Source organism: Pseudomonas sp. LPH60, from assembly GCF_030718165.1.
Lineage (GTDB): Bacteria > Pseudomonadota > Gammaproteobacteria > Pseudomonadales > Pseudomonadaceae > Aquipseudomonas > Aquipseudomonas danubii.
In genome coordinates this window covers 614,713-669,782 of sequence record NZ_JAVAJH010000004.1, presented here as the reverse complement: position 1 = coordinate 669,782, position 55,070 = coordinate 614,713, and the positions used below count along the sequence as shown (strand labels likewise).

56 protein-coding genes and 1 pseudogene (1 of these 57 running past the window's edge) are annotated in these 55,070 nt (G+C 62.8%); 37 read left to right on the top strand and 20 right to left on the bottom strand.

From position 1 onward, the window contains the following. The 25 genes and pseudogenes from Q8O96_RS17900 to Q8O96_RS17780 form a co-directional block, all read left to right on the top strand. Positions 1-599 carry the final stretch of an amino acid permease gene (locus Q8O96_RS17900; protein WP_115581266.1) on the top strand. 790 nt of this gene lie to the left of the window's left edge, so 599 of the gene's 1,389 nt are visible here — the last part of the coding sequence; its start codon lies off the left edge, out of view; its stop codon occupies positions 597-599. Positions 600-647: 48 nt separating this feature from the next. Further along, positions 648-1,469 (top strand): phytanoyl-CoA dioxygenase family protein, encoded by an 822-nt coding sequence (locus Q8O96_RS17895; protein WP_102862418.1) that lies wholly within the window; start codon positions 648-650, stop codon positions 1,467-1,469. 128 nt (positions 1,470-1,597) lie between these two features. Further along, complete coding sequence (locus Q8O96_RS17890) at positions 1,598-1,930, top strand: hypothetical protein (RefSeq protein WP_305949172.1); 333 nt, start codon at positions 1,598-1,600, stop codon at positions 1,928-1,930. Between the two features lie 560 nt (positions 1,931-2,490). Then, entirely contained in the window at positions 2,491-4,383 is a 1,893-nt protein-coding gene (mnmG, locus tag Q8O96_RS17885) for a tRNA uridine-5-carboxymethylaminomethyl(34) synthesis enzyme MnmG (protein WP_110594158.1), read from the top strand. 5 nt (positions 4,384-4,388) lie between these two features. Next, complete coding sequence (gene rsmG / locus Q8O96_RS17880; RefSeq protein ID WP_305949196.1) at positions 4,389-5,024, top strand: 16S rRNA (guanine(527)-N(7))-methyltransferase RsmG; 636 nt, start codon at positions 4,389-4,391, stop codon at positions 5,022-5,024. Positions 5,025-5,042: 18 nt separating this feature from the next. Continuing rightward, positions 5,043-5,840, top strand: coding sequence for a ParA family protein (locus Q8O96_RS17875; protein ID WP_011064388.1), 798 nt, complete (start codon positions 5,043-5,045; stop codon positions 5,838-5,840). Between the two features lie 9 nt (positions 5,841-5,849). Beyond that, positions 5,850-6,722 carry a ParB/RepB/Spo0J family partition protein gene (locus Q8O96_RS17870; RefSeq protein WP_305949171.1) on the top strand — a complete coding sequence of 291 codons (873 nt, stop codon included), beginning with the start codon at positions 5,850-5,852 and terminating at the stop codon, positions 6,720-6,722. Between the two features lie 148 nt (positions 6,723-6,870). After that, positions 6,871-7,278 (top strand): F0F1 ATP synthase subunit I, encoded by a 408-nt coding sequence (locus Q8O96_RS17865; RefSeq protein ID WP_016964883.1) that lies wholly within the window; start codon positions 6,871-6,873, stop codon positions 7,276-7,278. Positions 7,279-7,294: 16 nt separating this feature from the next. Next, the gene (gene atpB, locus Q8O96_RS17860) at positions 7,295-8,167 is read left to right on the top strand and encodes a F0F1 ATP synthase subunit A (protein ID WP_102862414.1); all 873 of its coding nucleotides are present in this window, start codon (positions 7,295-7,297) and stop codon (positions 8,165-8,167) included. Positions 8,168-8,300: 133 nt separating this feature from the next. Then, positions 8,301-8,558 carry a F0F1 ATP synthase subunit C gene (gene atpE, locus Q8O96_RS17855; protein ID WP_002555987.1) on the top strand — a complete coding sequence of 86 codons (258 nt, stop codon included), beginning with the start codon at positions 8,301-8,303 and terminating at the stop codon, positions 8,556-8,558. A gap of 57 nt (positions 8,559-8,615) precedes the next feature. Then, positions 8,616-9,086, top strand: coding sequence for a F0F1 ATP synthase subunit B (locus tag Q8O96_RS17850; protein WP_011064385.1), 471 nt, complete (start codon positions 8,616-8,618; stop codon positions 9,084-9,086). A 12-nt stretch (positions 9,087-9,098) separates the two neighbouring features. Continuing rightward, a complete protein-coding gene (locus Q8O96_RS17845) occupies positions 9,099-9,635 on the top strand; it encodes a F0F1 ATP synthase subunit delta (RefSeq protein ID WP_102862413.1) in 537 nt (178 codons plus the stop codon). 21 nt (positions 9,636-9,656) lie between these two features. Further along, positions 9,657-11,201 carry a F0F1 ATP synthase subunit alpha gene (atpA, locus tag Q8O96_RS17840; RefSeq protein WP_102862412.1) on the top strand — a complete coding sequence of 515 codons (1,545 nt, stop codon included), beginning with the start codon at positions 9,657-9,659 and terminating at the stop codon, positions 11,199-11,201. 50 nt (positions 11,202-11,251) lie between these two features. Then, positions 11,252-12,112, top strand: a complete 861-nt coding sequence (gene atpG, locus Q8O96_RS17835; protein ID WP_011064382.1) for a F0F1 ATP synthase subunit gamma — start codon at positions 11,252-11,254, stop codon at positions 12,110-12,112. 27 nt (positions 12,113-12,139) lie between these two features. Further along, positions 12,140-13,516 (top strand): F0F1 ATP synthase subunit beta, encoded by a 1,377-nt coding sequence (gene atpD / locus Q8O96_RS17830; RefSeq protein WP_007924510.1) that lies wholly within the window; start codon positions 12,140-12,142, stop codon positions 13,514-13,516. 45 nt (positions 13,517-13,561) lie between these two features. Continuing rightward, positions 13,562-13,987, top strand: a complete 426-nt coding sequence (locus Q8O96_RS17825; RefSeq protein WP_011064380.1) for a F0F1 ATP synthase subunit epsilon — start codon at positions 13,562-13,564, stop codon at positions 13,985-13,987. Between the two features lie 114 nt (positions 13,988-14,101). Beyond that, positions 14,102-15,469, top strand: coding sequence for a bifunctional UDP-N-acetylglucosamine diphosphorylase/glucosamine-1-phosphate N-acetyltransferase GlmU (gene glmU, locus Q8O96_RS17820; protein ID WP_102862411.1), 1,368 nt, complete (start codon positions 14,102-14,104; stop codon positions 15,467-15,469). Positions 15,470-15,656: 187 nt separating this feature from the next. Beyond that, complete coding sequence (locus Q8O96_RS17815) at positions 15,657-16,424, top strand: DeoR/GlpR family DNA-binding transcription regulator (RefSeq protein WP_102862410.1); 768 nt, start codon at positions 15,657-15,659, stop codon at positions 16,422-16,424. 10 nt (positions 16,425-16,434) lie between these two features. Beyond that, complete coding sequence (gene glmS, locus Q8O96_RS17810) at positions 16,435-18,267, top strand: glutamine--fructose-6-phosphate transaminase (isomerizing) (RefSeq protein WP_102862409.1); 1,833 nt, start codon at positions 16,435-16,437, stop codon at positions 18,265-18,267. A 98-nt stretch (positions 18,268-18,365) separates the two neighbouring features. Next, entirely contained in the window at positions 18,366-18,686 is a 321-nt protein-coding gene (locus Q8O96_RS17805) for a hypothetical protein (RefSeq protein WP_102862408.1), read from the top strand. Between the two features lie 70 nt (positions 18,687-18,756). Then, the gene (locus Q8O96_RS17800; RefSeq protein WP_102862407.1) at positions 18,757-19,659 is read left to right on the top strand and encodes a LysR family transcriptional regulator; all 903 of its coding nucleotides are present in this window, start codon (positions 18,757-18,759) and stop codon (positions 19,657-19,659) included. A 125-nt stretch (positions 19,660-19,784) separates the two neighbouring features. Beyond that, on the top strand, positions 19,785-20,414 hold the full coding sequence (locus Q8O96_RS17795; protein WP_305949170.1) for a glutathione S-transferase family protein: 630 nt from the start codon (positions 19,785-19,787) through the stop codon (positions 20,412-20,414). A gap of 25 nt (positions 20,415-20,439) precedes the next feature. After that, positions 20,440-21,315: pseudogene (locus Q8O96_RS17790) on the top strand (pyridoxamine 5'-phosphate oxidase family protein); the annotation flags it as partial. A 156-nt stretch (positions 21,316-21,471) separates the two neighbouring features. Then, on the top strand, positions 21,472-22,674 hold the full coding sequence (locus Q8O96_RS17785; protein WP_305949169.1) for a DUF3142 domain-containing protein: 1,203 nt from the start codon (positions 21,472-21,474) through the stop codon (positions 22,672-22,674). After that, positions 22,661-24,811, top strand: a complete 2,151-nt coding sequence (locus Q8O96_RS17780; RefSeq protein ID WP_305949168.1) for a hypothetical protein — start codon at positions 22,661-22,663, stop codon at positions 24,809-24,811. Before Q8O96_RS17785 ends, Q8O96_RS17780 begins: the two co-directional genes overlap by 14 nt. Before the next feature lie 174 nt (positions 24,812-24,985). Here the strand turns inward: Q8O96_RS17780 and Q8O96_RS17775 are convergent, their stop codons facing one another. Beyond that, a complete protein-coding gene (locus Q8O96_RS17775) occupies positions 24,986-25,627 on the bottom strand; it encodes a LysE family translocator (RefSeq protein WP_371826186.1) in 642 nt (213 codons plus the stop codon). A gap of 132 nt (positions 25,628-25,759) precedes the next feature. Here Q8O96_RS17775 and Q8O96_RS17770 point away from each other — a divergent pair, with 132 nt between their 5' ends. Continuing rightward, complete coding sequence (locus Q8O96_RS17770) at positions 25,760-26,233, top strand: Lrp/AsnC family transcriptional regulator (protein ID WP_016966246.1); 474 nt, start codon at positions 25,760-25,762, stop codon at positions 26,231-26,233. A 170-nt stretch (positions 26,234-26,403) separates the two neighbouring features. Here Q8O96_RS17770 and Q8O96_RS17765 read toward each other — a convergent pair whose 3' ends face one another. Genes Q8O96_RS17765 through Q8O96_RS17740 form a run of 6 tightly spaced genes read right to left on the bottom strand, consistent with a single transcriptional unit; the run spans position 26,404 to position 32,153 of the window. Continuing rightward, positions 26,404-27,336, bottom strand: coding sequence for a phosphatidate cytidylyltransferase (locus tag Q8O96_RS17765; RefSeq protein WP_102862402.1), 933 nt, complete (start codon positions 27,334-27,336; stop codon positions 26,404-26,406). Between the two features lies 1 nt (position 27,337). Then, entirely contained in the window at positions 27,338-27,961 is a 624-nt protein-coding gene (locus tag Q8O96_RS17760; protein ID WP_305949167.1) for a 1-acyl-sn-glycerol-3-phosphate acyltransferase, read from the bottom strand. Positions 27,962-27,970: 9 nt separating this feature from the next. Next, the gene (locus tag Q8O96_RS17755) at positions 27,971-28,426 is read right to left on the bottom strand and encodes a hypothetical protein (RefSeq protein WP_305949166.1); all 456 of its coding nucleotides are present in this window, start codon (positions 28,424-28,426) and stop codon (positions 27,971-27,973) included. Then, positions 28,416-29,762: a phosphatase PAP2/dual specificity phosphatase family protein gene (locus Q8O96_RS17750; protein WP_102862536.1), complete on the bottom strand. Its 1,347-nt coding sequence runs from the start codon at positions 29,760-29,762 to the stop codon at positions 28,416-28,418. The genes Q8O96_RS17755 and Q8O96_RS17750 overlap by 11 nt, the downstream gene beginning before the upstream one ends. After that, positions 29,762-31,519: a bifunctional alpha/beta hydrolase/class I SAM-dependent methyltransferase gene (locus Q8O96_RS17745; protein WP_102862399.1), complete on the bottom strand. Its 1,758-nt coding sequence runs from the start codon at positions 31,517-31,519 to the stop codon at positions 29,762-29,764. Before Q8O96_RS17745 ends, Q8O96_RS17750 begins: the two co-directional genes overlap by 1 nt. A gap of 10 nt (positions 31,520-31,529) precedes the next feature. Continuing rightward, positions 31,530-32,153 (bottom strand): CDP-alcohol phosphatidyltransferase family protein, encoded by a 624-nt coding sequence (locus tag Q8O96_RS17740; RefSeq protein WP_102862398.1) that lies wholly within the window; start codon positions 32,151-32,153, stop codon positions 31,530-31,532. A gap of 646 nt (positions 32,154-32,799) precedes the next feature. Here Q8O96_RS17740 and Q8O96_RS17735 point away from each other — a divergent pair. The 4 genes from Q8O96_RS17735 (at position 32,800) to cfaB (ending at position 36,013) form a co-directional block, all read left to right on the top strand. After that, positions 32,800-33,051, top strand: coding sequence for a hypothetical protein (locus Q8O96_RS17735; RefSeq protein WP_102862397.1), 252 nt, complete (start codon positions 32,800-32,802; stop codon positions 33,049-33,051). Between the two features lie 65 nt (positions 33,052-33,116). After that, entirely contained in the window at positions 33,117-33,962 is an 846-nt protein-coding gene (locus Q8O96_RS17730) for a DUF692 domain-containing protein (RefSeq protein ID WP_102862396.1), read from the top strand. Next, positions 33,953-34,771, top strand: a complete 819-nt coding sequence (locus tag Q8O96_RS17725; RefSeq protein WP_305949165.1) for a DNA-binding domain-containing protein — start codon at positions 33,953-33,955, stop codon at positions 34,769-34,771. The genes Q8O96_RS17730 and Q8O96_RS17725 overlap by 10 nt, the downstream gene beginning before the upstream one ends. 54 nt (positions 34,772-34,825) lie before the next feature. Next, a complete protein-coding gene (cfaB, locus tag Q8O96_RS17720; protein ID WP_305949164.1) occupies positions 34,826-36,013 on the top strand; it encodes a C17 cyclopropane fatty acid synthase CfaB in 1,188 nt (395 codons plus the stop codon). A 36-nt stretch (positions 36,014-36,049) separates the two neighbouring features. Here the strand turns inward: cfaB and cls are convergent, their stop codons facing one another. Further along, positions 36,050-37,489 carry a cardiolipin synthase gene (cls, locus tag Q8O96_RS17715; RefSeq protein ID WP_102862393.1) on the bottom strand — a complete coding sequence of 480 codons (1,440 nt, stop codon included), beginning with the start codon at positions 37,487-37,489 and terminating at the stop codon, positions 36,050-36,052. 132 nt (positions 37,490-37,621) lie between these two features. Between cls and Q8O96_RS17710 the strand changes: the two genes are divergently transcribed. Next, positions 37,622-38,146 carry a DUF3617 domain-containing protein gene (locus Q8O96_RS17710; RefSeq protein WP_305949163.1) on the top strand — a complete coding sequence of 175 codons (525 nt, stop codon included), beginning with the start codon at positions 37,622-37,624 and terminating at the stop codon, positions 38,144-38,146. Positions 38,147-38,240: 94 nt separating this feature from the next. On the opposite strand, the gene thrS is transcribed toward Q8O96_RS17710, so the two are convergent. Genes thrS through folE2 form a run of 8 tightly spaced genes read right to left on the bottom strand, consistent with a single transcriptional unit; the run spans position 38,241 to position 45,811 of the window. Further along, positions 38,241-40,130 carry a threonine--tRNA ligase gene (thrS, locus tag Q8O96_RS17705; protein WP_250329694.1) on the bottom strand — a complete coding sequence of 630 codons (1,890 nt, stop codon included), beginning with the start codon at positions 40,128-40,130 and terminating at the stop codon, positions 38,241-38,243. Positions 40,131-40,160: 30 nt separating this feature from the next. Continuing rightward, on the bottom strand, positions 40,161-41,495 hold the full coding sequence (locus Q8O96_RS17700) for a dihydroorotase (RefSeq protein WP_102862390.1): 1,335 nt from the start codon (positions 41,493-41,495) through the stop codon (positions 40,161-40,163). Positions 41,496-41,497: 2 nt separating this feature from the next. Further along, entirely contained in the window at positions 41,498-42,058 is a 561-nt protein-coding gene (locus Q8O96_RS17695; protein WP_102862389.1) for a carbonate dehydratase, read from the bottom strand. Further along, positions 42,048-42,491, bottom strand: a complete 444-nt coding sequence (hisI, locus tag Q8O96_RS17690) for a phosphoribosyl-AMP cyclohydrolase (RefSeq protein WP_102862388.1) — start codon at positions 42,489-42,491, stop codon at positions 42,048-42,050. Before hisI ends, Q8O96_RS17695 begins: the two co-directional genes overlap by 11 nt. Then, a complete protein-coding gene (locus Q8O96_RS17685; protein ID WP_250329696.1) occupies positions 42,488-43,372 on the bottom strand; it encodes a metal ABC transporter substrate-binding protein in 885 nt (294 codons plus the stop codon). Before Q8O96_RS17685 ends, hisI begins: the two co-directional genes overlap by 4 nt. Before the next feature lie 11 nt (positions 43,373-43,383). After that, positions 43,384-44,250, bottom strand: a complete 867-nt coding sequence (locus Q8O96_RS17680) for a metal ABC transporter permease (protein WP_305949162.1) — start codon at positions 44,248-44,250, stop codon at positions 43,384-43,386. Next, positions 44,250-44,918: a metal ABC transporter ATP-binding protein gene (locus Q8O96_RS17675; RefSeq protein ID WP_305949161.1), complete on the bottom strand. Its 669-nt coding sequence runs from the start codon at positions 44,916-44,918 to the stop codon at positions 44,250-44,252. Before Q8O96_RS17675 ends, Q8O96_RS17680 begins: the two co-directional genes overlap by 1 nt. Then, positions 44,918-45,811, bottom strand: coding sequence for a GTP cyclohydrolase FolE2 (folE2, locus tag Q8O96_RS17670; RefSeq protein ID WP_102862384.1), 894 nt, complete (start codon positions 45,809-45,811; stop codon positions 44,918-44,920). Before folE2 ends, Q8O96_RS17675 begins: the two co-directional genes overlap by 1 nt. A gap of 130 nt (positions 45,812-45,941) precedes the next feature. Between folE2 and Q8O96_RS17665 the strand changes: the two genes are divergently transcribed. Beyond that, complete coding sequence (locus Q8O96_RS17665) at positions 45,942-47,165, top strand: N-acetylmuramoyl-L-alanine amidase (RefSeq protein WP_115581256.1); 1,224 nt, start codon at positions 45,942-45,944, stop codon at positions 47,163-47,165. Between the two features lie 108 nt (positions 47,166-47,273). Here the strand turns inward: Q8O96_RS17665 and Q8O96_RS17660 are convergent, their stop codons facing one another. After that, complete coding sequence (locus Q8O96_RS17660) at positions 47,274-47,651, bottom strand: glutamine synthetase (protein WP_102881365.1); 378 nt, start codon at positions 47,649-47,651, stop codon at positions 47,274-47,276. 122 nt (positions 47,652-47,773) lie between these two features. Between Q8O96_RS17660 and dksA the strand changes: the two genes are divergently transcribed. From dksA to Q8O96_RS17640, 4 genes are all read left to right on the top strand, one after another. Continuing rightward, positions 47,774-48,178: an RNA polymerase-binding protein DksA gene (gene dksA, locus Q8O96_RS17655; RefSeq protein WP_102862381.1), complete on the top strand. Its 405-nt coding sequence runs from the start codon at positions 47,774-47,776 to the stop codon at positions 48,176-48,178. A 29-nt stretch (positions 48,179-48,207) separates the two neighbouring features. Further along, positions 48,208-49,416, top strand: a complete 1,209-nt coding sequence (zigA, locus tag Q8O96_RS17650) for a zinc metallochaperone GTPase ZigA (protein WP_102862380.1) — start codon at positions 48,208-48,210, stop codon at positions 49,414-49,416. Then, the gene (locus tag Q8O96_RS17645; RefSeq protein ID WP_305949160.1) at positions 49,416-50,123 is read left to right on the top strand and encodes a DUF1826 domain-containing protein; all 708 of its coding nucleotides are present in this window, start codon (positions 49,416-49,418) and stop codon (positions 50,121-50,123) included. Before zigA ends, Q8O96_RS17645 begins: the two co-directional genes overlap by 1 nt. A gap of 168 nt (positions 50,124-50,291) precedes the next feature. Then, the gene (locus Q8O96_RS17640) at positions 50,292-51,254 is read left to right on the top strand and encodes a GTP-binding protein (protein WP_305949159.1); all 963 of its coding nucleotides are present in this window, start codon (positions 50,292-50,294) and stop codon (positions 51,252-51,254) included. 21 nt (positions 51,255-51,275) lie between these two features. Here the strand turns inward: Q8O96_RS17640 and Q8O96_RS17635 are convergent, their stop codons facing one another. After that, positions 51,276-51,668 (bottom strand): DUF3301 domain-containing protein, encoded by a 393-nt coding sequence (locus Q8O96_RS17635; protein WP_102862377.1) that lies wholly within the window; start codon positions 51,666-51,668, stop codon positions 51,276-51,278. Positions 51,669-51,785: 117 nt separating this feature from the next. Here Q8O96_RS17635 and pdxY point away from each other — a divergent pair, with 117 nt between their 5' ends. Then, the gene (pdxY, locus tag Q8O96_RS17630) at positions 51,786-52,658 is read left to right on the top strand and encodes a pyridoxal kinase PdxY (RefSeq protein ID WP_102862376.1); all 873 of its coding nucleotides are present in this window, start codon (positions 51,786-51,788) and stop codon (positions 52,656-52,658) included. A gap of 21 nt (positions 52,659-52,679) precedes the next feature. Here the strand turns inward: pdxY and Q8O96_RS17625 are convergent, their stop codons facing one another. After that, positions 52,680-54,074, bottom strand: a complete 1,395-nt coding sequence (locus Q8O96_RS17625) for an APC family permease (RefSeq protein WP_305949158.1) — start codon at positions 54,072-54,074, stop codon at positions 52,680-52,682. Between the two features lie 261 nt (positions 54,075-54,335). Continuing rightward, a complete protein-coding gene (locus tag Q8O96_RS17620; RefSeq protein WP_102862374.1) occupies positions 54,336-54,821 on the bottom strand; it encodes an acyl-CoA thioesterase in 486 nt (161 codons plus the stop codon). Positions 54,822-55,070 lie beyond the last annotated feature (249 nt).

The following is a 55,070-nucleotide window of genomic DNA, read 5'->3' as shown; positions in this document are numbered from 1 at the left end:
GTATCGGCAGCCAGGGCAGTCCCTTCGTGCAGATCTTCAGTGGCCTGGGGATAAATTCAGCGGCAACGGTACTGAACCTAGTGGTGATCTCCGCGGTGTTCTCGGCGATCAACAGCGACATTTTCAGTGCCGGCCGCATGATGTACGGCATGGCGGCGATCGGTCAGGCCCCTGCGGCGTTTGCCAGCACCTCGCGCTTCGGAGTCCCCTGGATGACGGTGCTGGTGATGTCCGTGGCTCTGCTGTTCGGTGTTTTGCTCAACTACCTGGTACCCGAGGAATTGTTCCTGGTGTTTGCTTCGCTGGTGACCTTCTCGGTGGTCTGGGTATGGCTGATGATCCTGCTCTCGCAGATGGCCATGCGCCGTAGCATGAGCCCGGAGGAAATCGCTGCCCTGGGCTTTCCCGTACCTTTCGGCGCCGCTGGCCAGGTCTGCGCGGTGCTCTTCATGCTGTTCATCTTTGTGGTGCTCGGCGCCTTTGCGCAAACCCGTCTGGCACTTTATGTCGGTGTCGGCTGGCTGGCCTTGCTGTCACTGGCCTACTGGATATGGATCAGGCCGAACACCGCCCTCACTGATGTGCCCCTCCCGGACTGAGGATCCCGGCCGTTGTGCCGCCCTCCATTGGATGAAAAGGAAAACACCATGCAAGCGTTCCACCTGCCCCCTTCAACCATCGAGGCGTTTCAGCGCGATGGTGCCGTGTGTATTCGCCAGCTGTTCAGTGCCGACGAAGTGGCGCTGCTGGAGCGGGGGATCGAACACAACCTGGCCAGCCCCAGCGAGCGGGCCAAGGTCGCTAGCCAGGCGGATGATCCTGGCTGGTTCTTCGAGGACTTCTGCAACTGGCAGGACAACCCCGACTACAGGCGCTTCATCTTCAACAGCCGGGTAGGCCATGTCGCCAGCCAGCTGATGCAAAGCGACAACGTGCGGCTCTATCACGATCACCTGCTGGTCAAGGAGCCCAACACTCGGCAAGCCACGCCCTGGCATCAGGATCAGCCGTACTACAACGTCGAGGGCCAACAAAACTGCAGCATGTGGATGCCCGTGGACCCGGTGGCGCGGGCATCCACACTGGAGTTTGTCGCCGGTTCCCATCGTGGTCCCTGGCTGATGCCGCGAACCTTCCTGGACAATCAGGCCAAATGGTTTCCCGAAGGCAGTCTGGCGGACCTGCCGGACATCGAAGCCGATCGCTCGGCCTTCACTATCCTTGGCTGGGCCCTGGAACCCGGGGACGCGGTGTTCTTCCACATGCTCACCCTGCATGCCTCTGGCGGTGTGGGGGGAGATCGCCGGCGTCGGGCATTTTCGCTGCGTTTTCTGGGAGATGACATGCGTCATGCCCCCCGACCCTGGCGCACCTCGCCCGAGTTTCCAGGGCTGGCCACGGCTCTGCCTGCCGGGGCGCCGATGGAACATGAGCTTTTCCCTTACTTGTGGACATGCCAGGGCAAATGAAGCCTGTGCAGAAACCAGCGGATCAGCGGCTTGAGGCCGTCGGAAGAATCGGAATCAGCTGATATTCATTCGTTCAAGCCCCGGCCAGCATCCGCGGTCGCTGCTATCAAATGGATGGAAAGGTGTTTATGCGCTTTTGTAGCTATCTCGCGGTACTGGGTCTGGCCCTTGTCTGCCAAGGCAGTTGGGCTCAACTTCCCTCGGATCAGGCGCCTGTGGCGGAGGGTGTCGCCGCCTTCGAGCCGTCCGCCGTTTCGGCCCAGAACTCCCCAGAGGCTGAAGCTCAAAGCTTGAACGACGGGATCTCGACGAACCCATCTCTGGCGGGCAATGACATCGCCAGCGCCTCGATACTCGATAGCGCCAAGGCTGGTTTGAAGAAATACTGGCTGGTCCTGGTCATTGTCACGCTGGCGTCGAGTTGGTGGATACAAGGTCGCCTGGTCAAGCGCCCCGAGTAACCGCTGCAATCATCACCTGGTGTTATCCACAGACAGGCTCGCGCAGCCTGTCTGTTTCTCCCTCTCCCTGATCGATCCGTTGTAGCCGTTGAGGCCACAACAAGGTCGACCTGTGCCTGAGTTTCCCTGGACGCGGATATTTTCTGTGGATTAAGCCCTGTGAATAACTGCCCTTCAGCTCGGTTGATAACCAGGCTTCAAAACTGAGGAAAACCACGTCTGTGGATAACCACCCCATTCATCCACAGGTTTAAACCGCTTATCCAAGGGCCTCCTGGCCACCTAATCACAGAGTTTAAAACCTCTGTACATATTGAATATAAAGGTCTGTAGCAATCTATCCACAGAAAGCCGTGTGTATAAGAATAAACATAAAAACAAGGATTTAATAAATTTCTCTCTTTTAATTTCTATTGACCGTGATTCATCCACAGCTGGTTAAATTTTGTGCAAAGGGTTCTTTAGGAAGGGCTAAGTCCCTATACTTGCCGCCTTGGTCCAAAAACCAACCCGACAACTACTCCTAATTACTCCTACTTGAAGCAGGCACGAGGTGCGTGGTGGATTTCCCTTCCCGTTTTGAAGTGATCGTCATCGGCGGCGGTCATGCCGGTACCGAGGCAGCACTTGCATCAGCACGCATGGGGGCCAAAACCCTGTTGCTGACGCATAACGTGGAAACCCTCGGAGCAATGAGCTGCAACCCCGCAATTGGTGGGATCGGCAAGAGCCATCTGGTCAAGGAAATCGATGCCCTAGGTGGGGCGATGGCCATGGCGACCGATAAGGGCGGTATTCAGTTTCGTGTGTTGAACAGCCGCAAAGGCCCAGCCGTGCGCGCTACCCGCGCCCAGGCCGACCGTGTTCTGTACAAGGCGGCGGTGCGCGAGATCCTCGAGAACCAGCCGAACCTGTGGATATTTCAACAAGCCGCGGATGACCTGATCGTTGAACAGGATCAGGTACGTGGTGTCGTGACCCAGATGGGTCTGCGTTTCTTCGCGGAATCCGTGGTGCTTACCACCGGAACCTTCCTCGGTGGACTTATCCACATCGGAATGCAGAACTACTCCGGCGGTCGCGCAGGTGATCCACCTTCGATCGCCCTTGCACAACGTCTGCGGGAGTTGCCACTGCGGGTCGGCCGCCTGAAAACCGGTACTCCGCCACGCATCGATGGCCGTTCTGTGGATTTCTCGGTCATGACCGAACAGCCTGGGGATACACCGATTCCGGTGATGTCGTTCCTGGGCTCGAAAGAACAGCATCCACAACAGGTCAGTTGCTGGATTACTCACACCAACGCCCGCACCCACGAGATCATCGCCTCGAACCTCGATCGTTCGCCGATGTATTCCGGGGTGATCGAAGGCATTGGCCCGCGTTACTGCCCGTCGATCGAAGACAAGATCCATCGCTTTGCCGACAAGGAAAGCCATCAGGTGTTTATCGAACCTGAAGGCCTGACCACTCACGAGCTTTACCCGAACGGGATATCCACATCCCTGCCGTTCGACGTGCAGTTGCAGATCGTGCAATCGATCCGCGGCATGGAAAACGCACACATCGTGCGCCCGGGTTATGCCATCGAGTACGACTACTTCGATCCGCGGGATTTGAAATACAGCCTGGAAACCAAGGTCATTGGCGGCCTGTTCTTCGCCGGTCAGATCAACGGCACCACCGGGTACGAAGAAGCCGGCGCCCAGGGTTTGCTGGCCGGGGCCAACGCCGCACTGCGTGCCCAGGGCAAAGACAGCTGGTGCCCGCGCCGCGATGAAGCCTATATCGGTGTGCTGGTGGATGACCTGATTACCCTGGGTACCCAGGAACCGTACCGGATGTTCACTTCCCGGGCCGAATACCGCCTGATTCTGCGCGAAGACAATGCCGACCTGCGTCTGACCGAAAAAGGTCGCGAGCTGGGTCTGGTGGATGACGTGCGCTGGGCCGCTTTCTGCAAGAAACGCGAAGGCATTGCCCAGGAAGAGCAACGCCTGAAGTCCACTTGGGTCCGTCCGGGCACCGAGCAGGGCGATGCCATTGCTCAGAAATTCGGCACGCCGCTGACCCATGAGTACAACCTGCTGAACCTGCTGAGCCGTCCGGAAATCGACTACGCTGGTCTGGTCGAAGTGACCGGATACGGCGCAGAAGATCCACAGGTCGCGGAACAGGTCGAGATCAAGACCAAGTACGCCGGCTACATCGATCGCCAGCAGGACGAAATTGCCCGTCTGCGCGCCAGTGAAGACACCAAGCTGCCTGTGGATATCGATTACACCGGCATTTCTGGCCTGTCGAAGGAGATCCAGAGCAAGCTCGGCGCAACCCGTCCGGAAACCCTGGGCCAGGCGTCGCGTATTCCCGGCGTGACCCCGGCGGCGATTTCCCTGTTGATGATTCATTTGAAAAAACGCGGCGCGGGCCGTCAGTTGGAGCAAAGCGCTTGAGTTCTATGGTCACCCCACAACACGCGGATGAGTTATCCACAGGCGCTCGCCAGCTCGGTGTCAATCTGAGCGCAGTCCAGCACGAATTGCTGCTGGGTTACCTGGCCCTGTTGATCAAGTGGAACAAGGCTTACAACCTGACTGCGGTGCGCGACCCGGATGAAATGATCTCCCGCCATCTGCTCGATAGCTTGAGCGTAATGTCGTTCATCGAAAACGGCCGCTGGCTGGATGTTGGCAGCGGCGGCGGGATGCCCGGTATCCCTCTGGCAATCCTGTTTCCCGAGTCGCAAGTCACCTGCCTGGACAGCAACGGCAAGAAAACCCGCTTCCTGACACAGGTCAAACTCGAACTCAAGCTGGATAACCTGCAAGTTATCCACAGCCGGGTCGAGGCCTTCACGCCTGAACAGCCTTTCAACGGGATCATTTCCCGGGCGTTCAGCAGCATGGAGAACTTCACCAACTGGACCCGCCACCTGGGCGACCGCGATACACGCTGGCTGGCAATGAAGGGCGTCCATCCCTCGGATGAGCTGTTAGCATTGCCGGCAGACTTCCACCTCGATAGCGAACACGCCTTGGCCGTACCCGGTTGCCAAGGCCAACGCCATCTGCTGATACTGCGCCGCACGGCATGATTGGGAACACAAGCAAGAATGGCTAAGGTATTCGCGATAGCGAACCAGAAAGGTGGCGTGGGCAAGACCACCACCTGCATCAACCTCGCAGCATCCCTGGTAGCGACCAAGCGCCGGGTGCTGTTGATCGATCTCGATCCACAGGGCAACGCCACCATGGGTAGCGGTGTGGATAAACACGGTTTGGAAAACTCGGTCTATGACCTGCTGATTGGTGAATGCGACCTGGCCCAGGCCATGCACTTCTCCGAACACGGTGGTTATCAATTGCTGCCGGCCAACCGCGACCTGACGGCCGCGGAAGTGGTGCTGCTGGAAATGCAGATGAAGGAAAGCCGTCTGCGCAGCGCCCTGGCGCCGATTCGTGAAAACTACGACTACATCCTGATCGACTGCCCGCCGTCGCTGTCGATGCTCACCCTCAACGCCCTGGTGGCCGCCGATGGGGTGATTATCCCCATGCAGTGCGAGTACTACGCGCTGGAAGGCCTGAGCGACCTTGTGGATAACATCAAGCGTATCGCTGAACTGCTCAACCCCGAGCTGAAGATCGAAGGCTTGCTGCGTACCATGTTCGACCCGCGCCTGAGCCTGATGAACGATGTTTCCGCGCAGCTCAAGGAACACTTCGGCGATCAGCTGTACGACACCGTGATTCCGCGCAACATCCGTTTGGCCGAGGCGCCGAGCTACGGCATGCCGGCATTGGCGTACGACAAACAATCCCGTGGCGCGCTGGCCTACCTGGCCCTGGCGGGCGAGATGGTTCGCCGGCAACGTAAACAATCGCGCGTCGCAGCCGCCCAGCCAACTTAAGGAATCCCCATGGCCGTCAAGAAACGAGGTCTCGGACGTGGACTGGATGCACTGTTGAGTGGTCCGACTGTCAGCGCACTGGAAGAACAAGCGGTGCAGGCCGACCAGCGTGAGTTGCAACACCTGCCTCTGGACCTGATCCAGCGTGGCAAGTACCAGCCACGCCGGGACATGGACCCGCAGGCACTGGAGGAACTGGCCAACTCGATCAAGAGCCAGGGTGTGATGCAGCCGATCGTGGTCCGTCCCATTGGTGGTGGTCGTTTCGAGATCATCGCCGGTGAACGCCGCTGGCGCGCCAGCCAGCAGGCCGGCCAGGAAACCATCCCGGCGATGGTCCGCGATGTACCGGATGAAACCGCTATCGCCATGGCGCTGATCGAGAATATCCAGCGCGAAGACCTCAATCCCATCGAGGAAGCGGTGGCCCTGCAGCGCCTGCAGCACGAATTTCAGCTGACTCAGCAACAGGTCGCCGAAGCGGTGGGCAAGTCCCGCGTCAGTGTGGCCAACCTGCTGCGCCTGATTGCCTTGCCTGAGGTAATCAAGACCATGCTGTCCCACGGCGACCTGGAAATGGGTCATGCCCGTGCCTTGCTCGGATTGCCGGAAAATCAACAGGTTGAAGGGGCGCGACACGTTGTCGCACGAGGTCTCACTGTACGTCAGACCGAGGCGCTGGTTCGCCAGTGGCTGAGCGGCAAACAGGAGCCTGCTGAACCGGTCAAGCCAGACCCGGATATCGCCCGTCTCGAGCAGCGCCTGGCCGAGCGCCTAGGCTCTGCGGTGCAGATTCGTCATGGGAAGAAGGGCAAGGGACAGCTGGTGATCGGCTATAACTCCCTGGATGAGCTGCAAGGCGTCCTCGCTCACATTCGCTGAAACATTTCCTCATGTAGCGCGCAGTCGGAAATCACTACCCGGCAGTTGAATAGGGGCTGAACCGCCCCTATACTCTGCGCGCATTTTGTCGGCACAAATTATGCCAAGTTATTGAATTCTGGCGGCCGACCCTTGAGGAGCAAGAGCGATGGAAACCCGCACGCCAAACCGCTTGCCGTTTCATCGCTTGGCGGTTTTTCCGGTTTTATTGGCTCAGTTGGTCATTCTGCTGATAGCCGCTCTGGCGCTTTGGCAATGGCGTGGAGTCGTTGCCGGGTACTCAGGCCTTTGCGGAGGACTGATAGCCTTGCTACCCAATGTGTATTTCGCTCACAGGGCATTTCGGTTTTCCGGCGCTCGAGCGGCCCAAGCCATAGTCCGGTCTTTTTATGCCGGTGAGGCGGGCAAACTGATTTTGACGGCGGTGCTGTTTGCACTGACGTTCGCAGGTGTGAAGCCATTGGCGCCGCTGGCTGTATTCGGCGTCTTCGTGCTGACCCAACTGGTCAGCTGGTTCGCTCCCCTGCTAATGAGAACAAGACTTTCGAGACCTTAGGGCGTTTGAGGCAACCATGTCAGCAGAAACAACCGCTTCGGGCTATATCCAGCACCACTTGCAGAACCTGACCTTCGGTCAGCTACCCAATGGGAGCTGGGGCTTTGCCCACTCCGCAGCAGAAGCCAAGGAAATGGGCTTCTGGGCATTCCACGTCGATACCCTCGGCTGGTCTGTCGCACTGGGTGTGATCTTCATTCTTCTGTTCCGCATGGCGGCTAAGAAGGCGACTTCCGGCGTGCCGGGCGCTTTGCAGAACTTCGTTGAAGTCATGGTTGGCTTCGTCGATGGCAGCGTGAAGGACAGCTTCCACGGTCGCAGCCCGGTGATCGCACCGCTGGCGCTGACCATTTTCGTCTGGGTGTTCCTGATGAACGCCATCGACCTGGTACCGGTGGACTGGATTCCACAACTGGCCATGTTGATCTCGGGCGATCCGCACATTCCATTCCGTGCCGTATCCACCACTGACCCGAACGCCACCCTGGGCATGGCCCTGTCGGTATTCGCGCTGATCATTTTCTACAGTATCAAGATCAAGGGCATCGGCGGCTTCATCGGCGAGTTGACCCTGCATCCGTTCGGCAGCAAGAACATCTTCGTTCAAGCGCTGCTGATTCCGGTGAACTTCCTGCTGGAATTCGTGACCCTGATTGCCAAGCCGATCTCTCTGGCACTGCGTCTGTTCGGCAACATGTATGCCGGCGAACTGGTGTTCATCCTGATCGCTGTGATGTTCGGCAGTGGTCTGCTGTGGCTCAGCGGCATGGGTGTGGTTCTGCAATGGGCGTGGGCTGTGTTTCACATCCTGATCATTACCCTGCAGGCCTTTATCTTCATGATGCTGACCATCGTCTACCTGTCGATGGCGCACGAAGAGAACCATTAAGACCAGTCTCGACTAGTCTGATGTCCCTCTCGTTGCGGCGAGAGGGGGCCCGTCTCGGGCTCGATGAAACGATTTGTTTTACCGCTTTAATCTAAAAAACCTAAACCATACGACGTAAAAGTCGGGAGGAAAGATGGAAACTGTAGTTGGTCTAACCGCTATCGCTGTTGCACTGTTGATCGGCCTGGGCGCACTGGGTACCGCAATTGGTTTCGGCCTGCTGGGCGGCAAGTTCCTGGAAGGCGCTGCGCGTCAACCAGAAATGGTTCCAATGCTGCAAGTTAAAATGTTCATCGTTGCCGGTCTGCTCGACGCCGTAACCATGATCGGTGTTGGTATCGCTCTGTTCTTCACCTTCGCAAACCCCTTCGTTGGTCAACTCGCTGGCTAATCACTCGAGTATTCGAGTTGATTGGTGTGACGGACAACGAACGAGCGAGGTGTTGGCGTGAACATTAATGCAACCCTGATTGGCCAGTCCGTTGCGTTCTTAATTTTTGTATTGTTCTGCATGAAGTTCATTTGGCCTCCGGTCATTGCTGCTTTGCACGAACGTCAAAAGAAGATCGCGGATGGACTGGACGCTGCCAGCCGAGCAGCTCGTGACCTGGAACTGGCCCAAGATAAAGCGGGTCAGCAACTGCGCGAAGCTAAAGCTCAGGCAGCTGAAATCATTGAGCAAGCCAAGAAGCGCGGTTCTCAGATCGTCGACGAAGCCCGTGAACAGGCTCGTGTCGAAGCTGAACGTGTGAAGGCTCAGGCTCAGGCCGAGATCGAGCAGGAACTGAACGGTGTCAAAGACGCGCTGCGTGCCCAACTGGGTAGCCTGGCCGTCAATGGCGCAGAGAAGATCCTGGGTGCCACAATCGATCAAAACGCGCACGCAGAGCTGGTTAACAAACTGGCTGCTGAAATTTAAGCGAGGGCGATCATGGCAGAACTGACCACGTTGGCCCGACCTTACGCTAAGGCGGCCTTCGAGCACGCTCAGGCCCACCAGCAGCTGGCCTCTTGGTCAGCCATGCTCGGCCTGGCTGCAGCGGTGTCACAAGATGACACCATGCAGCGCGTGCTTAAGGCCCCGCGACTGACGAGCGCAGAAAAGGCCAACACTTTTATCGAAGTGTGTGGCGACAAGTTTGATGCACAGGCACAGAATTTCATTCACGTTGCCGCCGAGAACGACCGTCTCCTGCTGTTGCCGGAGATCGCCGCTCTGTTCGACCTGTACAAGGCCGAGCAAGAGAAATCGGTGGATGTGGATGTAACCAGTGCGTTCGCATTGAACCAAGAACAGCAAGACAAACTCGCCAAGGTTCTCAGTGCACGGCTCGGCCGGGAAGTGCGACTGCACGCTGCGGAGGATGCCAGCCTTATTGGTGGCGTCGTAATCCGCGCCGGCGACCTGGTTATCGATGGCTCGATTCGCGGCAAACTCGCGAACCTTGCCGAAGCATTGAAATCTTGAGTTTGAAGGGGCAGCAGAGCAATGCAGCAACTCAATCCTTCCGAAATAAGTGAAATTATCAAGGGCCGCATCGACAAGCTCGATGTGACCTCCCAAGCCCGTAACGAAGGCACTGTCGTCAGCGTATCTGACGGCATCGTGCGGATTCACGGTCTGGCCGACGTCATGTACGGCGAGATGATCGAGTTTCCGGGCGGCGTCTACGGTATGGCCCTCAACCTGGAGCAAGACTCCGTAGGTGCCGTTGTATTGGGCGCGTACACCAGTCTGGCTGAAGGCATGAGCGCCAAGTGCACCGGCCGCATCCTCGAAGTTCCGGTTGGTAAGGAACTGCTGGGTCGCGTAGTCGACGCACTGGGTAACCCAGTTGACGGCAAAGGTCCGCTGAACAACACCGAGACCGATGCGGTCGAGAAAGTTGCTCCAGGCGTGATCTGGCGTAAGTCGGTAGACCAGCCTGTACAGACTGGCTACAAGGCTGTCGATGCCATGATCCCTGTCGGCCGTGGCCAGCGTGAGCTGATCATCGGTGACCGTCAGATCGGTAAGACCGCTCTGGCGATCGACGCGATCATCAACCAGAAAGACAGCGGCATTTTCTGCGTCTACGTAGCGATCGGTCAGAAACAATCGACCATCGCCAACGTGGTTCGCAAGCTGGAAGAAAACGGTGCCCTGGCTAACACCATCATCGTTGCTGCCAGTGCTTCCGAATCGGCTGCACTGCAGTTCCTGGCACCGTACTCCGGTTGCACCATGGGCGAATACTTCCGCGACCGCGGTGAAGACGCGCTGATCGTTTATGACGATCTGTCCAAGCAAGCAGTGGCTTACCGCCAGATTTCCCTGCTGCTGCGCCGTCCACCAGGCCGTGAAGCCTACCCAGGTGACGTGTTCTATCTCCACTCCCGTCTGCTGGAGCGCGCTTCCCGCGTTTCCGAAGAGTACGTAGAGAAGTTCACCAACGGCGCAGTGACTGGCAAGACCGGTTCCCTGACCGCTCTGCCGATCATCGAAACCCAGGCTGGCGACGTTTCCGCGTTCGTTCCGACCAACGTGATTTCCATCACCGACGGTCAGATCTTCCTGGAATCGGCCATGTTCAACTCCGGCATCCGTCCGGCTGTGAACGCCGGTGTTTCGGTATCCCGTGTGGGTGGTGCCGCTCAGACCAAGATCATCAAGAAGCTGTCCGGTGGTATCCGTACCGCTCTGGCTCAGTACCGTGAACTGGCGGCATTCGCCCAGTTCGCTTCTGACCTGGACGAAGCGACCCGTAAGCAACTTGAGCATGGTCAGCGCGTTACCGAGCTGATGAAGCAGAAGCAATATGCGCCGATGTCCATCGCCGACATGTCCTTGTCCCTGTACGCCGCTGAACGTGGCTTCCTGACGGACGTCGAGATTGCCAAAGTTGGTAGCTTCGAACAGGCCATGATTGCTTACTTCAACCGCGATCACGCCGACCTGATGGCGAAGATCAACGTGAAGGGTGACTTCAATGACGAAATCGACGCTGGCCTGAAAGCCGGTATCGAGAAGTTCAAAGCCACCCAAACCTGGTAAGCCGCAGCGGGAGCCGCAAGGCTCCCGCTTGCTAACCTGATAGGTGTTACATGGCAGGCGCAAAAGAGATTCGCAGTAAGATTGCGAGCATCAAAAGCACGCAAAAAATTACCAGCGCCATGGAAAAAGTGGCGGTCAGCAAAATGCGCAAGGCACAAATGCGCATGGCTGCTAGCCGTCCTTATGCGGAGCGCATCCGCCAGGTTATTGGTCATCTGGCCAACGCCAACCCGGAATATCGTCACCCGTTCATGATCGACCGTGCTATCAAGCGCGTCGGTTACGTTGTGGTGAGCAGTGACCGTGGTCTGTGTGGTGGCTTGAACACCAACCTGTTCAAGGCCCTGGTCAAGGACATGGCGGTAAACCGCGAACAAGGCGTCGAGATCGATCTGTGTGTGGTCGGTAGCAAGGGTGCGGCCTTCTTCCGCAACTTCGGCGGTAACGTCGTTGCAGCTATCAGCCATCTGGGTGAAGAGCCGTCGATCAATGACCTGATCGGCAGCGTCAAGGTGATGCTGGATGCGTACCTGGAAGGCCGGATTGACCGCCTGTCCGTGGTATCCAACAAGTTCATCAACACCATGACCCAGCAGCCGACCGTGGAGCAGTTGATTCCACTGGAGGCAACCCCGGATCAAGAACTCAAGCACCACTGGGACTATCTCTACGAACCGGATGCCAAGGAGCTGCTGGACGGCTTGATGGTCCGTTACGTGGAGTCGCAGGTCTACCAGGCGGTGGTCGAGAACAACGCAGCTGAACAAGCGGCGCGGATGATCGCAATGAAGAACGCTACCGACAACGCCGGTGATTTGATCAGCGATTTGCAGCTGATCTACAACAAGGCGCGTCAGGCTGCGATCACCCAAGAGATCTCGGAAATCGTCGGCGGCGCTGCCGCGGTTTAACGGTTCAAATATTCAGAGGATCCAGCTATGAGTAGCGGACGTATCGTTCAAATCATCGGCGCCGTTATCGACGTGGAATTTCCACGCGACAGCGTACCGAGCATCTACGACGCCTTGAAGGTTCAAGGCGCCGAAACCACTCTGGAAGTTCAGCAGCAGCTGGGCGACGGCGTGGTGCGTACCATTGCGATGGGCTCCACCGAAGGCTTGAAGCGCGGTCTGGACGTCAACAACACTGGCGCAGCCATCTCCGTACCGGTCGGTAAAGCGACCCTGGGCCGGATCATGGACGTACTGGGCAACCCAATCGACGAAGCCGGTCCTATCGGTGAAGAAGAGCGTTGGGGCATCCACCGTCCAGCTCCTTCCTTCGCAGAACAGGCAGGCGGCAACGACCTGCTGGAAACCGGGATCAAGGTAATTGACCTGGTTTGCCCGTTCGCCAAGGGCGGTAAAGTCGGTCTGTTCGGTGGTGCCGGTGTAGGCAAGACCGTAAACATGATGGAACTGATCCGTAACATCGCCATCGAGCACAGCGGTTATTCCGTGTTCGCCGGTGTGGGTGAGCGTACTCGTGAGGGTAACGACTTCTACCACGAGATGAAGGATTCCAACGTTCTGGACAAGGTTGCTCTGGTCTACGGCCAGATGAACGAGCCACCAGGAAACCGTCTGCGCGTAGCGCTGACCGGCCTGACCATGGCCGAGAAGTTCCGTGACGAAGGTAACGACGTTCTGCTGTTCGTCGACAACATCTATCGTTACACCCTGGCCGGTACCGAAGTATCCGCACTGCTGGGCCGTATGCCTTCCGCAGTAGGCTACCAGCCGACCCTGGCTGAAGAGATGGGCGTTCTGCAAGAACGTATCACTTCGACCAAGCAAGGCTCGATCACCTCGATCCAAGCGGTATACGTACCTGCGGACGACTTGACTGACCCGTCGCCAGCGACCACCTTCGCCCACTTGGACGCCACCGTCGTTCTGTCCCGTGACATCGCTTCCCTGGGTATCTACCCAGCGGTAGACCCACTGGACTCGACTTCCCGTCAGCTGGACCCGAACGTGATCGGCAACGAACACTACGAGACCGCTCGCGGCGTTCAGTACGTACTGCAGCGTTACAAAGAGCTGAAGGACATCATCGCGATCCTGGGTATGGACGAACTGTCGGAAGCCGACAAGCAGTTGGTATCCCGCGCTCGTAAGATCCAGCGCTTCTTGTCGCAGCCGTTCTTCGTGGCTGAAGTCTTCACTGGTTCTCCAGGCAAATACGTTTCCCTGAAAGACACCATCGCTGGCTTCAAAGGCATCCTCAACGGTGACTACGACCACCTGCCAGAACAAGCGTTCTACATGGTCGGCGGCATCGAAGAAGCGATCGAGAAAGCCAAGAAACTGTAATCCCGGCGCCCGGCAACGGGCGCTAATTTAGGTTGAGGCAAGCAGATGGCTATGACAGTCCATTGCGATATCGTCAGCGCGGAAGGGGAAATCTTCTCCGGTCTGGTGGAGATGGTGGTTGCGCACGGTGAACTGGGTGATCTTGGTATCGCTCTGGGTCACGCACCGCTGATCACCAACCTGAAGCCAGGTCCGATCCGCTTGATCAAGCAGGGCGGGGAAGCCGAGGTGTTCTACATCTCCGGTGGTTTCCTCGAGGTTCAGCCGAACATGGTCAAGGTTCTTGCCGATACCGTGCAACGCGCTGCCGACCTGGACGAAGCCTCCGCTCAGGAAGCCGTCAAGGCTGCTGAGAAGGCCCTGAATGAAAAAGGCGCAGATTTCGACTACGGTTCTGCTGCTGCACGTCTGGCCGAGGCCGCAGCTCAGCTGCGTACCGTCCAGCAGATCCGCAAGAAGTTCGGCGGCTAAGTCGCAGGCTTTCTGTGTGATTGATTAAAAAGGGTAGCCTCGGCTACCCTTTTTATTTTCCGCCATTCACCCCCTTGGTCGCAGTCGCCGGCCCCCCAGGATTGGTAGCCAGTCATGTCTCTCGAAATCGTTATCCTCGCCGCGGGTCAAGGCACTCGTATGCGCTCGGCGCTGCCGAAGGTGCTTCACCCGGTCGCCGGCAACTCCATGCTCGGGCATGTTATCCACAGCGCCCGGCAACTCGACCCACAGCGGATCCACGTGGTGATCGGTCACGGCGCGGACGCGGTGCGTGAGCGCCTGGCGGCCGATGACCTGAATTTCGTGTTGCAGGACAAGCAACTGGGCACCGGCCACGCGGTGGCCCAGGCTGTACCGTTCATTACCGCCGACACGGTGCTGATCCTCTATGGTGATGTGCCACTGATCGAAGTCGAGACCCTGCAGCGCCTGCTCAAGCAAGCGGGACCTGAACAACTGGGCCTGCTCACCGTCGAGCTGGATGACCCGACCGGCTATGGGCGCATCGTCCGTGACGCCAGTGGCAAGGTCACCGCCATCGTCGAGCAGAAGGATGCCAATGAAGCCCAGCGCGCGATCACCGAAGGCAACACCGGGATTCTCGCGGTGCCCGGCAAGCGCCTCGGCGACTGGACCGGCCGCTTGTCCAACAACAACGCCCAGGGCGAGTACTACCTCACCGACGTGATTGCCATGGCAGTCAGCGACGGCCTGATTGTCGCCACCGAGCAGCCCCACGACGCCATGGAAGTGCAGGGCGCCAACGACCGCAAGCAACTGGCCGAGCTGGAGCGCCACTACCAGCTACGCGCCGCGCGCCGGCTGATGGCCCAGGGCGTGACCCTGCGTGACCCCGCGCGTTTCGACGTGCGCGGCGAAGTCACGGTCGGCCGCGACGTGCTGATCGACATCAACGTGATTCTCGAAGGCCGAGTGGTGATCGAGGACGACGTGGTGATCGGTCCCAACTGTGTGATCAAGGACAGTACCCTGCGCAAGGGCGTGGTGATCAAGGCCAACAGCCACCTGGATGGCGCGGTACTGGGCGAGGGCAGCGATGCCGGCCCGTTCGCTCGCCTGCGTCCCGGCACCGTGCTGGAGGCCCGTGCCCATGTGGGTAACTTTGTCGAACTGAAGAATGCCCACCTGGGCCAGGGCGCCAAGGCCGGTCACCTGACTTACCTGGGCGACGCGGTGATCGGTGCCCGCACCAACATCGGCGCTGGCACCATCACCTGCAACTATGACGGGGTGAACAAGCACAAGACTGTCATGGGCGAAGACGTGTTCATCGGGTCCAACAACTCCCTGGTGGCACCTGTGGATATTTTGTCCGGTGCTACCACGGCCGCCGGCTCCACCATCACCCAGAACGTAGCGCCAGCCCAACTGGCAGTGGGTCGGGCCCGGCAGAAGAACATCGACGGCTGGAAGCGGCCGGAGAAGATCAAGAAAGACTGAGGTTATCCACAACCGCGGCGGACCTGTTCGCCGGTCAGCCAGCTCCTATGTTCAGCGGTAGGGGCTGGCTGAATGTGGATAACTTCCCACCCAACAGCAGCGTTTTTTTCACCTCCCCCGCTTGACGAAGTTTCGATCATAGGTTTTTATTGCGCCTGTTATCTTTCGAATCGAAACTTAAGCCGCCATGTCGAAGCGCAATACCCCCCAACGCCGCCACAATATCCTTGCCTTGCTCAATGAACAGGGCGAAGTGAGCGTTGATGCTTTGGCCAAGCGTTTCGAAACCTCTGAAGTTACGATTCGAAAGGATCTGGCCGCTCTGGAAAGCAATGGCTTGCTGCTGCGTCGTTACGGCGGCGCCATCACCATGCCTCAGGAACTGGTCAGCGACCTTGGCCAGCCGGTGTCCCTCTACAAGCAGGCGATTGCCCGGGCCGCGGTACAGCGCATCCGGGAACACGCACGAATCATCATCGACAGTGGCAGCACCACCGCCGCCATGATTCCCGAACTGGGCCAGCAACCCGGCCTGGTGGTGATGACCAACTCGCTGAATGTGGCCAACGCCCTGAGCGAGCTGGAGCACGAACCCGTGCTGTTGATGACTGGCGGCACCTGGGACCCCCATTCCGAATCCTTTCAGGGCCAGGTGGCTGAACAGGTTCTACGCTCATACGACTTCGACCAGCTGTTTATCGGTGCCGACGGCATCGATCTGGCCCGCGGCACCACCACCTTCAACGAATTGCTGGGGTTGAGTCGGGTCATGGCCGAAGTGGCTCGTGAAGTGGTGGTGATGGTCGAATCCGACAAGATCGGCCGCAAGATTCCCAATCTGGAGCTGCCATGGAGCAGCGTCCATACCCTTATTACCGATGATCGCCTGCCCTTTGAGGTCCGCGACCAAATCCAGGCCCGCGGCATAACTCTGATTTGCGCGGCTGTCAGCTAGGAGAAAAACCATGTGTGGAATTGTTGGCGCCGTTGCTGAACGCAATATCACCGCCATTTTGCTGGAAGGCCTCAAGCGTCTCGAATACCGCGGCTACGACAGCGCCGGTGTGGCGGTCTACACCAACGCCGGCAAGCTCGAGCGCATGCGTCGCCCGGGCAAGGTCAGCGAACTGGAACAGGCCCTGGCCAGCGAGCCGCTGGTTGGCCGCCTGGGCATCGCCCACACCCGCTGGGCCACCCACGGCGCGCCGTGCGAGCGTAATGCCCACCCGCATTTCTCCGGCGACCTGGCGATCGTGCACAACGGCATCATCGAGAACCACGAAGCCCTGCGCGCGCAGCTCAGCGCCCTGGGCTATGCGTTCACCTCGGACACTGACACCGAAGTCATCGCCCACCTGCTGAACCACAAGCTCAAGGACCTGGGCGACCTCACCGTGGCGCTCAAGGCCACCGTCAAGGAACTGCACGGTGCCTATGGCCTGGCGGTGATCAGCGCTAGCCAGCCGGACCGCCTGGTGGCAGCCCGCAGCGGCAGCCCGCTGGTGATCGGCCTGGGCCTGGGGGAAAACTTCCTCGCCTCCGACCAGTTGGCCCTGCGCCAGGTCACCGACCGCTTCATGTACCTGGAAGAAGGCGACATCGCCGAGATCCGCCGCGACAGCGTGCAGATCTGGGACATCGACGGACAGGCCGTGGAGCGCGAAGCAGTGCAGTACCGCGACGGCGCCGAAGCGGCGGAGAAGGGCGAGTTTCGTCACTTCATGCTCAAGGAAATCCACGAGCAGCCATCCGTGGTGCAGCGCACCCTGGAAGGCCGCCTGAGCGCCAATCAGGTGCTGGTCCAGGCCTTCGGTCCGCAAGCCGCCGAGCTGTTCGCCAAGGTGCGCAATGTGCAGATCGTCGCCTGTGGCACCAGCTACCACGCCGGCATGGTGGCCCGTTACTGGCTGGAAGAACTGGCCGGCATTCCGTGCCAGGTGGAAGTGGCCAGCGAGTTCCGTTACCGCAAGGTGGTGGTGCAGCCTGACACCCTGTTCGTGACCATCTCCCAGTCCGGCGAAACCGCCGATACCCTGGCGGCCTTGCGCAACGCCAAAGAGCTGGGCTTCCTGGCCAGCCTGGCCATCTGCAACGTTGGCATCAGCTCCCTGGTGCGTGAGTCCGACCTGACCCTGCTGACCCAGGCCGGTCGCGAAATCGGCGTGGCCTCGACCAAGGCCTTCACCACCCAACTGGTGGGCCTGCTATTGCTGACCCTGTCCCTGGGCCAGGTACGTGGCACCCTGGCCGCCGGCGTCGAAGCCGAGCTGGTAGAAGAACTGCGCCGCCTGCCGATCCGCCTGGGTGAAGCCCTGGCCATGGACGGCGTGGTGGAGAAGACTGCCGAACTGTTCGCCGACAAGCACCACACCCTGTTCCTCGGCCGTGGCGCCCAGTACCCGGTAGCGATGGAGGGCTCCCTCAAGCTCAAGGAGATTTCCTACATCCACGCCGAAGCCTACCCGGCCGGCGAGCTCAAGCACGGTCCCCTGGCGCTTGTGGATAACGACATGCCGGTGGTCACCGTGGCGCCGAACAACGAGCTGTTGGAAAAACTCAAATCCAACCTGCAGGAAGTGCGTGCCCGTGGCGGCGAGCTGATCGTGTTTGCCGACGAACAAGCCGGCATGACCAATGGCGAAGGCACCCACGTGATCCAGATGCCGCACATCCACGACATCCTCTCGCCGATTCTCTACACCATCCCGCTGCAACTGCTGTCCTACTACGTTGCTGTGCTCAAGGGCACCGACGTCGACCAGCCGCGCAACCTGGCCAAGTCGGTGACGGTGGAGTGAGTTATCCACAGCTGTCTGCCAGGCAGCTGTGAACCCATCACCCAGAAAGTCCCGGCTTGTGCACAGGCCGGGACTTTTTATTGAGCTGTGGAAAACCTATGAAACTGCGTTTGATTTATGGATGGACGCTGGTCCTGATGCTGGTTGTCCTGCTGCTGGGCGGGCTGACTCCGGTGCTGTCCAACAGCCTGTTGCTGCTCAAGGACCGGGCCAACTTCATTCCCGCCGAATCCTCCATCTGGACCTTCGAGCCGACCCTGATTAATCAGGGTTCTTCTTCCTATTGGTTGTACGGGGAAGATCGGCACTACTACTTCTATTTTTCCTACGCCGAAGATCAGCCTTACCGACTGATTGCCAAGAACAACCCGTGCCCGGGATTCGATCGGCACGATGTCGGCACCTGGTGTATCCCCTGAAGCCCGGGCCCTGGATTATGCTGCTGGCTCGCGGCGCTCACCGGGCAGGCGCTGGCAGTTGAGGTAGGGCATGGACAGGTTCCAGGAAATGCAGGTGTTCGTTTGCGTCGCTCAGGAGCAAGGCTTCGCTGCTGCCGCTCGGCGCCTGAGTCTGTCGGCCGCCAGTGTGACCCGAGCCGTCGCCGCGCTGGAGCAGCGCATCGGCACTCAGTTGTTGATCCGCACCACCCGCAGTGTGCATTTGAGCGAAGCCGGGCAAGGCTACCTGGAGGATTGCCGGCGCATTCTGGCCGAGGTCCAGGACGCCGAGGCTTCGGCCGCTGGCATCCACGCCCAGCCCCGGGGTCAATTGACCCTGACTGCGCCGGTGCTGTTCGGTGACCTCTTCGTCACTCCACTGCTGGTGCGCTACCTGCAACGTTATCCACAGGTCAACGTCAACGCCCTGCTGCTGGACCGGGTGGCGAGCATGGTGGAGGAGGGCATCGACGTGGCGATACGTATCGGCGAGTTGCCCGACAGTGGCCAGCACAGCGTCCGAGTCGGCGAGGTGCGCCGCGTTGTCTGCGCCGCGCCGGAGTTTCTTGCCGTCCACGGCCGTCCCCAGCATCCCGATGACCTGCGCCAGGCGCCGGTGATCGCGCCGTCGTCCGTGGGCCAGGCGCGCAACTGGCAGTTCAACGATGCCGGTCGGCCCTTGAGCATTCGGCCCGAACCGCGGTTGCTGGTCAGCGCCAATCAGGCGGCCATCAGTGCCGCCTGCCTGGGGTTGGGCCTGACCCGAGTGCTGTCCTATCAGGTCGCCGACCAGGTCGCGGCGGGGCAGTTGGAAATTGTCCTCCAGGCCTTCGAGCTGGCGCCCTTGCCGATCCATGTGGTGTACCAGGGCGGGCGCAAGGCGCCGGCGCGGGTGCGCAGCTTTGTCGACTTCGCCGTACAGGCTTTGCGTGAGCATCCATCGCTCAATCCTTGATCAGCGTTGTTGCGCTGGATGAAAGGATGGATTGCGATTTCTGGTGATTCTGTTGTTTTTTCCCAGGGATCAAGATGGGGCTCCCAGCGCGGCACTTCGACCGCGCCTCGTTCGCGGAGTCGACCATGTCTCAGCCACCTATCAAGTTCTACAACTTTCCCCGTTCCGGGCATGCCCATCGGGTCGAGCTGATGCTGTCCCTGCTGGACCTGCCCAGCGAAACCATCTTTGTCGACCTGGCCAAGGGCGCCCACAAGCAGGCGGACTTCCTCGCCCTCAACGTCTTTGGCCAAGTGCCGGTGATCGACGACCAGGGCGTGGTGCTGGCCGATTCCAATGCGATCCTGGTGTATCTGGCCCAGCGTTATGGTCAGGGCCGCTGGTTGCCCAGCGATCCGGTGGGCGCGGCCCAGGTGCAGCGCTGGCTGTCGGTGGCGGCGGGGCAGATCGCCTTTGGACCGGCGGCGGCGCGGTTGATCACGGTGTTTGGCGCCTCGTTCAATGCCGAGGAAGTCATCGCCCGTGCCCACGCGCTGCTCAAGATCATGGATCAGGAGCTGGCGAGCCGGCCCTTCCTGGTAGAGCAGCAGGCGACCATTGCCGATGTCGCGGGCTACAGCTACATCGCCCACGCCCCGGAAGGCAACGTGTCCCTGGACGCTTACCCCCATGTACGGGCCTGGCTGCAGCGTATTGAAGCCTTGCCCGGCTTTGTCCCCATGCCATCCACGGCGGCGGGTTTGAAAAGCGTCTGAAGAGCCACTCTGCGGAGGCCACCACATGAGCACGCATTCACCTTGGCATGCCGGCGAGCGGCAATTGCAGCTCCAGGCAGGGGTGGCCGAGCGCATGGAAGCCTTCGGCGCCAAAGTCATCCGTGCGGCCATGCCCGAGCAGCACCAGCAGTTCTTCGGACAACTGCCGTTCATCCTGGTGGGCGCGGTGGATGCCCACGGCGATCCCTGGGCGAGCCTGCTTGAAGGGCCGCCCGGTTTTGCCCAGGCCCCGCAAGCCAACCTGCTGCGCCTTGCCAGCCTGCCGGCCGCCGATGATCCGCTGCAGTTGCAGGAAGGCGCGGCAGTGGGCCTGTTGGGGATCGAACTGCATACCCGGCGACGCAATCGTCTCAACGGTCGTATCGACGAGCTCGATAGCCGAGGCTTTTGCCTCAGGGTGCAGCAGTCGTTTGGCAACTGCCCGCGCTACATCCAGTTGCGCGATCTGCAGCGGGTGCCCTTGAGCGATCCGGCCAGCCGCCCGGCCCAGCACCGACAGGACCTGGACCCGGCGGCCCGGGCTTTGATCGGCGCCGCCGATACCTTCTTCGTCGCCAGCTATGTCGATGTGGAGGGCCAGCGTGCGGTAGATGTCTCCCATCGTGGCGGCCCGGCCGGGTTCGTTCGGGTCGAAGGCAACTGCCTGACCATCCCGGATTTCGCCGGCAACCTGCATTTCAATACCCTGGGCAACCTGCTGCTCAATCCCCGGGCGGGCTTGCTGTTCATCGACTTTCACAGTGGCGAGTTGCTGCAACTCAGTGGGCGTACCGAAATCATCTTAGGCGGCCCGCTGCTCAGCACCTTCCAGGGCGCCGAGCGCGTGTGGCGCTTTACCGTGGAGCGGCTGGTGCGGCGGCCGGCAGCCCTGTCCCTGCGGGGCTTGTAACGGGCCCTGGGCGCCTGCAGAAAAAAGTCTTCGCCAGCGATTGCCGCCAGCCGCGGCCCTGCGTAGGCTGGCGCGATCTCAAGGTTGATCATCTGCAGAGCGCCCGGCACGCCGGGGCTTTGTTGCGTTAAAGGGAATCAACGATTCATGCTGCCCCGGGTCTTGCTCCGCCTCTTCGCCCTATTGCTTTGCCCGGTGCTGCTCAGCGCCTGCCGCCTCGAAGACGCCCCCCCTCTGGATCAACAACTCTACATCTGGCAACGGCAGTGGACGCCCGCCCACGCCGACGCTCTGGCCGGTTCCCGGGCCGACTTTTCCACAGCCCGGGTCCTGGCCCTGCAGGCTTTTCCACAGGCTGGCTGGAGCCGTGCGCGGATCAACGCCGGCTTGCTCAAGCAGGATGCCCGGCCGTTGATCGCGGTGATCCGCCTCGACGGGCAACTGCCGTCCCTGGATCAGGACGAGATCATCCGTCAGGTCCAGCAACTGCTGACGGACTGGCAGGAGCAGGGCCTGACTCTGGCTGGGATCGAGATCGACCACGATGCCGGCAGCGCGCGCTTGCCCGCCTACGCCAAGCTGCTTGAGCGCTTGCGGGCTGTACTGCCGAGCCAACTGCCCCTGAGCATCACCGCCTTGCCGGCCTGGCTCGACAGTCGCGAGTTGCCGGGCCTGCTGGCCAAGGTCGACAGCAGCGTGCTGCAGGTGCACGCCGTGAGTGATCCTCGGCAGGGCCTGTTCGACCCACGACAAGCCGAGCAATGGGCCCGGCGTTGGGCGCGCATCAGCGATAAACCCTTCTATCTGGCCTTGCCCGCCTACGGCGTCGCCTTGCTCCCCGCTGCCGAAGGCGCGCCCCTGGTGGAAAGCGAGGCGCCGCTGCGACGGCGTGGTCAGCGCCAGGAACTGATGGCCGACCCCGAGCAACTGAGCCAGTTGGCCAGGACCCTGCGCAACGACCCGCCGCCGCACCTGGCCGGTCTGATCTGGTTTCGCCTGCCGCTCAAGGGCGATGTGCGGGCCTGGAGCCTGGAGACCCTGCGGGCGGTGGCCCGGGGCGACGCCCTGGCCGGCCAACTGGGCATCCGCCTGGAGGAACAGGACGGCCTGTTCGACATCCGCTTGAGCAACGCGGGCAACCTCGATCGGCCCTTGCCTGAACAACTGACCCTGGCCGTTGCCCAATGCGACGGATTCGACGGGCTGGGCGGCTATGCCGCGCAGCTGCGCGACGGCCAACTGCGGTTGACCCGCCAACAGACCGGGCGTCTGGCCGCTGGCGCCAGTCGCGCTGTGGGCTGGGCCCGCTGTACAAAAATTGACCAAGGAGCTGCGCATGTTCGTCCCTAGATCCCGTCACCTGCTGTGCCTGAGCCTGTGCCTGCCCCTGGCTCCGGCCCTGGCCTGCGGACCGACTTTCCCCATGCGCCTGCTGGACGACCGCCCACAGACGCTGGCGCAGTTGCCCGAAGGCAGTTTCCAGTTCGAGATCAGCCGCCTGGGTCAGCCCATCGTCGGGCTCATGCCGGTCGCCAAGAATGGCTTCAGTGTCGATTACAGCCTGCCTGACAGCTATTCGGTGCAAGAGCGTAACTGGGCCGAACAGCAAGGGCTGGACCAGGCTCAGCAAACCCTGGTCGGCCAGCTGCGCAAGCTCAATGACGCACGCGTAGCGGAGCAACAAGGGGCCAGCCTGCCGCTGGAGATCAAGCTCTACACCGCGGGCGCCGTGGCCTTCAGCGTCGGGGATCATGAGTTGGCGGCGGAGTATTTCCGCAAGGTGCTGGCGCTGCCCGCCGAGCAACGCGCCCTGCGCAGTACCTGGGCGGCCTATTCCCTGGGGCGGGCCCTGTCCTTTATCAGCGAGCAAGCCAACGAGCTGGACGATCAGGGCCGGCGCGACATGCGCCAGTCGGCGCGCCAGGCGTTCGCCCAGACCCGTCAGCTGAGCATCGACGCCTTCAGCGATCCCTTGAGCCTGGGCGTCGCCAGCCTGGGGGAGGAGGCCCGCATCCTCAAGGATCAGAACGACTGGAGCCAGGCCATCGATCTGTATGCCGTCCAGAACCAGCTGGGTTCGGAGGTCGGCTACAGCTCCCTGAAGCAGGTGGTGGGCGAATTGAGCGGCCTGCCGGACGCGCAATTGCTGGAGCAGCTCAAGCATCCTTCCGTAGCTCGCTTGCTCACCGCTTCGTTGATCTCCCATCAGGGCTGGTCCTTCGGCGAGCGGCCCGAGTCGGAGGTGAAACTGATCAAGCTGCTGAGCCAGGGCACTGCGGGCAGCTTCGACAACGCCGACCGGCTGGCGGCGCTGAATTACCAGAATGGCGATTTCACCACCGCCCAGCGCTTGCTCGAGCATGCCGGCGATGGCGGCCTGGCCTGGTGGCTGCGGGCCAAGATGGCCCTGCGTGATGGCGACAAGGTGGCTGCTGCCGCCGCATACGCCAAGGCCGCCGCAGCCTTCCCCCGCGACGAGAGCTGGGGCTTTCGCGGCGATTACGACGGCAATTACGAAGACCTCAAGCCCGGTTGCCGGGTCGAAGGCGAAAGCGCCCTGCTGGCCCTGGATCGTGGCGACTACGTGCAAGCCTTCGAGCTGCTCTACCGCAGCGGCGACATCTACTGGCACGACGCAGCCACGGTGGCGGAGCGGGTGCTGACCCTGGATGAACTCAAGCAGTTCGTCGATACCCAGGTACCGGCACCGCCGCCGACGCCCAAGCAGCCGGACGCCTACTACGAAACCCTGCCGATTGCCGCCCAGGTGCGCGAATTGCTCGGCCGGCGCCTGCTGCGCGAAGGCCGCTACGAAGAGGGTTGGGGCTACTTCGACAGCCCGGAGCGCCAGGCCATCGCCAAGGCTTACGGTGAGTACCGGCGCAGCGCCGAGTCGGCCTGGTTGCCCACGCGCCGGGCAGAGGCCTATTACCAGGCCGGCAAGCTGGCCCGTGCCTCGGGCATGGAGATCCTGGGTTACGAAATGGGCCCGGACTATCACAGCCTCTGGGGCAGCTACAGCCTGGAGATCCCGCCGGTGCAGGCCGGGCCCTTTGTCAGCGCCGATGAAGTGCAGCGTCAGCAAGCCACCACCGCCGCGCCCGACGTGCGTTATCACTACCGCTACCTGGCCGGGGAGCTGGGCAACCAGGCCGCGGACTTCCTGCCTCACACCAGCCAGGCCTATGCCGCGGTGCTGTGCAAGGCGGCGCGCTGGACCCGGGGTAGCGATGCGGAGATCGCCTACTACCGGCGCTACGTGGAAAACGGCCCCTTTGTGGAGTGGGCCGGCAACTTTGGCATGAACTGCCAGGAGCCGGACTTCGGCAGCGCCAACAAGCGCTACCTGACCCAGTGGCTGGACGCATCCCGTTCCGCGGTGGCCGAGCACAGGCTGGTTGCTGGCGCCGGTTCCGGCGTGCTGCTGTTGGGGGCGGCCTACCTGTTCCGACGCCGCCGCGCGGTGCCCTCGCACAAGGCGACATAAAGGCGTTCCCCGGATCCTGTAGCCGCTGCCGCAGGCTGCGAACGAGCTGGGCGGCACTCCGACGCAGCGGTCGCGGCGATCTTTGGGGCGTACATTTTGTCGAGGGATCGCCAGGCAAGGTCCTGCGGACCTTCGCGCAGCTTCGCCGAGGCTCAGCAGCGGCTACAGATGCCGTCAGGCCTGCTGGACGAAGGTCAGGCGCAAGGCAAAGCCGATCAGCAGGCTGCCGAACAGCCATTGCTGCACGCGCTGGGCCGAAGGGCTGCGCTGCATCCAGCGGCCCAGCCCGGCGCCGGCCAGGGCGTAGCAGCAGTCGAACAGTCCGCCCACCGCCACCAGCAACACACCCAGGGTGACGAATTGGGGGGCTACCGCGCCGGCCTGGGGATCGATGAACTGCGGCAGCAGCACCGAGCAGAACAGCAGCGCCTTGGGGTTCAGCAGGTTGGTCAGCAGGCCGCGCTGGATCGCCTGGCGCCAGCGCAGGGGCGTGGCCGCCGTGCCGGCGTTGTCGAGGTTGGGCAGCAGGTTGGCGCGCAGGCACTGGATACCGATCCACAGCAGGTAGCCGGCGCCCGCCAGGCGTACCACGTCGAAGGTCCAGGGGGCGGCCTTGAACAGCGCCGCCAGGCCCAGGGCGGCCAGGGCCACGTGGCAGCCGCGGGAGATCGCCAGCCCCAGGGCCGTGGCCAGTGCCTGGGCCTTGCCCTGGCGGGCACCGGTCTGCAGCAGCAGGATCATGTCGGGGCCAGGCAGCAGGTAGACCACCGCCAGAGCCAGGAAATACATCCACAGTTGCGCCACCTTGCACCCCATTCGTTGTCGACTCGGTGCGCCCAGTTTAGGGCCACAGGGGCGGGCAGGTGCTTGCGTAATCAACCAGCAAGACGGTGGAAATTGGCATAATCTTCCAGCTTTCAATGGAGCGGCCATCCGGATATGCCAAACATGAAACTCGATGCCTACGACCGCAAGATCCTCGCTGCCCTGCAGCGCGACGGCCGCCTGAGCAATGTGCAACTGGCCGAGGAGATCGGCCTGTCGCCGTCACCCTGTTTGCGTCGGGTGCGCATGCTGGAGGAGGCGGGGGTGATCCGTGGTTACCAGGCGACCCTGGACCGGGATGAAGTGGGGCTGGGGCTGACGGTGTTCGTCGGGGTCAAGGTGGAGCGGCACAACGACGCCGAGGCCGAAGCCTTCCGCCAGGCGGTGTTGCAGTTGCCGGAGGTGATCTCGGCGTTCCTGGTGTCCGGCGAGTCGGACTTCCTGCTGCAGGTGGTGGTCCCGGACCTGCGCGGTTACGACCGGTTTCTCACCGGCTGCCTGCTGAAGATCCCCGGGGTCAGCGACATCCGCAGCAACTTCGCCATTCACACGGTGAAAACCCCGGGGCCCTTGCCATTGGGGCACTTGCCCGGCTGATGACCCTGGCCAGCCGGGTCAGCGCCTCACCGGCTTGCTCTAGCTACTGTGGCGAGGAAGCTTGCTCCCGCTCGGTCGCGCAGCGGCCGCAGCATCTGGCTACGCGGGGTGTCAGGTACTTTGCGTTGGCCGGGCCTGGGGCCGCGTTGCAGCCCAGCGCGAGCAAGGGCTCAGGTCCACCAGTAGCGCACCAGGTGGAAGAAGATCGGTGCAGCGAAGCACACCGAGTCCAGGCGATCGAGCATGCCGCCGTGGCCTTCGATCATGTGGCCCCAGTCCTTGACCCCGCGGTCGCGCTTGATCGCCGACATGACGATGCCGCCGGCAAAGCCCAGCAGGTTGATCAGCAGGGCGATCAGGAACGACTGCCAGACATTGAACGGGGTGATCCAGAACAGCGCGCCGCCGATCAAGGACGCCAGGAGGATGCCACCGACAAAGCCCTCGACGGTCTTGGACGGCGACAGGTTGGGGGCGATCTTGCGCTTGCCGAAGAGTTTTCCACAGACGTACTGCAGCACATCCGAGAGCTGCACCACGATCACCAGATAGGCGATCAGCAGCAGGTTGCGGCCTTCGTAGCCGGCGATGTCCAGGGTCAGCAGGGCCGGCACGAAGGACACGCAGAACACCGCGATCATCAGCCCCCACTGAACCTTGGAGGCGCGTTCCAGGAAGTGCGTGCTGTCGCCCCCCAGGGACGCCAGGATCGGCAGCAGCAGGAAGACGTAGACCGGGATGAAGATCGAGAACAATCCGTACCAGTCGGAGTAGATCAGCAGGTACTGCAGGGGCAGGGCCAGATAGAAGGCCGCCACCAGGGCCGGGTAATCGCTGCGCCGGGTCGGGGTCAGGGTGAGGAATTCGCGCAGGGCGTAGAACGACACCGCGTAGAACAGCAGGATCACCGCCGCCGTGCCGAGCCAGAAGGCGATGCCGATCACCAGCACCATCACCCACCAGGCATTGATCCGCGCATTGAGGTTGTCGATCACCGGGTTGGGTGTGCCGCGGGTGCGCCACTTGAGGATGAAACCGATCAGCGAGGCCAGCACCAGAATGGCGCCGATGCCGCCGAACAACATCAGGGTCTGCTTATCCATGTCAGCTGTGCTCCGGGGCCAGGGCCAGCAGCGCGGCGCGGCTGCGTTCGAGGAAGTGTTCCTTGCTTTCATCCTCTTCCAGGGTCAGTGGCGCACCGAAGCTGGTGGTGCACAGCAGGGGCAGGGGCAGGAAGCGGCCCTTGGGCATGACCCGGTTGAGGTTGGCGATCCACACCGGAATCACCTCTACCTGTGGATAACGTTTGGCCAAGTGGAAGATCCCGCTCTTGAACGGCAGCAGGCCGTCTTCCAGGTTGCGCGTGCCCTCCGGAAAGATGATCAGCGAGTCGCCGTTGTCCAGGGCATCGAGCATCGGCTGCATGGGATTGTTATCCACAGCCTCCTTGCGCTCGCGGTCGATCAGCACGCCGTTGAACACCCGGTTGATGATGTAGCGGCGCAGGGGGCTTTTCTGCCAGTAGTCGGCACCGGCCACGGGCCGGGTCAGCTTGCGCAGGGCCGGCGGCAGCGAGGCCCAGAGCAGCACGAAGTCGCCGTGGCTGCTGTGGTTGGCGAAGTAGATCCGCTGCACCGGCTGCGGCGCGGAGCCGAGCCACAGGCTGCGGGCCCCGGTGATGCTGCGGGCGGCGGAGGTGATGAGGTTGGCAACCAGGGGTTCGAACATGGGCATTCCTTATCCGGCGAAGGTCAGCCAGGGGCTGGCCAGGATCAAGCTCAACAGCACCAGCACTTGTGCCGCCAGCAGCAACGCCTGGCGGCGCAGCAGGCCAAGGGCTCCGCGGCTGCGTTGGTCCCAGGGCCGGCCGCCTTTTTCCACAGGCTGCAGGCCGAGGGCGCCCAGGGCCTGATCCAGGGCCTGGGTGCTGTGTTCGAGGGACGCGGGACTATCGGCCACGCGCTGAAACAGGTCGGCGTCGAAGGCCACGCGCAGCGCCAGGTACTTTTCCACCATCCCCAGCAGCACCAGGGCGAGGCTGACGATCAGGCCTCCCAGGCTGACACTGGCCAGCAGGTACTGGCCCAGGCCATACAGGGCGCCCAGTAGGGTCAGGCCTGTGGATAACTGATCCAGGGCCCGGCCCCGGCGCAGCAGGCTGGCGACGCTGTAGAGCTGCATCTCACTGGACATGGGCCGCTCTCTTGCTACTGATCAGGGTTTCCAGCGCCTGCCGATGGGCCGCTTGCAGGACGATCTGCGGGCGTGCCCGCTGGATCTGCACGATGGCCGCGTCCACGGTGGCGGCGCGGCCGCTGTGCAGCAGCCAGGCGGCAATCGCCGTGGCACTGCGGGAATAGCCCAGGGCGCAGCACACCAGCAGCGGGCCTTGCTGGCGCAGGCGTTCAACGGCTTGCGCCGCAGCCAGGCACTGCTCGGGGCTGAGGGCACACAGGTCCAGTACCGGCAGGCTCTGGTAGGCCTGCAAGCCACGGCGGTCCAGGGACAGCTCGGCGCACAGGTCGAGCACCGCGACAAAGGGGCTGTCCTTGAGCTCCGCCGGAGTCGGCAGGCGGCCGAGCCAGACGTTATCCACAACTTGATCCGGCTGTGGATGTTTTTTTGTCCACAGCCGCGAGTTGATCCAGGCCGCTGCCAGATAGGGCGCCAGCAACCAGCGGGCGGCGGGGCTCAGGCGTCCGTCCTCGCGTTTCTGGAACCCTGCGGCGCCGAGCAGCGCGTAGTTCAGGGCCACCAGCAACAGCGCCACGGCGGGCCAGATCAACCACAGCCCGGTGCCGCCCCAGGTGAAGGCGGCCACCGCCAATAGCGCCGCGCCCAGGGCGTAGCGCCAGGCCAGTTGGCGGCGCCGCGGGTCTTGGGTCCGTTGTGCGCTGAACAGCGGGCTGGGGCGATCCAGCGGCCACAGCCAGACGCACAGCCAGCCGGCCAGGGCGCCGGTAGGCACATCGACAAAGTGGTGTTGATAAGTGGTGAGCACCGACACCCCGATCAAGCCGAACCAGCCATGCACCAGCCAGCGCCAGAAGCCCTGGCTATGCCGGGCGTAGCAGACCCACAGCACCACCAGCAGCGCGATGTGCAGGGAAGGGGCCTGGTTGAAGGGCTTGTCGAAGCCGGCCAGCACCTCGAACAGCCAGCCGAAGACCCCGTCCAGCTCTGGCCGGGCAAAGGTGAAGCGTAGCGGCCAGAGCAGGAAGCAACTGACCGCGATCACCTGGGCGGTGAGCAGGCGCAGGGCGTGGCGCTTGAGCTCGTCCCGGCTGCGCGGCAGCAGCAGGGAGAAGCCGTAGAGCAGGTCGATGGACCAGTAGGGCACGATGGTCCAGGCCCAGAACGGCATATGCCGCTCCCAGTCGAAGACCAGACTGCCGACGTCGTCCCGTTGCGCGGTGACCCAGGTGGCGAAGCCGTAGGTGCTGAAGAACAGCGGTGCCAAGAGCAGCAGCCAGAGCACCGCCGGTTTCAGCAGGCCCGGCTCCCGCGCCGGCAAGGCGCCTGCGCTCATCATTGCACCCGTTGCGCCAGGGACACACTGAAGATCCCCCACTCATCCACGCGCATGGTGATCTTGCGAAAGCCTGCGGCTTCCACCAACTGATCCATTTCCGCCTGGGTGCGGCGGCGCATGACCCAGGCCTGGCCTTCGCGGTGGCTGGTCAGGGCGCGGGCGATCAGTTCCAGTTGCGGGTGCCACGGCTGGCCGGTGTACACCAGGTAGCCGCCGGGTTCCACGGCGCTGGCCAGCCCCGCCAGGGAGCCGCCGACCATCTGGTTGTCGGCGAACAGTTCGTAGAGCCCGGAGACCACCGCCAGGGTCGGCTTGGGATCGAGGGCCGCCAGGTCCTCGCGATCGAAGGCGTTGCCTTTGACGAAGCGCGCGATGTCACCCAGGCCCTTTTCCTGGATCAGGGCACTGCCGTCGCGCACGTTGATGTCGCTGTAGTCGCGCAGCAGGATCGATTCCGGCAGCGGGCTGACCCCTTGCAGGGCTTCGAGGATGTAGCGGCCGTGGCCGGCGGCGATGTCGACGATGCGCACTTCGCTGTCCTGCTCACGGAGCTTTTCCATGGCCAGGCGCAGCAGCTCCTCCACGTGCAGCTTGCGCTGGCGAATGCCGCGCCAGCCGATGGAGTTCAGGTAGTTCTGGTCGATCAGCCGGCCCAGGGCGGAATGCCCGGTGGGCTGGTTGCGGTAGACGTAGTCCAGGGTGCTGCCGGAGTCGAAGCCGGTGTCGAAGCCCAGCTTGACCCCCGCCGACAGCTGGCTGCCCAGGCGCATGCTGGCGCGGGTCGCGCGCCAGTACAGGTCGCGCAGGGAGTTGTGCGGCAGCGGCGCGGCCAGGGCTTCAGATTCGGCGCAGGTCACGCCCAGGCGGTCGGCGTCCAGCAGGGCAGGGCGGTTCAGCGGGCGGGCGAAGTTCTGCAGGATGAAGCGGCGGATGCTGGCCATGGCCGGCGCGCGGTTCTTTTCTCCCAGGGTGTCGTGGAAGAAGCCCGGGAGGATGTGTTTTTCCTTGTGCAGGCTGCCCAGGCGTTCGAAGAACTGCTCCTGGGGCTTGCGGTGCACCACGAAGTCCGAGCCGGAGATCAGCAGTTGGGTCGGCACCTGAATGGCCTGGGCATCGGCCACCACCCGGTCGGCTGCTTCATACAGGCCCAGCAGCACGTTGACCGAGATCGCCTTGGTGATCAGCGGGTCGGCATCGTAGCTGCGCACCCGTTCCGGGTCGTGGCTCAAGAAGCGCGCCTTGACGTAGCTGTTGACGAAGAAGTTGCCGCGAAAGCGCCGCATCAGGGCCAGGCCGGGGCGGGCGAAAGGCACGTAGAGCTTGACCTTGAACGCCGGCGAGGCCAGCACCAGGGAGCGAATCCGTGGGGCGTAGTCGTGGACCCAGGTGGAGGCGATCACCGCACCGACGCTCTGGGCCACCACGGCGATGTTTTCTTCGTCGATGCCGTGGGCGCTGCCCAGGTGGTCGCAGAAGGTCTGCACGTCGCGCACGCTGGTGGCAAAGCTCGGGCTGTCGCCCCGGGCGCCCGGCGATTGGCCGTGGCCACGGGCGTCCCAGGCGAAGAAGTCGACCTGCGGCAGGTTCAGCTCGTCCACCAGATGGGCAATGCGCCCGGAGTGTTCGTGACCGCGATGGAACAGCATCACCGCCTGCCGCGGTTCGCCTGGGGCCACTTCAGTGGCCGGCCAGTGGCGGTAAAACAGTTCGACGCCGTCATGGGTCCGGAACGTCTGGTGTTGAGCGTCGCGCATTACCATTTCCTTATGCAGAGGGAGCGTTGTGCTGAACTTCTTTGAGGCCCTGGCGGACCCGATTGATCAGGGTGTAGACCAGCAAAGCGGCGACCAGTGCCAACACGCCGTTGATCCACAGGGCGCCGAGCCAGCCCAGGGCGATGCCGGTGGCCAGCACGCCGAGGATGAAGGCGCGGTCGCTTTTGCCCATGGGCCCGTCGTAGCGCCGTGAGGCGCCGACCATCGGCCCGAGCACTCCGGCGTATTCGCTGAACAGCGCCAATAGGGTCACGGCCAGCACCAGCAGCAGGCTGACGCCCGGGAGCAGGGCGAAGGGCAGGATCAGGGCGCTGTCGGCGACCACGTCGCACAGTTCATTGAGGTAGGCGCCCAGGCGCGATTGCTGGCCGAATTCCCGGGCCAGCATGCCGTCGATGGCATTGAGCGCCATGCGCAGGATCATCCACAGCGGAATCAGGGCGAACAGCCAGGTGTGGCTGGCGAACAGGGCGATGACGGTGCCGACCAGGAGTGAGACGACGGCGGCCAGGACGGTGATCTGGTTGGCCGTGGTGCCGTTGTCGTACAGGCGCTGCACCAACGGCCGCAGCAAGTTCTGAAAGCGCGGTTTGAGCTGGTAAATCGAGAGCATGATGGGACGGTTCCTTGTCGCACGCGGTGAGCAGGGCTGGATTATTGCCTTAAATGCCAGGGGCTGACATCAGAAGTTTCTGCTTGAGCAACTGGCTGCCAGTTGTGTCTAGTCTCTGTACGGAAAGCCTGGATACTCGGCGATGCTGTGTTGAAAACGGTCTCGTGCGCGAGTCTGATCGGGATGCTCATTTACACCCCGTAAAGTCGAACGCGACTCAGGCCGTTCCTCGATCGTTTTCGCTTTGCCTGACCTTCGTCTCAAAACTTTTCGTATAGAGACTACGACGCACGCCGTAGCTGAAAAGGCATGGCGTGCGACAAAAAATTCACTCGATGGCTAATACAGCAACGCATTGCCCCAGCGTTATCCGCAGCGCCGGCGCGCCTGGCAGTATTGATCGGCGCGCAATTCCGGGTACTGGTGGATGGTCCGCCGAGCCTGCCGAGCAAAGCATCCGGGTCGCGGTCATGAGTAAGGTTCCACGTGGAACACATGAACTGGGTAGCCCGTGGATTCCCACCGCAAGGCCGCCGCGCAGAATATTTTCATCCCGGCTGTAACGCCGGGGGGCTTCCTCTCTCTAGTGCTATGACGGGATTGCACACGCCTCCCGTCGTCCCCTGCGATTATTGAGGAACAAAAAATGAACATGAAGAAAACCGCTGCTGGTGCTGCCCTGGCTTTCGCTGCCGCCACCCTGTTTGCCGGTGTTGCCACTCAGGCGTCGGCAGCTGATGCCCAGGTTCATTGTTATGGCGTCAACGGCTGCAAAGGCCAGAACGACTGCAAGACCAAAGACCACGCCTGCAAAGGCATGGGCGCTTGCAAAGGCCAGGGCTTCAAGGCCATGACCCAGTCGGAGTGCGAAAAAGCCGGCGGCAAAGTCGGCGAGTAAGCGGCGAATCCGTGCAGCCGCAGTGGGACTGACGACCACTGCGGCCACCTTGCGAGGAGTTCGCTATGTCTGACCTTTCTTCCTGCCTGGGCTATGGCCTGGGTTTGCGCAGCGCCTACTACCAGCAGATTCTCGATGAAGCACCGGACGTCGACTGGTTTGAAGTGGTGTCCGAGAACTTCATGGTCGAGGGCGGCAAGGCTCTCTATTACCTGGACGCCATTGCCGAGCGTTACCCCATCGTGATGCATGGGGTGTCGTTGTCCATTGGCGGTCCCCATGCCCTGGACCTGGACTACCTCAAGCAACTCAAGCAACTGGCCCGGCGGGTTGAGCCGGCCTGGATTTCCGATCACCTGTGCTGGAGCCGCGGCAACGCTCATCAACTGCACGATCTGCTGCCCTTGCCCTATACCGAGGAAAGCCTGGAATACGTGGCGGGCCGGGTGCGCCAGGTGCAGGAGGTGCTGGAGCGTCCCCTGGTGCTGGAGAACGTCTCCAGCTATGTGCGCGCCGCCGCCGATCAGTTCAGCGAGTGGGAGTTTCTGGCCGCCTTGAGCCAGCTTAGTGGCTGCGAGCTGCTGCTGGACGTGAACAACGTCTACGTCAGTTCACGCAATCACGGTTTCGATCCCTGGCAGTTCATCCAGGGGCTGCCGGCGCAACGGGTGCGGCAATTGCATCTGGCCGGGCATCAGGATCATGGCGACTACGTGATCGACACCCATGACCAGCCGGTGTGCGATCCGGTCTGGGCGCTGTATCAGCGCACCCTGCAACACCTTGGACCGGTCGCGACCCTGCTGGAGCGTGACGATCATTTTCCGCCGTTGAGCGAACTGCTCGGCGAACTGCACAAGGCTCGCGCGCTGGGGCAACGGGCGCTGTCCGGGAGGCTTGAATGCGCCTGAACGAATGGCAACTGGCCTTTGAACGCTACCTGCTGGCCGAGCAGTCCCAGGCGGACAGCCTGCTGGGCAACAGCCTGATCGGCGGACCGACCCTGAATGTCGCCACCGGTCTGGCGATTTACCACAACGCCTACCAGGCGCGGCTGCTGGAAGTCATGGTGGCGGACTTTCCGACGATCCTGCAGTGGCTCGGCGATGAAGAGTTCGCGTCACTGGCCGGCGCTTATATACGCCAATCGCCCTCCCGGCATTTCAGCCTGCGCTGGTTGGGGCAGGGCTTCGCCGAGTTCATCCAGGGCCATCTGGTGCCGGAGCAGGGCCTGCCCCTGGCGGAACTGGCGCGCCTGGAGTGGGCGTTCACCCTGGCCTTCGACGCCGCCGAGGCCCAGGTGCTGACGGTGGCGGACATGGCGGCCCTGGACGCCGAAGAGTGGCCGTTGCTGCAACTGCAACTGGCGCCTTGTGTGCAGTGGCTGGACTGCCGCTACAACAGCGTCGCCCAGTGGCGCGCGGTCAAGGATCAGGCGGATTTCCCCGAAAGTGCTTTACTCGAACAAGAGCAGCCTTGCCTGGTATGGCGGGTGGATCGGGTCTGCCGCTATCGCAGCTTGTCGTCAGCAGAAGCCCAAGGGTTGCGAGGCATGATCGAGGCGCAGTGGAGTTTCGTGGAACTCTGTGCCGAGCTGGCCGTCACTTACCTTGAGGGGGCCCCGTTGCAGGCTGCTACCTGGCTCAAACAGTGGGTCGAAGATGGCCTGGTGGTACGCCGCGAGTCCTGGAAAACGGCTGGAAATTCGATAGCCAGCTAATTTCCCAAGATGGTCTACCCTCATTTCAGACGTCTGAAACAGGGGGGATTTTTCATGCTCGCGCAACTTCCACCGGCCTTACAGAATCTGCAATTACCCTTGCGCCTGCGGCTCTGGGATGGCCATGAATTCAATCTTGGGCCGGAGCCCAGCGTCACCATCGTGGTCAAGGACCCGCAGCTGGTTGCGCAATTTACCCATCCCAGCCTGGACGCACTGGGGGGCGCCTTTGTCGAGGGCAAGCTGGAACTCGAAGGCTCCATCAGTGAAGTCATCCGGGTGTGCGATGAGCTGAGCCAGGCCTTGCTGGACGAGGATGACGACGATCAGCCGGTGCGCACACAGCACGACAAGGCCACGGACGCGGCGGCCATTTCCTACCATTACGACCTTTCCAACGCCTTCTATCAGCTCTGGCTCGACAGTGACATGGCCTATTCCTGCGCCTACTTCGAGACCGGCAGCGAGTCTCTGGAGCAGGCCCAGCAAGCTAAATTCCGCCACCTGTGCCGCAAGCTGCGCCTGCAACCGGGGGATTACCTGCTGGATGTCGGTTGCGGTTGGGGCGGGCTGGCCCGTTACGCTGCCCGCGAGTTCGGCGCCAAGGTCTTTGGCATCACCTTGAGCAAGGAGCAACTGGCCCTGGCCCGTGAACGGGTCAGTGCCGAAGGCCTGGACGATCTGGTGGAGCTGCAGTTGCTGGACTATCGCGACCTGCCTCAGGATGGCCGCTTCGACAAGGTGGTGAGCGTCGGCATGTTCGAACATGTGGGCCATGCCAATCTGCCGGAATACTGCCGGACCCTGTTCAACGCGGTGCGCGAGGGCGGCCTGGTGATGAACCACGGCATCACCGCCAAGCACACCGACGGACGTCCCGTGGGCCGGGGCGCCGGGGATTTCATCGAGCGGTATGTATTCCCCAATGGCGAGCTGCCGCATCTGGCGATGATTTCGGCGCAAGTCAGCGAGGCCGGGCTGGAAATCGTCGATGTCGAAAGCCTGCGCCTGCATTACGCCCGCACCCTGGATCACTGGAGCGAGCGCCTGGAAGACAACCTGGAGGCGGCCGGCCAGCAGGTGCCGCCGCAAGCGCTACGGATCTGGCGGCTGTACCTGGCGGGTTGCGCCTATGCGTTTGCCAAGGGCTGGATCAATCTGCACCAGATCCTCGCGGTCAAGACCCATGCCGATGGCAGTCATGAGTTGCCCTGGACCCGGGACGACCTCTATTACCCCTAGGCCCGGCAGCGTTTGCTGCAGACCTTGAGTGGCTCCCTAGAGGATCGGTGAAATCAGCCGCGCGACCCGCATGCCCAGTTGTTGCAGGCGGTGAGTCTGGCGGCTTTCTTCCCGGGCGATTTCCCGGGCCTTGGCGAAGTCGGCGTCCAGCATCTGCTCCACCTCGGTGGCGAAGTCGTCGTCCACGGTCAGCAGCATCACTTCGAAATTCAAGCGGAACGAACGGTTGTCCAGGTTGGCGCTGCCAATGGCGCTGATCTCGTTGTCGATTAACACCACCTTTTGATGCAGGAACCCTGGCTGATAACGGAAGACCCGGACCCCGGCGCGCACCGCCTCGAAGGCGTAGAGGCTGGAGGCGGCGTAGACGATGCGATGGTCCGGGCGCGAGGGCAGCAGGATGCGCACGTCCACATCCCGCAACACGGCCAGGCGCAGGGCGGCGAAGACCGCTTCATCGGGAATGAAATACGGGCTGGTGATCCATACCCGTTCGGTGGCGGCATGGATCGCCTCGACGAAGAACAGCGAGCATGTTTCGTAGGCATCGGCGGGGCCGCTGGCGAGCAATTGGCAGAGCACGCCGTCATCCGGGTAGGTGTCCGGAAGGATCAGCGGTGGCAGTTCCCGGGCCGCCCAGAACCAGTCTTCGGCAAAGGACTCCTGCAGGCAGGCCACCACCGGGCCGCTGACCTGCACGTGGGTATCGCGCCAGGGCGCCAGGGGCGGTTTCTTGCCCAGGTATTCGTCACCGACGTTGTGTCCGCCGACAAAACCCAGCAAGCCGTCCACCACCACAATCTTGCGGTGATTGCGGAAGTTCACCTGGAAGCGGTTGAGCCAGCCACTGCGGGTGGCGAAGGCATGCACCTGGACCCCGGCGTCACGCAGGGTCTGCACATAAGCGGCGGGCAGGGAATGGCTGCCGATGCGGTCGTAGAGCAAGTGGATGGAGACGCCTTCGGCGGCCTTTTCCAGCAGCAGGCGTTGCAGGCGCCGGCCCAGCTCGTCGTCGTGAATGATAAAGAACTGGATCAGCACCGCCTTGTGGGAGCGGCGGATGGCATTGAAGATCGCTTCGAAGGTGGCGTCGCCGTTGACCAGCAGGCGCACCTGATTGTTGGCCAGGCACGGCATGCGCCCCAGCTTGGGCATGGCCCGCAGCGTGGCGTAGGCCTGGGAGGCGCGGGCGGTGAGCGCCTCTTCGACCCAGGGCCGCCAGTTCAGCTCATTGATGGCCTTGTGCATTTCCACGTTGGCCTGGCGCCGGGCCTGGATGTAGGCATCGAAGGTGCTGCGGCCGAACACCAGGTAGGGAATCAGGGTCAGGTAGGGCATGAACATCAGTGACAGGGCCCAGGCAATGGCGCCTTGGGCGGTCCTGACGGTGAGCACCGCGTGGATCGCGGCGATCAGCCCGAGAAAATGCAACAGTGCGATGAGATAGCCGAAGAGGTGCGGGCCAAAATAATCCATGGGGCAACCTTTGCTCCTGAAGATTCAATGCCTAACAGACCATGTTCCACAGCGAATGTCGCTATTTTATTCTGCATGCAACGCCGTGCCTTGGCCGAAGTCTAACGGCCACTACTGTCTAGGAGTCATTCGATGAAACTTCGTTTACTGGGTTGGGCCTTGGCGGCGGGATTGGCGCTGCCACTGGCTGCGCAGGCGCAGATGCTGCAACCGGGCTTGTGGGAGCTGACCAGCAGCAACATGAGGGTCGATGACCAGAACTTGCCGGACTTGTCGCTGATTCTTGGCCAGTTGCAGCAACAGATGACCCCGGAACAACGGGCGATGCTGGAGAAACAGGGCGTGACCATGGGCGGCAAGGGTATTCGGGTGTGCTTGACGCCGGACCAGGTGAAATCCGACACCATTCCGCTGCAGGACCCGCAATCGGGTTGCCAGCAGCAGGTCACCGAGCGCAATGGCAATCAATGGAAGTTTCGCTTCAGTTGTCCCAAGGCTCAGGGCAACGGGGTGGCCAAGTTCATCAGTGATCGCGAGTTCACCACCAACGTGATCGGCACCTTCAATGCCACCGGCCTGCAGCAAAAGGGCAGCATGGACACCCGTGCCGTATGGCTGGGCCAGGACTGCGGCACGGTCAAACCCCGCGCCTCCTGACCGACCCTGTAGCAGCGACGGCCGCTGCGCTTGTCGGCGAAGCGGCCCTCCAGGCACCTGGACCAGGGCCTTCGCCGACAGGCCCGGGCACCGGCTAGCCCATCCGTTCCACTACCTGTTCCAGCGTCAGTTGTCCCAGATCCTCGCCATCTCTGCTGCGCAGGCTGACGTAGCCTCCGGCTTTCTCCTTGTCCCCGATCACCAGCAGGTAGGGCACTTTCTGCAGGCTGTGCTCACGGATCTTGTAGCCGATCTTTTCGTTGCGCAGGTCGGCACTGGACCGCAGCCCCTCTCGGCGCAGGCGTTCGCTGATTTCCCAGGCATAGTCCGCCTGAGCTTCGCTGATGTTGAGCACCACCACCTGCTGCGGCGCCAGCCACAAGGGCAGGGCGCCGCCATAGTGCTCGATGAGAATGCCGATGAAACGTTCCAGGGAGCCGAACAGCGCGCGGTGCAGCATCACCGGTTGCCGGCGTTCGCCGTTGTCGGCGATGTAGCTGATGGCGAAGCGCTCGGGGAGGTTGAGATCCACTTGCAGGGTGCCGCACTGCCAGTCGCGGCCGATGGCGTCGCGCAGCACGAATTCCAGTTTCGGGCCGTAGAAGGCGCCTTCTCCCGGGTTGAGCCGATAGTCGATCTGCATGCTTTGCAGGGCGCCGACCAGGGCGCTTTCCAGCTGATCCCAGACCTCGTCGCTGCCGATGCGGTTGGCCGGGCGCGTAGAGAGCTTCACCGCCACGTCGTCAAAGCCGAACTCCTTATAGATGTCGAACACCAGGGCGATGGTGCGGGCGCATTCGTCCTGCATCTGTTCCGGGGTGCAGAAGATGTGGGCGTCGTCCTGGGTGAAGTGGCGGACCCGCAGCAAGCCGTGCAGTGCCCCTGAAGGTTCATAGCGATGGACCTTGCCGAATTCGGCGATGCGCAGGGGCAGGTCGCGGTAGCTCTTCAAGCCGTGGCCGAAGATCGCCACCGCGCCGGGGCAGTTCATGGGCTTGAGGGCGAAGGTGCGCTGGTCCTCGGTGCTGGTGGTGAACATGTGGTCGCGGTAGTTCTGCCAGTGCCCGGAGGTTTCCCAGAGGCTGCGGTCCATCACGTCCGGGGTGTTCACTTCCTGGTAGCCGGCCTGTTCCTGGCGCTGGCGCATGTAGCCGATCAACAGCTTGAACAGGGTCCAGCCCTTGGCGTGCCAGAACACTGAGCCCGGCGCGCAATCGTCGAAGTGGAACAGGTCCAGTTGCTGGCCCAGCTTGCGGTGGTCGCGCTTGGCGGCCTGTTCCTGACGCAGCAGATAGGCGTCCAGATCCTGGCGGGTGGCCCAGCAGGTGCCGTAGATCCGTTGCAACGGCGCGTTGCTGGCATCGCCGCGCCAATAGGCGCCGGCCACCTTGGTCAGCTTGAAGGCCCGCAACTGGCCGGTGGTACGCACGTGGGGGCCGCGGCACAGGTCTTCGAAATTGCCCTGGCGGTACAGCGACAGTACGGCCTCCGGGGGCAGGTCGCGGATCAGCTCGACCTTGTAGTGCTCGCCCTGGTCGGCGAAGTGTTGCAGCGCCTGCTCCCGGGACAGCTCGCGGCGGCGCAAGGTGTGGTTGGTGGCGGCAAGGCTGTGCATGCGCGCCTCGATCAGTTCCAGATCCTCGGGGGTGAAAGGGCGCTCATAGGCGAAGTCGTAGAAGAAGCCGTCCTCGATCACCGGGCCGATGGTGACCTGGGCCGAGGGATACAGCTGCTTCACCGCCATGGCCAGCAGGTGGGCGCAGGAGTGACGCAGGACTTCCAGGCCATCGGCATCGGTCGCGGTGACGATGCTCAGGCGGGTGTCGGTGTCCAACAGGTAGTCACAGTCCACCAGCCGGCCATCGACCCGTCCGGCCACGGCGGCTTTGGCCAGGCCGCTGCCAATGCTGGCGGCCACTTCGAACACGGACAACGGCTGGTCGTACTCACGGCACGCGCCATCAGGCAGGGTGATGCGGATCATCTTCGGTGGTCCTTGGTCAGGCTTGGGGGATTAGCGGATGAAGCGCAGGGGCAGGCCCTGACAGTGGTCATACAGACGCCCCTGGTGCCAGGCGAGCTGACCCGAGACCAGGGTGGTGGCGACGCTATGGCGAAAGCGTTGGCCGGCAAACGGCGTCCAGCCGCATTGGGCAAGAATTGGCTGGCGGTCCACAGCCAGGCCCTCGGGCTCGGCGCGGATCAGCACCAAGTCGGCCCAGTAGCCTTCGCGCAGGTAGCCACGGTCGGGGATGGCGAACAGGTCGGCTACCCGGTGGCTGGTCTTGGCCACCAGGGTGGTCAGGGGCAGGACCTGGTCCGCCACCAGTTCCAGCAAGGCCGGCAAGGCGTGCTGCACCAGAGGCAGTCCGGCGGGCGCACGGGTGTAGGGCTGCTGTTTCTGCTCCCAGGTGTGGGGCGCGTGGTCACTGCCGATGATGTCCAGGCGGTGGCTGTTGAGGGCCTGACGCAAGGCGTCGCGATCGGCCTGGGTCTTGATCGCCGGGTTGCATTTGATCAGGTGGCCAAGACGCGAGTAGTCGCGGTCATCGAACAGCAGGTGGTGCAGGCAGACTTCGGCGGTGATGCGCTTTTCGGCCAGGGGCCGGTCCTCGAACAGGGCCAGTTCCCGGGCGCAGGTCAAGTGCAGGACGTGCAGGCGGGTGCCGTGTTTTTTCGCCAGTTCCACCGCCAGGGACGAGGAGCGGTAGCAGGCCTCGGCGTCGCGAATGCGCGGGTGAGCGGCAGCGGGAATCTGATCGCCATAGAGTTGCTGCCAGCGTTGTTGCTTGAGCTGGATGCTCGGGGTGTGTTCGCAGTGCGCCAGGAGGAGGGTCGGTACCTGGCGAAACAGCCGGTCCAGCACGTGCGGATCGTCCACCAGCATGTTGCCGGTGGAGGCGCCCATGAACACCTTGACCCCGGCGACCTCGGTGGGATCGAGGGCGGCGACGGTGTCGAGGTTGTCGTTGCTGACGCCGAAGTGAAAGCCGTAGTTGGCCACTGAAGCGACCGCTGCGCGGCGTTTCTTGTCGGCCAGGGCGGCCAGGGTCAAGGTCGCCGGCGAGGTGTTGGGCATGTCCATGAAGCTGGTGATGCCACCGGCCACTGCGGCGCGCGACTCGCTATGGATGCTGCCTTTTTCCGGGGCGCCGGGATCGCGAAAGTGCACCTGGTCGTCGATCATCCCTGGCAGCAGCCATTGGCCCTGGGCGTCGATTTCCAGTTCGGCGCTGAGGTGGTCGAGGCTGCCGATGGTCTCGATGCGTCCATGATTGACCAGCAGGTCGGCGTCGAACTCCCGTCCTTCGTTCACCAGGCGGGCATTGCGGATAAGGATTCGGCTCATGCTCAAAACTCGTTCTGCAGGGCCTTGTAGCCGCGGACCAGATCGACGTTGGTACGGGCCACGTCCTCGGAAAACTCCGAGGCGCTGATGCTCACCGGAGGGAACTGCGCCAGGTCGGTCTTGGGGCCGATGCGGGTGGTGGAGGGCACGTAGAAGCCTGGGGGCAGGTCGCGACCGTCCACCACCGAGTTGTGGCGGACCACGCTGCCGTCGCCCACCACGCAGTTGAACAGCACGCTGTTGAAACCGATGAACACCCGGTCGCCGACCACGCAGGGGCCGTGGACGATGGAGCGGTGGGCGATGGAGGTGTGCTGGCCGATGGTGACGGCGGCGCCGGATTTGGAGTGGATCACCACGCCGTCCTGGATGTTCGAATTGGCGCCGATGGTGATGGCTTCCATCTGGCCGCTGGCGTCGACCTCATCGGCGCGGATCACCGCGTAGGGGCCGACGAACACGTTGTCACCGATCACCACCTTGCCGCAGATGATGGCGGTCTTGTCCACGTAGGCGGATTCAGCGATCACCGGCAGATCGCCGGAAGGGTTTTTACGAATCATGGCGCGAGTCCTTCAAGGGGGAACTGATGACTTCCACCGCGCCATCGCGAATGGCGTTGTAGAAACAGTTGGGGCGGCCGGTGTGGCAGGCGGGGCCTTGTTGCTCCACTTGCAGCAACACGGCGTCGCCATCGCAGTCCAGGCGCGCTTCGATCAGGCGCTGGCGGTGGCCCGAGCTTTCGCCCTTGCGCCACAGGCACTGGCGCGAGCGCGACCAGTAGCAGACCTGGCCGCTGGCCAGGGTTTCGGCCAGGGCCCGGCGGTTCATCCAGGCCAGCATCAGCACCTCGCCGCTGTCGTGTTGCTGGGCGATGGCGGCGATCAGTCCGTCGCTGTTCCAGGGCAGGGCATCGAGCACCGCGGTCAGCGGCCAACGACTGCCCTGGGCAGCGCTTTCCAGGTCCAGCAGTGTCAGCGGCGGGCGTTGGATCATGGTCGGCTCAGGGCGTCGTACAGGGTGTTGAGGTTGTATTCGAACAGCCCGATGAAGGTGCTGGCCGGGCCGCTGGCGGAGAGGGCGTCGGAGTACAGGGTGCCGCCGATATGGGCGCCGCTTTCGTCGGCGATCTGCTTGAGCAGGCGGGCGTCCTTGATGTTCTCCATGAACACCGCCTTGACCTTGGCGTTGCGGATCTGGGTGATCAGCGCCGCGACTTCGGCGGCCGAGGGTTCGCGTTCGGTGGACAGACCCTGGGGCGCCATGAAGTCGATACCGTAGGCCTGGCCCAGATAGCCGAAGGCGTCGTGGGAGGTGACGATCTTGCGGTTGCCCGGGGGCAGGGCGCCGAGTTTGGTCTTGGCCTCGGCCAGCAGGCGGTAGATCTGTTGCAGGTAGGCCTGGCTGTTGCGCTGATAGTCGGCCTGGTGGGCCGGGTCGGCGGCGATCAGTGCCTGGGTGATGGTGTTCACATAGAGTTCGCTGTTGGCCAGGTTGTGCCAGGCGTGCGGGTCGGGCACCTGTTCGCCGTCCTCGTCCAGGGTCCGTGGAATCACCCCGCGACTGGCGGTGATCACCGCAGTCTTGGTAGCCGAGCTGGCCACCAGGCGATCCAGCCAGGGTTCGAAGCCCAGGCCGTTCTTGATGATCAGCCGGGCTTTGAGCAGGGCCTTGGCATCGTCCGGCGTGGGTTCGTAGGTGTGGGCGTCTTCATCGGCGCCTACCAGGTTGGTGATCTGTACATGCTCGCCGCCGACCTGGCGGGTGATGTCGGCGAGGATGCTGAAGCTGGTGACTACGGCCAGCTTGTCCGCGGCCTGGGCGGTGGACCACGACAGTGGCAGCAGCAGGCTGAACAGCACGAGTAGAGCGCGCATCGGGAAACACCTCATGGGGATGTGAGCAACGGCGGGCGGTGCAACAGGCCGTGTACCGGACCGAACACCACGGACAGCAGGTACAGGCTGCCCGCCACCAGCACGATGGCCGGTCCGCTGGGCAGCGAGTAATGGAATGACAGCAACAGGCCGAGCCACACCGAGAGACAACCCAGCAGCGCGGCGATGCCCATCAACAGCGGCAGCCGCCGGCTCCAGAAGCGCGAGGCGGCGGCCGGCAGCATCATCAGCCCCACCACCATCAGGGCGCCGATGGCCTGGAAACCGATCACCAGATTGAGCACCACCAGGGTCAGGAACAGGCCGTGAGCCAGGGGACCCAGGCGACTGACGCTGTGCAGGAACAGTGGGTCGAGGGTATCCAGCAGCAGGGGTTTGTAGATCAGGGCCATGGCCATCAGGCTGACGGCCGAGACCAGGAGCATGCCGTTGAGGGTCGGGCCGTCCACCGCCAGGGCCGAGCCGAACAGCAGGTGCAACAGGTCCAGGCGTTTGCCCGCCAACCCGAGGATCAGTACGCCGCTGGCCAGGGAGATGGGATAGATAGCCGCGATGCTGGCGTCTTCCCGCAGGCCGGTGCGGCGGGTGATCCAGGCCGCGAGGCCGGCCATGCCCAAGCCGGCGCCCAGGCCGCCGAAGGTCAGGGCCGGCAAGCTGAGACCGGCGAACCAGAAGCCCAGGGCGGCGCCAGGGAGGATGCCGTGGGCCACCGCATCGCCGATCAGGCTCATGCGCCGCAGGATCAGGAAGACGCCCAGAGGGGCGGTGCTGGAGGCCAGGACCAGGCCGCCGAGCAAGGCCCGGCGCATGAACACGAATTCGCTGAAGGGTTGCCAGAACTGTGCGGCGAACTGCATCACGCCACCTGCGTCTGGAAGGGCGGGGCAATCAGTTCTTGGCTCGGGCCCAAGACACAGCCGCTGCTTTTGACCCACAAGGTCTGAGGGATGTGCTGGCGCACGGCGGCCAGGCCATGACAAACCACCACCAGCGTCCGGCCCTGGGCGTGCCAGCTGTGCAGGTGTTGCCAGAGCAGGGTCTGGCCCGCTTCGTCGAGGGCGGCGTGGGGTTCGTCCAGGAGCAGCAGAGGCGCTTCGGTCAGGCTCAGTCTGGCCAGCAGCGCGCGCTGTAATTCCCCACCGGAAAGGGCCATCAACGGGCGATTTTCCAGACCACTCAAATGCCAGTCTTCGAGTACCGCCTGCAGTTTTTCTGCCCTGGCCCTGGCGGGTTCACGCTTGCCCCAGAAGCCTGCGGCCACCAGCGCTTCGAGGCTGATGGGGAACTGGCGATCGAGGTGTTGCTGTTGCGGCAGAAACGAAAAGCCGCCCCGTTTGGGCGCCGCCAGATCGACCTTGCCGGCCAAGGGCTTTTGCAGCCCAGCCAGGACTTTCAGCAGGCTGCTCTTGCCCGAACCGTTGGCGCCGATGATGGCGCTCAGGCTGCCGCTGGGCAGGTGCAGGTCCAGGGCTGGAGTCAGGGGTTGGCCCGGCGCGCCCCAGCGCAAACCTCGGCAGCGGATCATCAGGCCTCCCAGTTCCAGCGGCTTTGTGCCACGGCGTCGTGGGCGTGCAGGCTTTCCGCATGCACGACCCGCAGTTGGAAGGCGTTGACCCCGGGGGAGCGGCGCAGGGCCAGATTCAACCGGCGGGCGGCGTCTTCGCAGAACATCAGGTTTTGTCCGTTGGCCAGGGCGAAGGCCTGTTCATCGGCGCGTTTGACCGCCGTTTGCACGGCGGTGCCCAGGGCGTTTTCCGCGTCGTTGATCAGTGCAATCAACGGCAGTTCGTCGAGGAAGTCGTCCAGGCGCAGATGCAGTTCGGCGTTGCTGCGTTGGCTATGGGGCGTGGCGACTATGCCTTGGGTCGAGCCCAGCCAGGCCAGGATCTCGGCGTGCTGCAATGGCCGGTTGGCGAAATCGTCGACGAATTGCTGTTGGATCAACTGACGGGACAGGGCGGCCGAGCAAGGACAGGTGGAGGAATAAGGCACGACGATTTTTAGTTCCACGTGGAACATCGCGTTTTTCAGCCGTGCTTCGATGCTCAACGGATAGCTCTTCCAACCGGCCAAAGGGCTGACCAAGGCCGGGCGTTTGAGCAGCAGATCGAAGTGCAGGCGCAGGTAGGCGCTGTTGGCCAGGCCTTCGTGACTGTCGAGAAAGCGCTGTAGCACTTGGCGCAGCAGAGCAGGCGTGAGGTTGTCCTGTTCGAGCATTTCCAGGGCCAGGTACAGCCGCGACATATGAATGCCTCGCGCCTCGCCGTCGTCGAGGCTGACTCCGGCGTCCGCTTTGGCAGCGATCCGTTGGCTGTCCATCAGTACAGGTAAGGCAATGCCGCACATGCCCACCCATTCCAGGGGCAAGGCTTGGCGTGAGGCCTGCGCGGCGATATCCGGCAGAGTCAGCGCGTTCATGAACAGGTCCGTCGTTAGGAATATTTCTGCATGTTATATTATAACAATACATCCGATGAAACATTTTTCCTCGGCGGTTCTCTGGCCTGTTCTTGTGAGTACGGACGCTCCCTCATCTGCGGTATTTGTCATGCACAGACGTCAATTGCTCAACCTGCTGTTGGCCGGCACGGCCCTGATGTTGCCCTGGGCTGTTTCTGCCGCGCAGATCCGTAATGCGCGGCTGTGGAAAGACGCCGACAAGCTGCGGCTGGTGCTCGATCTGAGTGGCCCGGTGCAGTACAAGACCTTCACTCTGAGCGCACCGGAGCGCTTGATCATTGATTTGAACGGCGCTCGCCTGAGTGGCGATTTCAGTCAGTTGCCCCTGGCCCGTACGGTGATCCGCGCGATCCGCTCCGGGCATTTTGGCCAGGGCGATACACGGATCGTCCTCGACCTGAATGAGCCGGTGCAGCTCAACAGTTTTCTCCTGCCGCCCCAGGATGGGCAGGGCCACCGACTGGTGCTGGACCTGTCTGCGGCCGGCAAGGTGCCGTTGCAGATCGCCGCGGCCGCTGCGCCCCTGGCCCAGCCCGAGGCGTCGCCGGGCAAGCCTCATCCCAAGCGCGACATCATCGTGGTGGTGGACCCTGGCCACGGTGGCAAGGACCCCGGCGCCGTGGGGGCCAAGGGTGAGCGAGAGAAGGATGTGGTGCTGTCCATCGCCCGGTTGCTGGCCAAGCGGCTCAAGCGCGAGAAGGGCTTTGCCGTGAAGCTGGTGCGCAACGACGACTTCTTCGTGCCGTTGCGCAAGCGGGTGGAGATCGCCCGCAAGCACAAGGCCGACATGTTCATCTCGGTGCACGCCGATGCGGCGCCGCGCCTTAGCGCCTCCGGTGCCTCGGTGTATGCCTTGTCCGAAGGCGGGGCGACTTCGGCCACTGCGCGCTTCATGGCCCAGCGGGAAAACGATGCCGACTTGCTGGGGGCCAGCAGCCTGCTCAATCTCAAGGACAAGGACCCGATGCTGGCAGGGGTGATTCTCGACATGTCGATGAACGCCACTATTGCCGCCAGCCTGCAGCTAGGGGGCACGGTGCTGGACAGCCTGTCGGGGATTACCACCCTGCACCAGAAGCGCGTGGAACAGGCCGGCTTCGCGGTGCTCAAGTCGCCGGACGTGCCATCGATCCTGGTGGAAACCGGCTTCATCTCCAATCGCCGCGACAGCCAGCAACTGGTCACCACGCGGCATCAGCAGGCGATTGCCGACGGCCTGTTCCAGGGTTTGCAGCGCTACTTCGAAAAGAACCCGCCGGCCAACAGCTATCTGGCCTGGCTCCAGGAAACAAAGAACAGCCGCACCGTGTAGGAGCCGGCTAAGAGGCCGTTGGATTGTGCGTCGCCCTGACGGTCGCGTTCGCTGGCAAGCCAGCTCCTACAGTCACCAGCGCCTGCACCTGGCGCGCTGTGGGGGCGGCTAGCAACCGCTGATGCGGCTGCAGGTGAACTTGGCGCTGCTGCCGCCAGAACTGGAGAAGCGATTGCGGGTGGTCCAGCCCACGCGTTGGCTGTAGCCCACCCAGGCTTCACCATCGGAGGCCAGGCCGGTGAAGAAGGTCAGTTGCCCGTAGCGACTGTTGGTCTGCGCCCAGTAGCGTTTGCCGATCACCTCGAACCCGCGCAAGTAAGTGGTGCTGCCCGCCGTGGCGACGCTGTAGGCGTTGCCCAAGGGATCGACGCAGGCCAGCAGGGTGGCGCTGCGGGTGCAGGTGGCCAAGGTACTGGGCACGGCGGCTGTGGCGTGGCCGGCCAGCAGCATCAGGCTTGAAAGCAGGGTGGGCAGGACAAGGCGCATGGCAGTTCTCGTGGCGACAGGGGCGCAGCATTGCGCCCTTCGTCGTGGTCGGCAAGGGAGTATTGGCTAATCTGCATTGTTATAATATAACATAAAATAAAGCCTGACCCGTGACCCCCGCCATGACTGAACAAGAGCTCCTCGCCGAACCCTCGGCGCATTACATGAACGACGCCCAGCAGGGCTTCTTCCGCGATCTGCTGCTGGCCCAGCGCAGCGAATTGCAGGAGCGCATTGCCGCTGAGTTCGACCAACTGCGCGAGCAGGAACCCCACAGCGACCCCGCCGATATCGGCAGCGCCGAAGAGCAGCGGCAATGGCAACTGCGCCTGCTGGAGCGGGAAAAGAAGCTCCTGGACAAGATCGACGAGGCCCTTGAGCGCCTGGCCCGCGGCGAGTACGGCTGGTGCCGCGACACCGGCGAGCCCATCGGCCTGCAGCGCCTGCTGCTGCGGCCCACCGCCACCTTGTGTATCGAAGCCAAAGAACGCCAAGAGCTGCGCGAACGCCACCAACGGGCGCTTTGACCCAGCCGCGAACCTGATGAGGAACCCCCATGACCGAGCGTCTTCCCGTTACCGTGCTGTCCGGCTTTCTTGGCGCGGGCAAAAGCACCCTGCTCAATCACGTCCTGCGCAACCGCGACAACCTGCGGGTAGCGGTGATCGTCAACGACATGAGCGAAATCAACATCGACGGCAGCGAGGTGCAGCGCGATGTCAGCCTCAACCGCGCTGAAGAGAAGCTGGTGGAGATGAGCAACGGCTGCATCTGCTGCACCCTGCGCGAAGACCTGCTGGAAGAAGTGGGCAAGCTGGCCCGCGACGGGCGCTTCGACTACCTGCTGATCGAGTCCACCGGGATCTCCGAGCCGCTGCCGGTGGCAGAAACCTTCACCTTTCGCGATGAGGCCGGGCAGAGCCTGGCGGACATCGCCCGCCTCGACACCATGGTGACTGTGGTCGATGGCATGAACTTCCTGCTGGATTACCAGGCGGCGGAAAGCCTCGCCAGTCGCGGTGAAACCCTGGGCGAGGAAGACGAGCGTTCGATCACCGACCTGCTGATCGAGCAGGTGGAGTTTGCCGATGTGATCCTGGTCAGCAAGATCGACCTGATCAGCAGCGCCGAGCGCCAGGAGCTGATGGCGATCCTGGCGCGGCTCAACGCCCAGGCAGAGATCATCCCCATGGTCATGGGCCAGGTGCCCTTGGCCAAGATCCTCAATACCGGGCGCTTCGACTTTGAACGCGCGGCCCAGGCGCCGGGCTGGCTGCAGGAGTTGCGCGGCGAGCACGTACCGGAAACCCAGGAGTACGGAATTGCTTCAACCGCCTATCGGGCGCGGCGCCCCTTTCATCCGCAGCGCTTCTTCAACTTCATCAACCGGCCCTGGGTCAACGGCAAGCTGCTGCGCTCCAAAGGCTTCTTCTGGCTGGCCAGCAAGTACCAGGAAGCGGGCAGCTGGTCCCAGGCCGGTGGCTTGATGCGCCACGGTTTTGCCGGGCGCTGGTGGCGCTTCGTGCCCAAGCAGCAATGGCCCCAGGACGAGGAAAGCATGGCGGCGATCCTGCACAACTGGACCCCGGCTACGGGCGACTGTCGCCAGGAGCTGGTGTTCATCGGCCAGAACATCGACTTCACCCGGCTCTGTGCCGAGCTCGACCTGTGCCTGCTGGATGACGATGAAATGGCCCTGGGTGTCGAGGGCTGGAGCCTGATGACCGACCCTTTCGGTGCCTGGCATGAAGAGGAGGCGGCCTGATGCTGACCCTGAGTTCTCCGGTGACTCCACTGAGCATTCCATTGGCGGCCAGGAGCTTGCTGCTGCCTTGTGCGGTGCCGCTGGTTTCCCGGCGCGCGGCCATTGGCCCGACCCCGGCGGTCCTGGCCGAGGTGCTGGACGACGAGGTCAACCTCGGCCTCTGGCAGCGCCAGTTGCCGGCGCACATCGAGGACTTCGGCCCGTTGCTGTTGTCCCTCAACGAGCCCTTGGCCGAGTCCCTGTCCCTGGAACTGCCGGATGAGGATTGCCCACCGAACCTGCGGGGCCTGGCCTCGCGCTTCAGCGACTTGCACGGTTATGACGGCTTTATCGCCGACGTTTCCTGGCTGGTCAGCGCCTTTGCCTGCCTGTTGGGCGCCAAGCGCGTGGGCTTGCGCTTGCGGGTGCTGGACAAGGCCATGTGCCCGCGCTTTCACGTCGACCATGTGCCCGTGCGCCTGATCACCACCTATGCCGGGATTGGCAGCCAGTGGTTGCACGAGGGGGCGATGGACCGTCGACAACTGGGACAGGCCAGTGCTGAACCCCGAGACCCGGCGCTGATCCAGCAGATCGGCAGCGGTGAAGTGGCGCTGTTCAAGGGCGAGAAGTGGCACGGCAACGAAGGTTTCGGCCTGATCCACCGCTCGCCGCAACTGGCGTCGGGGGAGCGCCGGCTGATCCTTACCCTTGATTGGCTGGGTTGAGCCAGGCGTGTAGCCGCTGCCGAGCCTGCGAGGCTGCGCCAAGGTCCGCAGGACCTTCAGTGCGCTCAAGAGCGGCGTCTGCTGCGGCGTCGTTCTTGAGCGCGCGGATTTTCGCCCTGCACGGGAAGGGCGTAGCATCACCTCACAGGCTTTCCGGACCCCCTTGCCATGCTCCAGAACATTCCCACCCATGTGATCGCCGGCCCTCTGGGGGCCGGCAAGACCAGCCTGATCCGTCACCTGCTGAGCCAGCGTCCGGCCGAGGAGCGCTGGGCGGTGCTGATCAACGAGTTCGGCCAGATCGGCCTGGATGCGGCCTTGCTGACTCGGGATGACGATGGCATCGCCCTCGGCGAAGTGGCCGGCGGCTGTCTGTGCTGCGTCAACGGCGCACCGTTTCAGGTGGGCTTGGGGCGCCTGCTGCGCAAGGCCAAGCCGGATCGTCTGTTCATCGAGCCTTCCGGCCTCGGTCACCCGGCGCAATTGCTCAAGCAACTGAGCGTCGCGCCCTGGCAAGGGGTGCTGGCGTTGCAGCCCTGTGTGCTGGTGCTCGACGCCCAGGCCCTGGCGGCCGGCAAGCCGCTGCCCCAGGCCCAGCAGGACGCCCTGTCCAGCGCCGGCTTGTTGGTGTTGAACAAGGACGAACTGCTCAGCGACAGCGATCGGCTGCGGGTGCTGGAGCAGTTGCCGGACCTGCCCTTGTTCTGGACGCGCCACGCCGCCTTGCCCCTGGCCGAGCTACCGGGCCTGGAGGTCAGCGCCGGGGCGACGCTGGAGCACCTGGATGTTCCCCAGGGCCTGGCACAGTTACCGGCGGTGTGGAGCGATCCGGCGTTGCCGATCTGCCTCAGTCAGTCTCAGGAGGAGGGCTGGAGCATCGGCTGGCGCTGGCACCCGAGCCAGCAGTTCGACCTGATCCGGGTCGATCACTGGCTGCAGAACCTCGACTGGCGTCGGGCCAAACTGGTGATCCACAGCGATGAGGGCTGGCGCTCGGGCAATGGCTTGGATAATTCACCGCTGAACTGGCTGCCCAGCGAATGGCGACGGGATTCGCGCCTGGAGTTGATTTTCAGTGCCCCTCAGGACATGGCCGCCCTGCAAGCCAGCCTCAGCGCTTGCCGCCTGTAGGCGCAGGCTTGCCTGCGCCTCTCACGGCTTGAACTTGCGATGCTCTTCGCGCCACTGACTCAGCTCGATCACCTCGGCGCTGGGCAACGGCTCTTTCACTTCGAATGGATAGGGTGCCAGCTCGATGTGCGCGCTGTGGGCTCCGAACTGAGTGATGGTTCCGGCGTGGCGGGTTTCGCCAGTCACGGTGAATTCGAAGTTGTAGATTCGCGCCAGGCGCCGACGACCGTTGGCGTCCTTGACCAAACCGATGCGCTTGAGTGCGACGTTGCCGTCCAGCAGCTCGATGTCGAGCCGTGCACAGTGCTGCTTGACCCGCGCCAGCGCCCGTTCCCGCAGGCCGTGGTTGTGCCATAGCCAGGCGGCGCCGGTCGCCAGCAGCATCAGCACAAAAATGTTTCCAAGGGTCAGCATGAAGGTTTGCTCCAACGAAGTGGCGTCAGCTTAACTGCGTCTCCGGTCTGTCGTACAGGCTGCGTTTAGTCGCATACTGCGCGGCTTGAATTCCACCGGTTTTATGGAAAATCCTGCATGAAACGTACGCCCCACCTGCTTGCGATCCAGTCCCATGTGGTTTTCGGCCACGCCGGTAACAGTGCTGCGGTGTTTCCCATGCAGCGGGTCGGGGTGAATGTCTGGCCCCTGAATACCGTACAGTTCTCCAACCACACTCAGTATGGTCACTGGGCCGGAGAAGTGTTGGCGCCCCAGCAGATTCCCGAGCTGGTGGAAGGTATCGCCGCCATCGGCGAGTTGGGCAACTGCGATGCGATTCTCTCCGGTTACCTGGGCAGCGCGGCCCAGGGCCGGGCGATTCTCAGTGGCGTGGCGCGGATCAAGGCGACCAACCCCAAGGCCTTGTACCTGTGCGACCCGGTGATGGGCCATCCGGAGAAGGGCTGCAGCGTGCCGGCGGAAGTCAGCGACTTTCTGCTGGATGAAGCGGTGGCCATGGCGGATTTTCTCTGCCCCAACCAGCTGGAACTGGACAGCTTCTGCGGGCGCAAGCCGCAATCGTTGTTCGATTGCCTGGGCATGGCCCGCTCGCTGCTGGAGAAGGGCCCCAAGGCGGTGCTGGTCAAGCACCTGGACTACCCGGGCAAGTTGGCGGAAGGCTTCGAGATGCTGCTGGTGACCGCCGAGGGCAGCTGGCACCTGCGGCGTCCGCTGCTGGCGTTCCCGCGCCAACCGGTGGGAGTGGGCGACCTGACGTCGGGTCTGTTCCTGGCCCGGGTGCTGTTGGGTGACAGCCTGGTAGCGGCGTTCGAATTCACCGCCGCGGCGGTGCATGAAGTGCTGCTGGAAACCCAGGCCTGCGCCAGCTACGAGCTGGAGCTGGTGCGGGCCCAGGATCGCATTGCCCATCCGCGGGTGCGGTTCGAGGCCACGCCGATCGGCTTCTGATGGCGACCGGCGTTCAGTGACTCAGGCCTGCTCGGAGAATTGCACCGTCGGCGCCGGCTGACGGAAGCCCCGGGTGTGTACGCCCAGGTACGCCAGGCCCAAGGCGAACCAGGCCAGGCCAATCCCCAGGGTCAGGGCCGAGAGGCTGGTCCACAGCCAGACGATCAGGCCGAAGCCGATCAACGGCAGCAGGCCGTACTGCAGCAGTCGCGCCCCCGTGCGCGGGTGCCCCTGTCCCAGGTGACTCTTGATCACCGCCAGGTTGACCACCGAGAACGCCACCAGCGCGCCGAAGCTGATCATCGACGCCAGGGTGGTGAGGTCGATGACTACTGCCAGCAAGGACACCAGCGACACCAGGACAATGGCGATCACCGGGGTCTTGTAGCGCTCGGACAGGGTGCCGAACACCCGTCGTGGCAAGATGCCGTCGCGGCCCATGCTGAACAGGATGCGCGACACCGAGGCCTGTGACGCCAGGGCCGAACCGGCAGCGCCAGCGACATAGGTGGCAGTGAAGAACATCTCCAGGAAACGTCCGCCGGCGTGCAGCATCACCTCGCTGGCTGCCGAATCGGCGTCCTTGAAGCTGCTGCCGGGGAAGGCCAGCTGGCTGGTCATGGCCAACAGGATGAACAGCAGGCCCGCGCCCAGGGTGGTGATGACAATGGCCCGGGGAATGTCCCGGCGTGGGTCGCGGGTTTCCTCGGCCAGGGTCGATACCGCGTCAAAGCCGAGGAACGACAGGCACAGCACCGCCGCTCCGGCCATTAATGGCAACAGTCCGCTCTGGCTGCCGTCGCCGACCCAGGGCGCGCTCAGGTCCAGGCTCTCGGCCCCGGCCAACTGGCGAATCACCAGGGCCACGAACACCACCACGAACACCATCTGCGCGCAGACGATCAGGTTGCTCATGCTCGATACCGAACCGATGCCGCGAATGTTCAGCAGCGTCACCAGGCTGATGGTCGCCACCACAAAGACCCAGGCTGGCACGGCGGGAAAGGCCAGGTTGAGAAACAGGCCGATCACCAGGTAGTTGATCATTGGTAGAAACAGGTAATCCAGCAGCAGTGACCAGCCGGCAAGAAAGCCGATGCCCGGTCCGAAACTGAGGCTGGCGTAGGAATAGGCCGAGCCGGCAATTGGGTACTTCCTGACCATGACGCTGTAGGACAGGGCGGTGAAGAGCATGGCCAACAGGGTGATCACGTACGCGGCGGCGGTACGCCCGCCGGTGATCTGGGTGACCACGCCGTAGGTGGTGAAGACGGTCAGCGGGACCATGTACACCAGGCCGAAGAACACCAGGGCCGGCAGCCCGAGGATGCGGCGCAGGGAGGTGCCCTGGGCACTGTGGGTGAAATCGCTGGGGGCGAGGGTGGGATTGTCGGAGAGAGTATTGGCGCTGGGCATTGTTATTGTTCTCACGCGTTCGTGGGTTCGAAGGCTCCCCAAACGGGGAGTGCGCTTGTGCCTTGCCCAACGATTCTGGCAGCGGTGCCCCTGGGGCATAACTCTCTATGTGGTCAAAAAGGGATGGATGTGGCCATTCGGGATGACCGCAGAAGACTGCCTGGAGCAGCGGAGGGAGAGGGGGCGAGTGCGCAAGGCTTTGCAGGGGCGTGGCGAGGGGACCGTCCGTGGTCCTGCTGAATCAGCGTATCTGTCTGAGGATCAAGGGCCGTCGGCCTTGATTTCCTGGTAGCGCTTTTCCAGCTCCTGGCGGATCTGCCGACGCTGCTGGGCCTGGATATAGCGGCGCTTGCCGTCGGCGGTCTCGGGCTGCAGCGGTGGCACCTGGGCCGGTTTGCGTTGGTCGTCCACCGCCACCATGGTGAAGAAGCAGCTGTTGGTGTGGCGCACCGAGCGCTCGCGGATGTTCTCGGTCACCACCTTGATACCCACCTCCATGGAGGTGTTGCCGGTGTAGTTGACCGAGGCCAGGAAAGTCACCAGTTCGCCGACATGCACCGGCTCGCGGAAGATCACCTGGTCCACCGACAAGGTCACTACGTAGCGGCCGGCATAACGGCTGGCGCAGGCATAGGCGACTTCGTCGAGGTACTTGAGCAGGGTGCCGCCGTGGACATTGCCAGAGAAATTGGCCATGTCAGGGGTCATCAATACCGTCATCGACAGCTGGGCGTTTCCGGGTTCCATAGCACACTCACGGTTCAAGGCAGGGGTTGCTGGAGCACCTCTGCGGGTGCTGGTTTCAAGGATTTTCAAACCATCGATAACGGGACGCCGGGCCGCGTCGTGCCGTCACGCTCCGGTGGATCTGTTTCCTAATATTGCATCGCCTTTCTGCCATAAGTCCCGGTGTTAACCTGAAAAACACCCGTTCCAGGGCTTTTTCCGCTCATATTTTGGATATTTCTTTGTACTGATCAGATTTTTCTTTTTAGG

Excerpts from the sequence above, each read along its gene's own strand:
- glmS (WP_102862409.1), top strand. The coding sequence starts at position 16,435 with ATGTGTGGAATTGTTGGCGCCGTTGCTGAACGCAATATCACCGCCATT.
- Q8O96_RS17800 (WP_102862407.1), top strand. The coding sequence starts at position 18,757 with ATGGACAGGTTCCAGGAAATGCAGGTGTTCGTTTGCGTCGCTCAGGAG.
- Q8O96_RS17665 (WP_115581256.1), top strand. The coding sequence starts at position 45,942 with ATGCACAGACGTCAATTGCTCAACCTGCTGTTGGCCGGCACGGCCCTG.
- Q8O96_RS17710 (WP_305949163.1), top strand. The coding sequence starts at position 37,622 with ATGAAACTTCGTTTACTGGGTTGGGCCTTGGCGGCGGGATTGGCGCTG.
- Q8O96_RS17625 (WP_305949158.1), bottom strand. The coding sequence starts at position 54,074 with ATGCCCAGCGCCAATACTCTCTCCGACAATCCCACCCTCGCCCCCAGC.
- thrS (WP_250329694.1), bottom strand. The coding sequence starts at position 40,130 with ATGATCCGCATCACCCTGCCTGATGGCGCGTGCCGTGAGTACGACCAG.
- Q8O96_RS17775 (WP_371826186.1), bottom strand. The coding sequence starts at position 25,627 with ATGGGGTGCAAGGTGGCGCAACTGTGGATGTATTTCCTGGCTCTGGCG.
- Q8O96_RS17825 (WP_011064380.1), top strand. The coding sequence starts at position 13,562 with ATGGCTATGACAGTCCATTGCGATATCGTCAGCGCGGAAGGGGAAATC.
- Q8O96_RS17635 (WP_102862377.1), bottom strand. The coding sequence starts at position 51,668 with ATGCTGACCCTTGGAAACATTTTTGTGCTGATGCTGCTGGCGACCGGC.
- Q8O96_RS17675 (WP_305949161.1), bottom strand. The coding sequence starts at position 44,918 with ATGATCCGCTGCCGAGGTTTGCGCTGGGGCGCGCCGGGCCAACCCCTG.
- atpB (WP_102862414.1), top strand. The coding sequence starts at position 7,295 with ATGTCAGCAGAAACAACCGCTTCGGGCTATATCCAGCACCACTTGCAG.
- Q8O96_RS17890 (WP_305949172.1), top strand. The coding sequence starts at position 1,598 with ATGCGCTTTTGTAGCTATCTCGCGGTACTGGGTCTGGCCCTTGTCTGC.
- Q8O96_RS17740 (WP_102862398.1), bottom strand. The coding sequence starts at position 32,153 with ATGCTCTCGATTTACCAGCTCAAACCGCGCTTTCAGAACTTGCTGCGG.
- Q8O96_RS17700 (WP_102862390.1), bottom strand. The coding sequence starts at position 41,495 with ATGAGCCGAATCCTTATCCGCAATGCCCGCCTGGTGAACGAAGGACGG.
- atpA (WP_102862412.1), top strand. The coding sequence starts at position 9,657 with ATGCAGCAACTCAATCCTTCCGAAATAAGTGAAATTATCAAGGGCCGC.
- Q8O96_RS17845 (WP_102862413.1), top strand. The coding sequence starts at position 9,099 with ATGGCAGAACTGACCACGTTGGCCCGACCTTACGCTAAGGCGGCCTTC.
- Q8O96_RS17760 (WP_305949167.1), bottom strand. The coding sequence starts at position 27,961 with ATGTTCGAACCCCTGGTTGCCAACCTCATCACCTCCGCCGCCCGCAGC.
- cfaB (WP_305949164.1), top strand. The coding sequence starts at position 34,826 with ATGCTCGCGCAACTTCCACCGGCCTTACAGAATCTGCAATTACCCTTG.
- hisI (WP_102862388.1), bottom strand. The coding sequence starts at position 42,491 with ATGATCCAACGCCCGCCGCTGACACTGCTGGACCTGGAAAGCGCTGCC.
- folE2 (WP_102862384.1), bottom strand. The coding sequence starts at position 45,811 with ATGAACGCGCTGACTCTGCCGGATATCGCCGCGCAGGCCTCACGCCAA.
- Q8O96_RS17640 (WP_305949159.1), top strand. The coding sequence starts at position 50,292 with ATGCTCCAGAACATTCCCACCCATGTGATCGCCGGCCCTCTGGGGGCC.
- glmU (WP_102862411.1), top strand. The coding sequence starts at position 14,102 with ATGTCTCTCGAAATCGTTATCCTCGCCGCGGGTCAAGGCACTCGTATG.
- rsmG (WP_305949196.1), top strand. The coding sequence starts at position 4,389 with ATGGTCACCCCACAACACGCGGATGAGTTATCCACAGGCGCTCGCCAG.
- Q8O96_RS17730 (WP_102862396.1), top strand. The coding sequence starts at position 33,117 with ATGTCTGACCTTTCTTCCTGCCTGGGCTATGGCCTGGGTTTGCGCAGC.
- cls (WP_102862393.1), bottom strand. The coding sequence starts at position 37,489 with ATGGATTATTTTGGCCCGCACCTCTTCGGCTATCTCATCGCACTGTTG.
- Q8O96_RS17795 (WP_305949170.1), top strand. The coding sequence starts at position 19,785 with ATGTCTCAGCCACCTATCAAGTTCTACAACTTTCCCCGTTCCGGGCAT.
- Q8O96_RS17750 (WP_102862536.1), bottom strand. The coding sequence starts at position 29,762 with ATGAGCGCAGGCGCCTTGCCGGCGCGGGAGCCGGGCCTGCTGAAACCG.
- Q8O96_RS17815 (WP_102862410.1), top strand. The coding sequence starts at position 15,657 with ATGTCGAAGCGCAATACCCCCCAACGCCGCCACAATATCCTTGCCTTG.
- Q8O96_RS17780 (WP_305949168.1), top strand. The coding sequence starts at position 22,661 with ATGTTCGTCCCTAGATCCCGTCACCTGCTGTGCCTGAGCCTGTGCCTG.
- zigA (WP_102862380.1), top strand. The coding sequence starts at position 48,208 with ATGACCGAGCGTCTTCCCGTTACCGTGCTGTCCGGCTTTCTTGGCGCG.
- Q8O96_RS17620 (WP_102862374.1), bottom strand. The coding sequence starts at position 54,821 with ATGGAACCCGGAAACGCCCAGCTGTCGATGACGGTATTGATGACCCCT.
- Q8O96_RS17755 (WP_305949166.1), bottom strand. The coding sequence starts at position 28,426 with ATGTCCAGTGAGATGCAGCTCTACAGCGTCGCCAGCCTGCTGCGCCGG.
- Q8O96_RS17660 (WP_102881365.1), bottom strand. The coding sequence starts at position 47,651 with ATGCGCCTTGTCCTGCCCACCCTGCTTTCAAGCCTGATGCTGCTGGCC.
- Q8O96_RS17695 (WP_102862389.1), bottom strand. The coding sequence starts at position 42,058 with ATGATTCGTAAAAACCCTTCCGGCGATCTGCCGGTGATCGCTGAATCC.
- atpD (WP_007924510.1), top strand. The coding sequence starts at position 12,140 with ATGAGTAGCGGACGTATCGTTCAAATCATCGGCGCCGTTATCGACGTG.
- Q8O96_RS17765 (WP_102862402.1), bottom strand. The coding sequence starts at position 27,336 with ATGGATAAGCAGACCCTGATGTTGTTCGGCGGCATCGGCGCCATTCTG.
- Q8O96_RS17680 (WP_305949162.1), bottom strand. The coding sequence starts at position 44,250 with ATGCAGTTCGCCGCACAGTTCTGGCAACCCTTCAGCGAATTCGTGTTC.
- pdxY (WP_102862376.1), top strand. The coding sequence starts at position 51,786 with ATGAAACGTACGCCCCACCTGCTTGCGATCCAGTCCCATGTGGTTTTC.
- atpE (WP_002555987.1), top strand. The coding sequence starts at position 8,301 with ATGGAAACTGTAGTTGGTCTAACCGCTATCGCTGTTGCACTGTTGATC.
- Q8O96_RS17895 (WP_102862418.1), top strand. The coding sequence starts at position 648 with ATGCAAGCGTTCCACCTGCCCCCTTCAACCATCGAGGCGTTTCAGCGC.
- dksA (WP_102862381.1), top strand. The coding sequence starts at position 47,774 with ATGACTGAACAAGAGCTCCTCGCCGAACCCTCGGCGCATTACATGAAC.
- Q8O96_RS17870 (WP_305949171.1), top strand. The coding sequence starts at position 5,850 with ATGGCCGTCAAGAAACGAGGTCTCGGACGTGGACTGGATGCACTGTTG.
- Q8O96_RS17685 (WP_250329696.1), bottom strand. The coding sequence starts at position 43,372 with ATGCGCGCTCTACTCGTGCTGTTCAGCCTGCTGCTGCCACTGTCGTGG.
- Q8O96_RS17645 (WP_305949160.1), top strand. The coding sequence starts at position 49,416 with ATGCTGACCCTGAGTTCTCCGGTGACTCCACTGAGCATTCCATTGGCG.
- Q8O96_RS17735 (WP_102862397.1), top strand. The coding sequence starts at position 32,800 with ATGAACATGAAGAAAACCGCTGCTGGTGCTGCCCTGGCTTTCGCTGCC.
- Q8O96_RS17725 (WP_305949165.1), top strand. The coding sequence starts at position 33,953 with ATGCGCCTGAACGAATGGCAACTGGCCTTTGAACGCTACCTGCTGGCC.
- Q8O96_RS17875 (WP_011064388.1), top strand. The coding sequence starts at position 5,043 with ATGGCTAAGGTATTCGCGATAGCGAACCAGAAAGGTGGCGTGGGCAAG.
- Q8O96_RS17865 (WP_016964883.1), top strand. The coding sequence starts at position 6,871 with ATGGAAACCCGCACGCCAAACCGCTTGCCGTTTCATCGCTTGGCGGTT.
- atpG (WP_011064382.1), top strand. The coding sequence starts at position 11,252 with ATGGCAGGCGCAAAAGAGATTCGCAGTAAGATTGCGAGCATCAAAAGC.
- Q8O96_RS17745 (WP_102862399.1), bottom strand. The coding sequence starts at position 31,519 with ATGCGCGACGCTCAACACCAGACGTTCCGGACCCATGACGGCGTCGAA.
- Q8O96_RS17785 (WP_305949169.1), top strand. The coding sequence starts at position 21,472 with ATGCTGCCCCGGGTCTTGCTCCGCCTCTTCGCCCTATTGCTTTGCCCG.
- Q8O96_RS17805 (WP_102862408.1), top strand. The coding sequence starts at position 18,366 with ATGAAACTGCGTTTGATTTATGGATGGACGCTGGTCCTGATGCTGGTT.
- Q8O96_RS17770 (WP_016966246.1), top strand. The coding sequence starts at position 25,760 with ATGAAACTCGATGCCTACGACCGCAAGATCCTCGCTGCCCTGCAGCGC.